Source organism: Bacteroides sp. OM08-11 (assembly GCF_003438665.1).
GTDB lineage: Bacteria > Bacteroidota > Bacteroidia > Bacteroidales > Bacteroidaceae > Bacteroides > Bacteroides cutis.
In genome coordinates this window covers 577,145-634,815 of record NZ_QSTJ01000001.1, presented here as the reverse complement: position 1 = coordinate 634,815, position 57,671 = coordinate 577,145, and the positions used below count along the sequence as shown (strand labels likewise).

Here is a 57,671-nt window from a genome sequence, read left to right as displayed (position 1 = left end):
TGGCAGGTAGTAATGCCACGCAGACCATCTCGGATATCGAGGCTCTACTGGACGACTATTCCAGTAAACTGCCGGCCGGCCTGAAAATCAACATTGCCCAAAGTGCCAATGACTTCTTGTTCGCCTCCATACACGAGGTTGTCAAGACACTGATTGAGGCGTTTATTCTGGTGTTCATCGTGGTATATATCTTCTTGCAAGACATGCGCTCCACGTTGATTCCCGCCATTGCCATTCCTGTGGCATTGATTGCCACCTTCTTCGTATTGAAACTGATTGGCTTCAGTATCAACTTGCTGACACTTTCGGCGATGGTGCTTGCCATTGCGATTGTGGTCGATGATGCCATCGTCGTCGTCGAGGGCGTCCATGCCAAGCTGGACCAGGGCTACAAGTCTGCCCGTACAGCTTCCATCGATGCCATGAGTGAGCTGGGTGGTGCCATCATCTCCATTACGCTGGTCATGATGTCCGTATTCATCCCCGTGAGTTTCATGGGCGGTACGGCAGGTACTTTCTACCGCCAGTTCGGTTTAACCATGGCGATTGCCATTGGTTTCTCGGCTTTGAACGCCTTGACCTTAAGTCCTGCACTGTGTGCTATCTTCTTGAAACCCCATAATGGCGAACACGAAAACTTGAAAGAACGCGTAGGCGTTGCCACCAAGGAGGCACGCAAGATTATGTTTGCCCGATATGCCAATTCTTTAGGCAGGCTAATGCGCCCCGGCATCACATTACTCTTTGTGACAGTAGCAATTCTGGGTATGATTTTCGGTCTATTCAGCTTCAGTGAACATCCTATCTTGTGCTGCGTAATGATTGTCATCAGTGTGTTGGCATTGACGGGTATGACTACCGACAAGTTCAAACAGTCCTTTAACGACTCCTATAACGGTATCCTGGGTAAATATAAAAAACAAGTACTGTTCTTTATTCAAAAACGCTGGATATCGGCAGGATTGGTCATCGGCTCCATCGTGTTACTGGGTGTATTCATGCAAATCACCCCGACCGGTATGGTGCCCAACGAAGATACCGGTACCATCATGGGTGCCGTGACACTACCTCCCGGTACTTCACAAGAACGTGCACAAGAAATTCTGAACCGTGTGGACAGCCTTGTCGCCGCCGACCCCGCTGTGGAATCACGTACAGTCATCTCAGGCTATAGTTTCCTTGGTGGACAGGGACCTTCATATGGTTCACTCATCATCAAACTGAAAAACTGGGAAGAACGTTCTACCATGCAAAACTCCACGATTGTGTATGCCACTTTATATATGCGTGCACAAAAGGTCATCAAAGAAGCGCAGGTATTGTTCTTTGCTCCGCCTATGATTCCGGGTTACTCGGCTTCAAGCGACATTGAGTTGAACATGCAGGACAAGACAGGTGGTGATTTGGATCACTTCTTCAACGTAGTGAACAATTATAGCGCTGCTTTGGAAGCACGTCCGGAAATCAATTCTGCCAAGACCTCTTTCAACCCCCACTTCCCGCAGTACCAGCTAGACATCGATGCCGCTGCTTGTAAAAAGGCGGGTATCAGCCCCAACGACATCCTGACTACCTTGCAGGGATACTATGGTGGTTTGTATGCTTCCAACTTCAACAGCTTCGGTAAGATGTACCGCGTAATGGTACAAGCCGAGCCCGATGCCACCAAAAACATGGAAACCCTGCAAAGTATCAAAGTGCGTAACGGCAACGAAATGGCACCTATCACGCAGTTCATCTCCATCAAGAAAGTATATGGTCCTGATGTCATCAGTCGTTTCAACCTCTACACTTCCATGAAAGTGATGGTAGCTCCCGCATCGGGTTACACTTCCGGCCAGGCCCTGCAAGCTATTGCCGAAGTAGCACAGGAAAACTTGCCTGCCGGTTTCGGTTACGAGTTGGGAGGTATGGCGCGTGAGGAAGCTGAAACAAGCGGTAGCACTACGGGACTTATCTTCATTTTGTGTTTCGTATTTGTTTTCTTGCTCCTGAGTGCCCAATACGAAAGTTATATCCTGCCACTCTCCGTATTACTGTCGGTACCGTTCGGGTTGCTGGGCAGCTTCCTCTTTGTGGGCGGTATAGGAGCATTGGGTAGCATTCCGGCATTGAAGATGGTTCTGGGTACAATGTCCAATGACATCTATATGCAGATTGCCCTCATCATGCTAATGGGATTGTTGGCAAAAAATGCCATTTTGATTGTAGAGTTTGCCCTTGAACGCCGTAGAATGGGCATGAGCATCACCTGGGCAGCCGTATTGGGTGCTGCAGCTCGTCTGCGCCCTATCTTGATGACGTCATTAGCCATGATTGTCGGCCTGCTTCCGCTGATGTTTGCTTCTGGTGCAGGTGCCAACGGTAACCGTACGCTGGGTACTTCTGCTATTGGTGGTATGTTAATCGGTATGATTCTGCAAATTTTCATCGTACCTGCCCTGTTCGTGGCATTCCAGTACTTACAAGAGAAATTTAAGCCGATGGAATGGGAAGATGTCGATAATTCAGATGCTGAACCTGAGATTGAGCAATATACTAAATAAGAAGAAATTTCAATCGTAAATCGATAAATCGTAAAGAAAATGATGAAGAAATTAATGATCCTGATGTGTGCAACCGCTCTATTGAGCAGTTGCCACATCTACAAATCATACGACAGACCCGATGACATCACTGCTGAAGGCTTGTATCGTGATACCACTTTGACAAACGATACACTCGCTTCAGATACTGCCAACTTCGGAAATCTGCCTTGGCGGGAAGTATTTACAGACCCGCAGTTACAGACGCTCATCGAACAAGCGCTGACTAATAATGCTGACCTTCGTAGTGCGGCCCTGAACGTGAAGCAAGCACAAGCAGCACTGATGTCTGCACGTCTGGCATATGCTCCTATGTTGGGACTTTCTCCACAGGGAACTGTCAGTAGTTGGGATAAAGGTAAAGCTACACAAACTTATTCATTGCCCGTGACAGCAAGTTGGCAAATTGATCTCTTCGGTCAGTTGCTAAACCCCAAACGTAACGCACAGGTTTCTCTGAAACAAACCCAATTCTATGAACAAGCTGTGCAGACCCAAGTCATCGCCAATGTAGCTAATATGTATTACACACTGTTGATGCTCGACCGTCAACTACAAATAACAGAGGGTACTGTGGACATTCTGAAGAGAAATATGGAAACAGTAGAAGCGATGAAAGATGCAGGTATCTATGGTACCACCTCGGCTGCCGTAGAACAAAGCCGTACTGCATACGCACAAGTCAAGGCATCTCTACCCGACATACACCAAAGTATTCGTGAAACGGAGAATGCATTGTGCTTGATGCTGAATCAGCCGGCACAAAGTATCTCACGCAGTACGCTGGAAGCACAGCAACTTCCATCAGAGTTCTCCGTCGGTATCCCCTTACAGTTGTTATCCAATCGTCCGGATGTAAAAGCCGCTGAAATGTCATTAGCATCGAAATACTACAACACCAACAGTGCACGCGCCGCCTTCTACCCACAAATCACTCTGAGTGGTTCTGCCGGTTGGACTAACAGTGCCGGTTCTGCAATCGTAAATCCGGGTAAGTTATTGGCTTCCGCTATCGGTTCTCTAACACAGCCCTTGTTTTATCGCGGTACTAATATTGCTCGCTTAAAACAAGCAAAAGCACAGGAAGAACAAGCCAAAATTCAGTTCCAGACTTCCCTACTGAATGCAGGAAATGAAGTAAGTAATGCTTTGTACCAATATCAGATGACATCGGAAAAAGCTATTTCTCGCGATATTCAAGTAAATTCTGCTCGTAAAGCAGCCGAAGATACAAAAGAATTGTTTAAATTAGGCACGTCAACCTATCTGGAAGTATTGTCTGCCGAGCAATCCTATCTCAGCGCACAACTTTCGGAGATATCTGACACCTTTGCTAGCATGCAGGCTGTAGTCAGTTTGTATCAAGCACTTGGAGGAGGAAGAGAAAATTAATCATTAAACATTGAAAAACATGATTAGTCCATTAGCTTTTGTAGATTCTGCCGCAAAAATCGGTCAGAATGTAACCATCCAGCCCTTTGCATATATAGAAGGCGATGTGGAAATTGGTGACAACAGTGTCATTATGTCCGGTGCAAAAATCTTAAATGGGACTTGTCTGGGAAAAGGGAACAAAATACACCACAATGCCATTTTGGGAACTACTCCACAAGATTTCCATTATACAGGAGAAGACAGCCGGTTAATTATTGGTGATAATAACGACATCCGTGAAAACGTAGTCATCAGCCGTGCCACTCATGCAGACGGTGCTAGTCGTATTGGTAATGAAAATTATCTAATGGATGGTGTACACCTTTGTCATGACGTACATATTGGCAATCACTGTGTATTAGGTATTAAGACTACCGTAGCCGGAGAATGCCAGATAGACGATTATACTATTTTAAGTAGTAACGTCATTCTGCACCAGTACTGTCATATTGGAAGTTGGGTATTGATCCAGGCAGGTTGTCGTATTTCAAAAGATGTTCCGCCATACGTGATTATGAATGGTAACCCGGCAGAATACCACGGTATCAATGCTGCCGTGTTACAACATAAACATCAAGTCACTGAACGCATATTGAGACATATTGTAAATGCCTATCGTTTGGTTTATCAAGGGAACTTCAGTATACAAGATGCTCTGCAGAAGATTGAAGACCAGGTGCCCATGAGTGATGAGATACATAATATAATCAACTTTATCAAGGGATCCAAAGAGATTGTAAAGTAAACTCACAAACTTCATGTACCTGTATATTCAGGATTAAGAAGTTTATCTTTTTTAGGCACGGATTATACGAATTTTGCGGATTGATTTCTTTTCCGCTCAATTCGTGTAATCCGTGTCTACTTATTTTATATAAGTAGACACCAACTTTTTACATTCATATAGAAGGAGAATATTCCACTACTATCCGCAGTGAAAGTACTCATGTACCAATTTTAGCATAGCTTCCGGTTTTCCTTCTAGATCGGCACGCAAAGTACGGTCATTGTAACTACGAAGTTTACGGAGAATTCCGTCGATCATTGCCGGGCTGAATACATTGTATTGTTCAAAGACAGTGCGTTGTCTCTGTAAACAATCGGCAGAAGCTCCACAACTATCCGGCAATTGTGCCAACAACTTCAACTTATCTTCATTTTCTTTCTGATGGATATTCACATTGACATAAGTCTTCTCCGCAATTTCCAACGCATTTTCCAGCTCAAAGCCATAACGACAAGCCACAGTGAGCCCTGCAAGCAATTGATATAAATCGGCCGATCCATCCGGAGAGCGCATTTCTACAGTCTGCTTTATGCTGGTATCAAAATGACTTTCGGCTTCCAATGGATTTGCAAGTACGCACATATCTGTTTTAGCAGACCAGCCGAGAGGCACACGTACCAATACAGAACGATTACGGTCACCCCAACAAACGTTGGTAGGTGCCTCTTGATGAGGGACAAGACGGAAGTAAGAAGTAGGATTTGTATTACCGAAAGCGGTGATAGAAGGAGCCAGCTCCATCATCCCTGCAATAGCCTTACGAGCAGTCTCGGACAAGATACCGTCTTCCAACATCAGGTTCTTTCCATCTTTCATGATACGCATGTGAATGTGAAGCCCAGATCCAGCTTTTCCGGCTGTGATTTTAGGAGCGAACGTCACATTATATCCATGCTTATACCCCAGATTACGGATCACCCATTTAGCAAGCATCAACTGGTCGGCAGCCTGCTCTACAGGAACGGGTAGAAACTCAATCTCGTTCTGTTCATAAATGTATCCGTCCAAAGTAAAATTACCCACTTCGGAATGCCCATACTTAATTTGTCCGCCTGCTTGTGCAATGTAAGACATACACTGTGTACGGAATTCGTTGAACTTGGCATAAGGGCCAGATTCATGATAACCACGCTGATCGGTTGCTTCAAACATACCTGCATCGGGAGCTATTACATAATATTCCAGTTCGCCCATAGCCTGAAACTCCATTCCAGTGACTTCAGTAAAAGCTCTGCTTGCCTTGTGAAGTGTATGCTCGGGAGCACTCTCCAACGGTTCTCCGTCTTTATTAAAAAAAGAGCAAAGCATGGATAAAGTGGGAATTTCAGCAAATGGATCCACAAAAGCGGTACGAAAACGCGGTATCACATAAAGATCACTGCTGCCTGCTTCAATGAAAGAGAAGAGACTGGAGCCGTCTACTCGTTCGCCACATGTGAGGATAGCATTCAGGTAAGCCTCATCGGTAATAACAAAATTCAGAGTTTTCAAACGTCCATCGCCCGCAGGATACATAAAATTAATCATACGGATACCATTCTGTCGGATAAAAGAGATAATATCCGCTTTTGTAAACTCGGAAGCCGGTTTCTGGAGAAATGCCACTAATTGGTTGGCATTCATTGACAATTCTTGATTCATAATTGGTTGTTTTTCATTTTAGTAAGGTCGAAGTTCAATATAGTAAAATACTACTCTATCTTATTCCATATTCAGCATACCGAAGAACTCCGGGCAATGGAAGTTCGGAGCAGGCAATTCAATGGGATTCCATGAAAGGAAGTGAGGTGTCTGCAACTTATCACCGCATTTATAGAAATTGGCACGGATGGACTTACCATCCAACGATGTAATATTATGCAAGAAGAAGACGGAGAAAGGAATGATCAGAGCTACTTCCCAACCACACTCTCCTATTCTTTCAGGGAAAGCTTCACGACCTAGAGAAGACCAGCGTTGCACTTTATCGAGTACTTCCTGCGAAGCATGTTGGCGATTGTTACGTTCTGTACCCGCACCGATGAGTAACGTACCAGAACAATTACATTCCACATTATAATATATACCGTCTCCGGCTGGGATAGAAAAGAATTCTACACAAGCATCTTCCCATACCGAACCGTTATCCCGTCCCGCTACAGCACGCACACTCGCTTCTTTCACTTTATAATGAAGCAGAATGGCATCTTCCGTATGAGCAATACGAAACTCTACAACCGGATTATAAGGGAAATCTTCCCAATTTACGGTATTAATCGGCTGAAAAGCCACTTTTTCTTCATCTAGAAGAGCAGGCACCGATTCCACCGGTACACTCGCCATGCTCACCTTCTTGACATTCAATTCTTTCATTATATATCTATAGTTTTAAATACACGAAGCTATGAATTTCTGCATTTCAGGCGTATGTTCTTCTACACTTTGCAGCAACTTGAATTGTGCCTTCGTACGCACCAGGTTATGTTCCGGGTACTGAATTTTGTAATACGTATCACCGTTGATGTAATCAGCAAGAAAACGTACACATTGCATATAGGGGAACAAAGCGGCAGCATATGGCAAGTTTTCAATCTCTATCGGCAAAAGGAAAGACTTGGCAGACTCAAGATAACCTTTTGCAAAGGCCTTGAATATCTCCATATTGAAATTCACATTATTCAGGTCTTTGTCGTCTTCGAGACCAGTATTGGCACCTGAACGCAAGAAGTCACCGAAATCAGAGAAAATATAACTGGGCATCACTGTATCGAGGTCGATTACACAAAGTACATTTCCTTTTTCATCGAACATCATATTATTTACTTTTGTATCACAGTGGCAAACACGCTTAGGAAGTTTACCTTCACGGTGTAAACGTTCCGCCTTACACATTTCATCGGCACGGCGTTCTATCTCGTCGAGGAAATATTGCACTTCCTTTACACGCCCAACAGCATCGGCAGCTACCGCATCGCGAAGTTGTTTTAAACGGAACTCCATATTATGGAAATCCGGAATAGTTTCACCTAACGCATCGGGAATATCGGCAAGCATAGCCTGAAATTTGCCGAAAGCTACACCGGCATAATAAGAATACTCGGGATTAACCGTTTCGTAAGTCTTCGCATTAGGGATGAATACCATAACACGCCAGTAGTTTTCACCATCGTACCAGAAGGTTCTCCCATTGTCGGCAGTCAGGAAATGGAGCACTTTACGATCTATATCCTGTTCACCTCCCTGTTCCAATTTTTTACGTATATGCCGTGTTACAGCATCAATATTAGACTGTAACATCTCCACATTCTGGAAAATGGCATGGTTGATACGTTGTAACACATAGTCGGGGACATCCGCTTCAATAGTAGTTACTTTATACGTATCGTTAATTAGTCCCGCGCCTAAAGGCTTAATTTCCTGAACTGTACCCTCCAGTTGAAAATGAGATACAATAGATAAAAGGTCTTTCATGATAACTAATAGATTAAATTATTGTACAAATATACACTCTTTATCCTACTTTGCACAAAATATTTCTATATTTGTGTTTGGAACCTTAAAAAACGATGTAACAGTGCAAAAGCTTATTATTTACCTATTCCTTATCTTAATAAATGTAGTTGCCGCTACAGTACAAGGTCAGAACATAACTTTCAATCATTTGACCACTGATGACGGTTTATCCCAATTTTCGGTGAATAGCCTCTATATCGATGAAAACGGCATCCTGTGGATTGGTACACGCGAAGGATTAAATCGCTACAACGGAGAAAGCATAAAGACATATAAACTAAGAAAGAATGACCCGAACAGTCTATTCTGTAATACTGTGTTACGTATTGTAGGTAACCACAACGGGAAAATCTACCTACTTTGTACCGAAGGAGTTGCCGAATTTGATCTTACCACTCAAAAATTCAGGACTTTGATACAGGGACAAATCAATAGCATTTATTATAATAATGACCTTTTCATCGGACAAAAGAATGAAATATACCGTTATAACGAGAAGACGGGTAATTTTGACTTATACTACCAATTAGCAGCAGGAAACTTAGACATATTCTGTATGCATATCGACAAAGGAACCTTCTGGATGGGAACTACCGCAAAAGGAGTTTATTGCCTGAACATTGCCAGCAGAGAATTAACACACCCTATTCGAGAAGGAAACATCACCAGCATCTATCAGGACAGTGAAAGCGAATTGTGGATTGGAAGTTGGGAAGAGGGTTTGTATCACGTGAAAAAAGACGGGCAAATAGAAAATTTCAGATATGATATAAAAAATCCCCACAGTCTCTCTTCCAACTTCGTGAGAGCCTGTTGCGAAGATAATCTTGGAAATATATGGATAGGTACTTTCAATGGTCTGAACCGCTTCAACAAGAGTACAAAATTATTTCAAAACCATACAACAAATGATGTAAATAGTGATGGTTTGACACACTCTTCCATCTGGTGTATTGTAAAGGATAATCAGGGTACGTTGTGGCTGGGTACCTACTTTGGTGGCGTTAACTATTTTAATCCGGAATATGAGATATACACCCGTTATACTTACTCCACGGTCGAAAAGAATGGTCTGAGTTATCCGGTGGTGGGACGCACCGTCGAGGACAAGGACGGTAATTTATGGATAGGTACCGAAGGAGGTGGATTAAACTACTACAACCGGCGTACACATGAATTCAAATGGTATCGTCCGCAAGAAGGACGCAACAGTATTTCGCACAATAACGTGAAAGCACTCTATTATGATACAACTAAAGAAATTATATGGATTGGTACCCATTTGGGCGGATTAAACAAACTGGACATACGCTCCGGACAGTTTACCCATTACCGCATGGAAACGGATAACCCAGAAACACTCCCCTCGGATATCATCAGGGATATTGTTCCCTATCAAGACCTGTTAATCATAGCGACACAGAATGGAGTATGTCTTTTCAATCCTGCTAACGGAAAATGCCAACAGTTATTCAAGGACAGTAAAGAGGGCAGATCCATCAAAATGGTAGCAGATGTTGAATTTGACAAAGATGGGACTTTATGGATTGCGGCTACTGGAGAAGGTGTATTCAGTTATCGCTTTGACACACATAAGCTGAATAATTATCATTACGACCCTACGTTTCCGAATAGTCTCAGCAACAACAATATAAATAATATCATGCAGGATAGTAAAGGAAACCTGTGGTTTTCTACTTCGGGCAGTGGACTCGATCTCTATCGTCCAGCAAGCAATGATTTCGAGAACTTCGACAAAACGAAAAATGGTCTCATCAGCGATTGTATTTACGAAATACAGGAGTCTCCCACCACAGGCAAGATGTTACTCATCACTAATGAAGGTTTCTCTATCTTTGACTATCAGACTAAAAAATTCCGAAATTACAGTGCAGAAAACGGTTTTCCTTTTACGGCAGTCAATGAAAATGCCCTTTGCGTGACCCGTGACGGCGAAATATTCCTGGGAGGAATTCAAGGAATGATTTCTTTTCATGAAATGGAACTGAATTTTACCCCGAAACCTTACAAAATCATTCTTTCACGTCTTATCGTAAACGGTGAAGAAATCCTGGTGGGAGACGAATCGGGTATCCTCAAACAATCCTTATGCCATACAAATGAAATTACTCTGAACGCCAATCAAACCATGTTCAGTGTAGAATTTGCCACATCAAATTATGTAGCAGCCAATAAGGATGATATTGTCTATAAATTACAAGGTTTCTCCGATGACTGGACAAATACCCGTGGTCTACACAACATTACATATACAAACCTCAATGCAGGTACTTATAACCTCATCATCAAACCGGAAGGGAAAGACGAAAATCTGTGTCCGCAAGTACACCTTACTATCCATGTATTGCCACCTTACTATAAAACGCCACTTGCCTACTTCATTTATCTGGTAATAACGACAGCTTTACTGTGGTACTTGATACGTACCTACAAATCAAGAATAAAATTGCGCGAATCTCTAAAATATGAACAGAAACATATACAAGATGTAGAAGCGCTGAACCAATCCAAACTACACTTCTTCACTAATATATCACATGAATTCCGTACTCCACTGACTTTGATCGTGGCACAAGTGGAAACGTTGTTACAATTGCAGAACTTCACACCTGCCATCTATAACAAAATATTGAGCATTTACAAAAATAGTATACAATTACGCGAATTGATAACCGAGCTACTAGACTTTCGTAAACAAGAGCAAGGACACATGAAGATTAAAGTAAGTCCACATAATATTGTGAATTTCCTATATGAAAACTATCTGTTATTTCTGGAATATGCCAGTACCAAACAAATCAACTTCAAATTTGAGAAAAAAACTGATAATCTTGAAGTATGGTACGACCAGAAGCAGATGCAGAAAGTAATTAACAATCTCTTGTCCAATGCTATCAAGCACACGAAAGCAGAAGATACCATTACGCTTAGTATCACGACGGAAGACAACAAGGCCGTTATCCTGATTACGGATACAGGTAGCGGCATTGATGTCAAAGAGATAGACAAAATTTTCGACCGTTTTTACCAAATAGAACCGATGGGTACCGTCAGTGCAGACAAGACCGGTACAGGTATCGGATTAGCTTTAACCAAAGGTATTGTCGAGTTACATCACGGTAGTATTCGAGTGGAAAGCGAACTCGGTAAAGGAACGAGTTTCATCGTTACCTTAAAGTTGGGTAATGCACAGTTCTCGGAAGAACAAATCAACAAAAACGCCGATTTCATCGAACAAGTCGATATTTCTAAGCTGGAAACTGATACACTACTGATCGCAGAAGCGGAAGATAATACCCCCATCAAACGCATACCCAATGCTAAAATGCTGATTGTGGAAGATAATGCTCCTATTCGCGAAATGTTAGCAAATATCTTCAAACCATTCTATCAGGTAATTACAGCAGCCAATGGAGAAGAAGGACTTAATCTGGTACATAGTGAGATGCCTACCATTGTAGTGAGCGATGTGGTGATGCCTAAAATATCAGGTACCGAATTATGTAAACAAATAAAAACAGATTTCAATACGTGTCACATCCCCGTAGTGTTGTTGACAGCACGTACCGCCATTGAGCAGAACATAGAAGGTTTCCGTATTGGTGCAGACGATTATATCACCAAACCTTTTAATACTAATTTATTGATATCCCGCTGTAACAATCTGGTAAACTCCCGTATTCTATTGCAAGAAAAGTTCAGCAAACAACCACAAACTGCCGCACAGATGCTCGCAACCAATCCTATTGACAAGGATATTCTGGATCGTGCTATGGCCATCATTGAAGAACATATAGACGATACGGAATTCAATGTCAATGTCTTTGCCAGGGAAATGGCAATGGCACGTACAAATTTATTCGCTAAATTGAAAGCAATCACCGGACAGACCCCTAACGACTTTATCTTGACAATACGATTGAAAAAAGGAGCGCTAATGTTACGTAACAATCCTGAACTGAACATTACAGAGATATCGGACAAGATAGGATTTAGTTCTTCACGATATTTCAGTAAATGTTTCAAAGACATTTATCATGTAAGCCCGTTAGCCTATAGGAAGGGAAAAGATTCGGATAGTGAGGAAGAAGTATAAGAAAAATGTATTATTGTACATTTTTACCCATCCTTCGGACTCTCCGACACATCACTTTAAGGAAAATCTATTACTTTTGGCATTACAAATTAAACTTTAAAATCCAAAAGTCTATGAAAGATTTCTCCTCATTCTTACCGCTTCTGCCAAGTATAGCTCTCCTGACCGGATGTAGTAATGCCTCCAAACAAGAAGCTAAACATAATCAGGTACAAAAGCCAAATGTGATTTACTTGATTGCAGATGATTTAGGTATCGGAGACCTAAGTTGTTACGGTGCCACAAAAGTTAGCACTCCGAATATTGACCGCCTTGCCGGCCAAGGTATACAGTTCACCAACGCATACGCCACTTCTTCTACGAGCACTCCTTCCCGTTTCGGTATACTCACGGGTATGTATCCATGGAGACAAAAAAATACAGGTATTGCTCCGGGAAATTCAGAACTTATTATCGACACAGCCTGCGTGACTATGGCAGACATGTTCAGAGAAGAAGGTTATACCACGGCAGCTATCGGTAAGTGGCATCTAGGACTGGGTCCCAAAGGTGGAACGGATTTCAACCATGAAATTAGACCGAATACCCAAGATATCGGTTTCGATTATGAATTCATCATTCCTGCCACTGTAGATCGCGTACCTTGTGTATTCGTGGAAAACGCACATGTGGTAGGACTTGATCCGGACGATCCGATTACCGTAAACTATAACCACAAAGTAGGCAACTGGCCTACAGGGCTTGAAAATCCTGAATTGGTAAAACTAAAACCTAGCCAGGGACACAACAATACTATTATCAATGGCATTCCGCGCATTGGCTGGATGACCGGTGGTAAATCCGCCTTATGGGTGGACGAAGATATTGCCGACGTTATCACCGATAAAGCAAAAAGCTTTATCACCTCACATAAAGATGAACCTTTCTTCTTATATATGGGTACACAGGACGTTCACGTCCCTCGTGTTCCCCATCCCCGTTTTGCCGGAAAGAGTGGTTTAGGCACACGCGGTGACGTCATTCTGCAACTGGATTGGACTGTTGGTGAAATTATGCGTACACTAGATAGCTTAAACATAGCCAACAATACCATCTTCGTATTCTGTAGTGATAATGGCCCTGTCATCGACGATGGTTATCAAGACCAAGCTCGTGAACTATTGAATGGTCATACTCCAATGAAACATTATCGTGGAGGCAAATATAGTGCATTCGAAGCCGGTACACGTATTCCGTTCATTGTACGTTGGCCCAATGGTATCAAACCGGGTAAACAACAAGCATTATTCTCCATGATTGACATATATGCTTCTTTGGCAACTTTGTTAAATCATCCTATCCAACCGGGGGTTGCTCCCGATAGTCGTGACCAGTTAGGTAACTTTTTAGGTACAGATACTTCCGGATGCAACTACGTTATACAGCAAAACCTGAACAATACCTTGTCTATCATTCAAGGTGAATGGAAATATATCGAACCGAGTGATAAACCGGCGCTGGAATATTGGACGAAAATAGAAATGGGTAACAACCCCCAACCACAACTTTACCACCTCTCTACGGATCCTTCCGAAGAAAAAAATGTAGCTGAAACTCATCCCGATAAGGTAAAATTCCTCTCTGACTTATTGAAAAATGTAAAAACAGCTGGAAATCAATAAAATATAGATTTTATAAAAGTTAGATTGTTCGCAAATAATGTACGAATTCGTACCATTTGCGAACAATTAATCTATATTTGTGCTACACCAAACCTATATATTTGCGGCGTTATTTAATTGTTTTGGGTATGAAACAACCTTTATTAATAACCCGTTAAATTAATATTTATGAAACAAAAAACAATCCTAATGTTTCTGGCAATATTCCTGAGTTGTACACTTAACGTACAGGCACAAACAGGCGGTCAGATTACAGGTAAAGTTATCGACGCCATGGGAGAAATCCCCGGAGTAAGCGTTGTAGTAAAAGGAACCACCAATGGAACTACCACTGATTTGGATGGTAAGTTTACGTTGGGCAATGTAAAGCCAACTGACATACTTCAGTTTTCTTTCATTGGATACAAAACGCAAGAGATTAAAGTAGGTAACCAAAAAACGTTCAACATTACCTTAGTAGAAGACGCACAAGCCTTGGAGGAAGTCGTAGTAGTAGGTTACCAAGAAGTTCGTAAGAAAGACCTGACCGGTTCTGTATCAAAGGTTAATATGAGTGACCTGTTAAAAACGCCTGCATCTTCTTTCGATCAAACTCTGGGAGGACGTATCGCCGGTGTAAACGTAAGTTCCGGTGAAGGTGCGCCGGGTAGCACCATGAACATCGTAATTCGTGGTAACAACTCTTTGACACAAGACAACTCTCCACTGTACATCATCGATGGTTTCCCTGTGGAAGATCCTGCCGTAGCAAGTTCCATAAATCCTAACGACATTGAGTCTACCGACATCTTGAAAGATGCTTCGGCAACTGCAATCTACGGTGCCCGTGGTGCAAACGGGGTTGTCATCATCACTACCAAACAAGGTAAGGTAGGTAAACCTCAAATCAGTTATGACGGTAGTTTCGGCGTGTCGACCGTAAGCAAGAAACTCGACATGATGAATGCTTACGAATTTGTAAAATTACAAAACGAAATCGACCCGACTAAAACTGCCGAAAACTACTTCAAGCTTTACAATGGACATCAATGGACATTGGATGACTATCGTAACATCGCGCAAAACAACTATCAGGACGAGATCTTCCGTGCTGCATGGCAGCAAAGCCATAACGTACGTTTGGCAGGTGGCTCGGAAGGGGTACGCTACAATGCTTCTCTTTCCTACTACGATCAGGATGGTATTTTATTAGAATCCAACTACAAACGTATGCAGGCACGTATGAACACAATGGTTAAACGCGGTAAACTGACTATGAACCTGAATACCAACTATTCCCGTTCCATCAAGACCGGTAGCTCTCCCTCTGAAAGTTCATATTCCGGCATGAACAATCTTTTCTATAGTGTATGGGGTTACCGTCCGGTCAATTATCCCGACCGTTCGTTAGATGATCTTCTCAACAACGTGATGGATGATGATTTGGATGCAACGAACGACTATCGTTTCAATCCTATTCTGGACCTAAAAAATGCTTATCGTAAGTACTACACCAATAATCTGCAAATCAACGGATATGTGGAATACGAATTTATCAAAGGGTTGAAACTGAAAGTATCCGGCGGCTATACATACGACAACCGTCAGAGCGATACCTTCAATGGTTCCAAAACACGATACGGTGGTCCTACATCAACCGACAAGGTAAATGCCGAAATCATGCGCCAGCAACGTCTGACTTGGTTAAATGAAAACATCCTGACTTATCAGACCAATTTTAACAACAAGCACTTCCTCAATACCATGTTGGGTGTGACTCTACAAAATTCTGATTATGAATACTATTCATTCCGTACGAAACAAATACCAAACGAATCATTGGGAATGGCAGGCATGAGCCAGGGCACTTTCGACAAGAGTACTTCTTTAAAATCATCTTGGTCCATGCTCTCTTATCTAGCACGTATCAACTATAATTATAAATCCAAATATTATGCCACTGCATCGTTCCGCGCCGATGGTTCTTCCAAGTTCAGCAAACAGAATCGTTATGGCTACTTCCCTTCAGGTTCACTGGCATGGAGTTTTTCAGAAGAAGAATTCATGGAACAATATAAGAAATGGTTCTCAAGCGGTAAGTTGCGTCTAAGTTGGGGATTGACCGGTAACAACCGTATCGGTGAATATGACCGTTATGCATTATTGGATATGTTGAAATCTCATGTCACTACTTCCAGTATCCCTAATACAGTATATCCGTTCGACAATAATAACGGTAATGTCGGTGTAGCTCCCATCTCACTGCCTAACGAAGACTTGAAATGGGAAACCACCGAGCAATGGAACTTAGGTCTTGACTTAGGTTTCTTTGACGAACGTATCGGTTTCACAGTAGACCTCTACCGTAAAACGACCCGCGATCTCTTACTGGATGCCCAGCTTCCATATTCATCCGGATACGCCAGTGCAATGAAGAATGTCGGTAAAGTACGTAATGACGGTATCGAATTAACTTTGAATACGGTCAATATCCAAAACAAAAACTTTAAGTGGACTACTAACTTCAACATCTCCTTCAATAAGAACAAGGTTTTGGAGCTTGCCGAAAACCAAATTCGTATTTTAAGTACAGCCAAGTTTGACCAGAATTTCAATAGCCAACCGAATTATATTGCTAAAATAGGTTATCCTATGGGTATGATTTATGGTTATGTATACGAAGGAACATATAAATATGAGGATTTTGACAAATCAGGAAGCACCTACACATTAAAAGGGAATATACCTCACTATACAAGTGAGTCAAATACCCAGCCAGGTATGCCCAAATACGCCGACCTGAACGGTGACGGCATCATCGATACGAAAGACCGTACCATGATCGGCCGTGGACTTCCTATTCACACAGGTGGTTTCACCAACAATTTCGAATACAAAGGATTTGATCTGAGTGTTTTCTTCCAATGGTCGTATGGTAACGATATTTTAAATGCCAACCGCCTGTTCTTCGACAGCGGCTTTCAAAAAAAGAAAGATTTGAACCAGTATGCCAGCTATGCCAACCGTTGGACAGCGGAAAATCCGACCAGCGACATTCCGGCGGCAACCAACTCCAGCTCCAATCTCGTGATTTCTTCACGTGTGGTAGAAGACGGGTCGTTCCTGCGTTTAAAAACAGTAACACTGGGATATACCATTCCGAAGAACTTCCTGAACAAATATAAGATAGACAATGCACGTGTCTACCTGGCTGCACAAAACCTGTGGACTCTCACAAACTACTCCGGTTATGACCCCGAAGTATCTATTCGTGAGGGAGCTTTGACTCCGGGTCTTGATTTCTCAGCTTACCCGAGAGCATTCTCTATCAGTTTCGGTATCAATTTAGGTTTCTAATCTCATAAAAACACTGAATATATGAAAACTTTAAAAACAATAATATTATTCTTCTGTGTCGGGCTGACAGTGGTATCCTGCGACTTTCTGGATAAGGAGCCTACCAAACTGACCCCCGAAGTTTACTTCAATAACGCATCGGAAGCAGCCTCTTTCCTTACTTCCGTATATGCACCTCTGGCTGCACAAAGCTTCTATGGAAACGATTACATGAAATTGGTAGCCGGTGACGACCTGTCTCACTATGGTGGCGGTCGTAATCCCGACACATCCGGTGCAATAGCATGTAATAATGCCAACTCCAGTTCTCCTTATTTCAGTAATCTTTGGATCAATCTTTATTCAGGTATCGACCGCGCCAACACATTTCTGGAAAACATAGACAAGACTCCGGAAATAAGCGATAAAATACGTGAACAATACAAATCGGAAGCACGCTTCCTGCGCGCATTCTATTACTTCACACTGGTACAAGGTTGGGGAGATGTTCCATTCAAGACCACTTCCACCAACAGTGTAACCGGCCTGGATATTCCCCGTACCGACAAGCAGGTAATCTATGATTTCATCGTCAAAGAAATGGATGAATGTTCAGATAATCTGGCATCAGCAGCAGATCTGGGCTACAAACCCGGACGCATTTCCAAATCTGCCGCATGGGGTATCCTTGCTCGTGTTTACTTGTTCAGAGCAGGCGAACACTTCCGTGACAAAACAAACGGTGACGCCACTGCCATCAAAGAATACTTCAGCCAAGCCAGTACCTTTGCACAAAAAGTCATGACTCAAGGACACGACCTGACAGACAATTATTGGGACTTCTTTATCGACATTTGTTCAGACCAATACAACTCTACCGGTAAGAACGAAAGTATCTGGGAAATTGAATTTGCCGGAACATATACCGATGAAGTAAGAGCAGAAGGACGTATAGGAAATATTATCGGCATTAAATGTCCGGATTTCTCTAACGACGCATCATTGATCGGTGCGCAAGACCCGGGATATGGATATGCCTACTACTGGTCTACTCCGAAACTTTTTGAACTGTACGAAAAGAACCATGATATAGACCGCATGAACTGGAGTATCGCGCCATTCACTTATATTGCCGCCGGAAAAACAGGAGTAACTGCACGTGAATTTGAAATCGGCAAGTTGGAAGAAGTAAAGAAACAATACTGGAATAAGTCATATAGCTACGGTAAAGGTGATCCTAAGGCCAAGACCGGAGACTATGAGAAGACAAATGCTGACTCCAAGAATAACTACTCACGTGCTTGTGGTAAGTATCGTAGAGAGTATGAATCCCAGGATAAGAAGAAAAATAAAAACTATACTTCCTTGAACTTCCCCGTATTACGTTATGCTGATGTATTACTGATGATTGCCGAAGCTGAAAACGAAGTGAACAACGGACCTACACCACTGGCTTACAAGTGTATCCAAGCTGTACGTAACCGTGCACACATTGACCCGTTGCCGGAAACACTGGACGTAGACGAGTTCCGCCAAGCTGTCAAAGACGAGCGTGCTATGGAACTTTGCTTTGAATATACCCGCCGTTTCGATTTAATTCGTTGGGGAGAATATGTAAAGAACATGAACGAACTGGCTCCACGCGCTCAACGGGCAGAAAACTGGACAGGAGGGGATAAATATAGCGTTTATACTTACTTCCAGATAACCGATGCATATAATTATTTCCCGATACCTGATAGTGAAATGGCTGTAAACAAAGCTATCACTAAGAACAATCCGGGTTGGTAAACCTATGTCTAAATTATAAAAAACAGAAAATATGAAACTAAATAAATTATTAATAGCAGTTGGCGTTGTAAGTCTTGCTTTAGCTTCTTGTGAGAACGAACTCACTAAAGATGCCAAACTCAACGTAAACGTTGCGACTAATGAAGGTGTCAGTTTTGACGGCCAGACCATTACTGTAAAGAAAGGAACCCCTGTAGAGTTCCATTTCAACGGTGATCCCGATTATCTTACTTTTTTCAGTGGTGAAGCCGGAAAGAAATACCAATACAGAGATCGTACTACTGTAGATGAGAACGACATAGAAAGTTCTACGCTAAAGCTTGATTTACAAGCTCAGTACGGAAGTCTGGCTGCGGTAAATTTCCATCTGTATATTTCCGATAATGATTTTCCCGGATTATATAAAAACAAATTTGAGGAAGACTCTGTATTGGTAGAGAAACACGAAGGTTGGACGGATCTTATACCGGCCGATAAACTTCCTGTTCCGACTTCTACCAAGAGTTTTGAAATCGACATGAAACCTTACCTGGGCAGAAGAATTGTCATTGCCGCCATGTATAAGGGAGTAGACAACTCACTGACACAACCTAAATTCTATTTCAAGAATATGCAGATCGTCAATAAGATGACAGATGGTTCAGAAACCTCCTTGAGTGCAGGTTCATTTGGTTTCACAGCCTTGAATATGCTGTACAAACATAATCTAAGTGACCAGAAAGCCCTGTCCACCACAGCGAAAGTTACAAATCTAGCTTACGGAACGACAAACAAATCAGCCCCCAACATCTCCGGTATATGGAACTTAGAGGATATGACCAATTTCTGGATTCACAGTTCAAATGCAAAAACAGCCTTGAAATACAGCTGGTTGGTATCCAATCTGCTCATTGTCAATGCTTGTACCCCCGATTCCGGAACAGGTCTGAAAGATATCACTGAGAACCTCGAGAGTTATAGCTATACTTACGATGAACCAGGCACATATACTGCCACTTTCATAGCTACTAATGGTAACTACAAGCAGCAGAAGACGATAGTACACGAGTATAAAGTAGTTGTAACGGAATGATAATAACACAAGACTTCTAACCTTGATAACTTATATATCAGATAATTGAATAGACCTTAATTAATTTGAATTGTGTAGAGGAGAGTAATCGTGAGATTCCTCTCCTCATTTTTTCTCCGTACTCTCAAAATGGCGTTGCTGCTGTTCCACTTGCTTCATTTCATTGATACGTTTCTGTTCCTCTTCAGCAAACCGCTTCATCTCATTAAGATCAATCTCTCCTATCTTCGAATTTCCCGAATATTCAGTTCTTTTAAGAGGCGAGATATCTTTATAGAGAGACATGCGTTCGGAGGGTTGAGTCTTAATTTCAATCATTGCTTCCGGATGGATTTGAATACCCGGATGTAAGAGCCGAGCCTTCACCTTGATAGTCCCTGCTTTCATACTGGTACGAACCAGCGCCGGCGCAGTTCCCCAACGACTCACACGAGGATTGGCCTCTATATCTCTACCACCGACAAGTTCTCCTTCTCCTTCCACCTCAAAAACTATAGTTTCTTGCGAAAGACGTTTCACATAACCATCTTTATCGGCAATGGAAGCAATCACCGTAATTATATCTGAACCATTAGCCTGTGGAGGAAGTCCGGAGTCAACAGTCAAAATGATCTGTTCATTACGCTTGGAGGGCATATTCTTAGTACGGACAACTATCTTACCATCCAAAAAGCCTTCAGCTACGATGCTGCATTGTTCCGGTTTACCCGCCCGGTGAAGTGCCCGAACATCCACAAAACTATAAGCATTTTTAAATATCACCGGAGGATGGCGAATACCCTTTTCTTCCAGTACCGGTGCCTGTACAAGAGTTTTATTTTCATTGATAATAATACGTACACTGTCACAATTAGTATAAATCACAATATCTTCCGACGAGAAGGGAGTCATCGCATTTGCAATGTACACCATAGGACCGCTATCGGCCTGTTTCAAATCCAGATGCGGATCACGTTGGCTCATCATCATATAATAAGAATACTTCGGTTGGCGGAACATATCCATCAATCCGCCCCAAAAAGGATCGGGATGATAACCACGCTGATGATCGAACGAATGCCACAAAGCGCCACCGATATGTCCCTTGGGAGATTTATAGAACTGATCCACAGTGAGTGAACCGCCATACTCTTTACGGGCATAGTGCTGGGCTTGACGTATCTGCGGTTCTTCTCCCCACTCACGTGCCACCCGACTGTAAGAGTTATGAGAATTCCAGTCATCCACACAGTCACCATATTCACGGGTAAAGCAAGACTTCCCTAATTCCTGATAATAGGTCTCATTCTTGGGAGCCGTATAAAGGACATCGTATCCCAATGCTCCTTTACTCAGATCATCAATAGCAGCATAACAGCCGGGAGCCGGGTATTCCTCGTGAGTAGCCCGGTATGCATTTTGCGCGAATGATTCCGGAAAAGCAGTTTCGTTGAGTATCGGTTCCCACAGAAGTACGGAAGGATGATTACGGTCACGGCGAACCATATTACGAATATCCGAAAGAATTCGTTTCTCAAACATCGGATCCGAATTCCAATATTGCCAGCCGGGAGTAGCCACAATGATAAACATACCCAGTTCATCGCATGCATCCATAAAAGCGGGATCCTGCGGATAGTGCGCCGAACGGATAACACGGAAACCGGCATCGCGCATCTTCTTTACGTCCAGCCAATGCAAATTATTTGGTACGGCATTGCCAATATAAGCATAGTCCTGATGACGGTTCACCCCCATCAGTTTGTCTTCAAACGACTTTCCATTAATATAAAGCCCTTCCGAACCACGAAACTCAATACTACGGATACCAATACGTGAAATAACCGCATCACACAATTCACCATTCCGGTAAACCGATGTCTTAAGTTTATACAAATTGGGAGTATCGGGATGCCATAATAACGGATTCTTGACGGAAATTTGCTGTGTAACGTGTCCGGCACTTCCGGCAGACAGTTGCAGATTTTTACGTGTACTCCCCACAGGCTTACCACTATTATCAAGAAGAGTCGACTCCACCAGTACCTTACAACTTGTTTTTCCATCATTGGCAATATGGGTCTTGACATTTACCTGCGCTTTCTGTTCCGACACATCTTCATAACTGACAAATACGCCACCACCGGCAATCTGGGACACTTCGTTGGCATCACTCACATGTACATCATTTGTACTGACAAAATAACAATCACGATAGATTCCCCCGAATACGCAAAAATCCATTGTATATTGTGTCCGTCCCGGCGGATAAGAACTGTCATCACTGTTATCAGCACATACGGCAACAGTTACATCATCACCCGGATATACTCCGGCAGCTGTCAAATCTATACTTATCGGAAGAAAACCTCCAAAATGTTCTTTCACTTTGTTTCCATTTACATAAAAAGAGCTCTTGCCCATGACAGCTTCAAAATAGAGTGACAGGCGTTTTCCCTGATATTTAGGATCAACAGTGAAATGCTTGGAATACCAAGCAGGTCCCTGATAATTTCGCGAACCACTCGCCTCAGAAGGAACTAACTCTACAGTATGCGGTAAATTCACCACTTCCCACTTACTGTCATCCAATTGTAAAGGAGAACTTTTAGAGGAAATATTTCCCCGATGGAAACGCCACCCCGGATTGAAATCCAACACTTCGCGCCCGGAGTTGGCTACCGAATAAAACCCGGTTGCAGAAAAATGTTCTTGTGCTTGTAGCAGTCCGATACAAACCCATGAAAAGACTAACAAAATAATGTTTTTCATATTATATGAAGTTTCAAGACTATTCTTTATACTTATCAACTCATAAATTATCGGTTTAAGAATTGTTTCTACAAAAATAAGTAAATAATTAAAAAGGGAACCCGATATTCATACAAGAGAAGTATACTTTTATTCAAAAACACGCATTACTGTCATAGATGAATAATTTAACCACTTGTTTTGTACAATCCACATACATATTCATCGTAATATCCCGTAATTTTGTGACACACTAATTAATCACCTCAATTACCCCGATGGTTATGACACAAAAGAATTATCTGTTATTATTCATCTTTTTTTATCTGAACTTACCTGTTTTTGCGCAATTTACGGACTTTGAAGAAGAAGTTCCCCTAAACTTCAAGAGCTCCAGTAAACAAGAATTGTCCTTATCGTCATTATATTATAAAGAAGGTAACAAGAGCCTGGAGTGGAAGTTCTCTCCAAACAGTGTTTTGGATATCCCATCCGAATCGGCTTTCATCCTGAATGATGACAATGGAATTACCCTGTGGATTTACAATGAACAACCTCGGCAAGATTCTCTGCGTTTTGAGTTCTATTCTCCCAACGGACATGTTTCCCATCACTTCGGCTTCCGCCTGTATGCCGCCGGATGGCGTGCTTGCTGGATTAGCTTCAAACACATGCAGGGAGATAAGCAGGAAAAAGAAATCGCCGGTTATCGCATCGTCGCTCCTAACCGTACAGGGCGTGTCTTCATAGACCGCCTGACCTTCCCCGTAAAGAAAATCAATGACCGTACCACTCCCGACCTGCAGATGCCGACCAACAACTCACTCACTTATCGCGACCTGTGGCATTGGTGTCGTGTCTGGCAATGGGAACAATATCAATACGACCTGCCCCTCAGCCAATCATTGACCGTGACCGAGAAGCAAGAACTGGCTACCGTAGAAGCACGGCTGACAACAGCACTCAACATCCGGAAAGCCCCGAAAAACAGTATATCAAAAGCCTACAGTACCTTCAAAGCAGCCAATATCCGTCCTTCCGGCAACGGTTTTACGGGTGCTCCCATTGTAGCTCCCGATGAACTGGATCGTCAAAAAGGCGAACTGTCCTGGAATGATTTGGAAGATATGCTCTCGGGCTTTGCCTACGATGCCTACTGCAACCATTCCGCCCAATCGGAAAAGAATTATTTTCTCGTCTGGGATTACGCCATCAATCAAGGTTTCGCTTTTGGTAGCGGCATGGGTACTAACCATCATTATGGTTATCAGGTACGAAAAATATATACCACGGCATGGTTGATGCGCGATGCGATCTGGAGAGTTCCCAACAGAAACAATATTCTTTCAACACTTATCTTCTGGTCGGCATTGCAAGAAACAAGGATACCTTTCCAATATGGACGAGATGAATTACTGGACAGTTGGCATACCCTGCTGATGGCGAAAACCGTATCTGCACTTTTATTTGTAGACGAAAGAGAAAGGGCACGTGCCCTGACCGGACTGTCCAGATGGCTGAGTGGTTCTTTACAATACAGTCCGGGTACTATTGGCGGAATCAAAGTAGACGGAACTACCTTCCACCACGGAGGATTTTATCCAGCTTATACCACGGGGGTACTCGCCATGGCAGGACAATTTACCGCACTCACTGCTCACACTCGATACGTCCCTACCATAGAAGCACGCCAAATACTGAAGTCCGCATTCATCTCCATGCGTAATTATTGTAATCGCTACGAATGGGGCATCGGAATTAGTGGAAGGCATCCTTTCGGCTTCTCCATGAAAGAGGATGATGTAGCGGCCTTCGCCCATCTTGCCCTTGCCGGAGATTTGTCAGGAGAAGGTAATCCCTTCGACCACCACTTAGCAGCAGATTATCTACGGCTTTGTGATGAGAACACCCCGGAAGCAACCTATTTCAAGAAAGAAGGCATTACTCCTGCAAAAGCGCCACAAGGTTTCTTTGTATACAACTATGGTTCAGCCGGTATCTTCCGCCGCAACAACTGGATGGTGACTTTGAAAGGTTATACTACCGATGTATGGGGAGCTGAGATTTATAAGAAAGATAACCGTTACGGGCGTTATCAAAGTTACGGTTCCGTCCAAATCATGGGTTATCCATCGCGTAAAGCCAGTGGTTTCGACGAAAACGGATGGGACTGGAACCGCCTACCGGGAACTACCACGATACATTTGCCTTTTGATTTGCTGGACAGCCCCCTACCAGGAACCACCATGGCTCATTCCAAAGAGAACTTCTCCGGCAGCAGTTCACTGGAAGGGAAGAACGGTATGTTTGCCATGAAGTTGATGGAACGTAACCTGAAAAACTTCACTCCCGATTTCGTAGCCCGTAAGTCGGTATTCTGTTTCGATAACCGTATGATATGCCTGGGTACAGGCATCAGTAACAGCAACGCTTCTTACCCTACCGAGACAACCCTTTTTCAGAGTACTTTCCAACAAGGAAAGAGTGATATCTATATAGATGGCAAACTGAGAAACAAACCTTTCCATCAGGAATTGAACGATGGAAAACGCCATTGTGTTCAAGATGGATATCACAATTACTATCTGTTGGATGGCAACAACGTACAGATACAAATTGCCCGGCAAGACTCTCGTCATGAAAAGACCCGTACCGAAACGCAAGGAACTTTCGCGTCTGCCTACATCAATCATGGGGCATCACCGCAAAATGCCCAGTACGAATACATGGTACTGATACAGCCCACCCCGGAAGAAGTGAATGCCGCCTGCCGGGAAATCCCTTACCGGATACTCCACAAAGACAGTATCGCCCATGTAGTTGCCGACAGACAGACGGGTATCACCGCATACGCAGCTTTTGAGACTTACCTCCCCTCAAAAGATAAAATATTCCTCTCCATCCCTGCCGAAACAATGGTAATGCAGAAACAATCCGGTCATAATCTCTTGCTCAGTGTATGCGATCCCAACCTGAACATCTCCGAGAAGGCTTATACCACCAAAGAGCCAAGCCGTCCCATTGAAAAGAGACTGATCCTAAAAGGGAAGTGGAAAAGCGCAATGCCCCATAAGAAAGTAACCGTACATTCCAATCAGGTAGAAACGACTATCATTGTAATTTGCCAACACGGGCAACCGGTGGAATTTACGTTATCACAGGAACAATAACCCTTAAACGAGAAATCAAAGGTTAAAGTGAATAAAATTTCATCTTTTGTGTATAAATTTATTATGCTAGTCTGCCTCAACAACACTAACTTTGCTGCATCTTAATTTTATGTACATGAAGACAAAAATTATACTATTCATTTCCCTCTATCTTTTTCCGGCCATTATTACAGCAAGTAATGATTTAGCCAATACTCAACAAAAAGTATACAAACTATGGTATGATATGCCCGCCCCGAACAATGGGGCGGTTTTTCGTCCTAATGAAAGCGACCGGCCTATCGACTTGGATTGGGAAAACAGTTCCCTGCCGATAGGGAATGGATACATGGGAGCCTCTATATTCGGACGTACCGATACGGAGAGGATACAGATAACCGACAAGACACTTCACATCAAAGGTTTGTGGGGAGTAGAGACACAAACAGCTTTTGCAGATTTGTACCTTGACTTCCATCATACTACCCGTGGTCATTATGAACGTAGCCTGACACTTAACGATGGCATTTGCAGAGTAAGTTACGAGCACAACGGCGTAAACTACAACCGTGAATATTTTGCCAGCTATCCGGACAATGTAATGGTTATCAAACTGACAGCCGACAAGCCCGGGCAACTAACCTTTACCACTCGTGCTCAAATACCCTATTTAGTTCCTTTCGGGCCGCTGCAACGTCCTGATTCTATCACTACAGGATACTTAAGCGGCCAAACACAGACACGTTACAGTTACAACGGACGTACCGGACACGTTTCTGCGGACAAAGATATATTGACTTTGCGAGGTACCACGGAGTATCTGCACATGATTTACGAAGGCCAACTGAAAGTAATACCCTATGGCGGCCGGCTAACCTCACATAATGACAGTAACAATGATAACGGAACAATTCAGGTGGAACAAGCAGATTCCGCTCTGATACTATTCTCTTTAGGAACCAACTATCAGCTAAGCAGCGAACTCTTTCTCCGTTCTACTGCGGAAAAACTGAAAGACTGCCCCGACCCCCATCGGCAGATTACCGGGACAATCAAAGAAGCTGCCGATAAAGGATACAAAAAGCTGCTTGCCACTCATCAGGCAGACTACAAAAATTTATTCGACCGTGTACAGATTGATTTGGGAGAGGTGCTCCCCCGTATACCCACCGACCGTCTTCTGGCAGAGTACAAAAAAGGAAAACAAAGCAATTATCTCGAAGAACTACTGTTCCAATACGGACGATATCTGCTTATCAGCACTTCCCGTAAAGGAACACTCCCCCCCACACTGCAAGGAGTATGGAACCAGTACGAACTGGCTCCCTGGAACGGTAACTACACACACAATATCAACATACAAATGAACTACTGGCCGGCATTCAGCACCAATCTCGCCGAACTGTTTGAAAGTTATGTCGATTATTACAAAGCCTATCGCAAAGCGGCAGAGGAGATAGCGTCCGGTTATATCAAGAAATACCATCCCTCCATGTATTCTCCGCAAGCCGGAGAAAACGGATGGATTATAGGTGCGGCCGGAGGAGCGTTCCGTATAGGAGCCCCGGGAGGCCACTCCGGCCCCGGTACCGGCGGACTTACTTCCAAACTTTTCTGGGACTATTACGAGTTTACTTCGGATACGGATATACTCAAAGAAGTAACCTATCCCGCCCTGTCCGGATTGGCACGGTTCTTCAGCAAGACAGTGCGCGATACATTGGGCTATGTACTGGCCTACCCCTCCTCTTCTCCCGAACAGTTCAGTAAAATCACAGGTAAGCCCTATCCTACATTAGGCTGCGCTTTCGACCAGCAAATGATTTATGAAACCTATCGGGATGCTTTGGCATCCTCCCGGTTATCAGGAAAGAAAGAACCGTTCCTCAAACTGCTGAGAAAACAAATCAACTTACTGGATCCTGTACAAGTCGGAAACTCCGGCCAAATAAAAGAGTACAGAGAAGAAGTCAATTATGATGATATTGTATTGGAGAAAAACCACCGCCACATATCCAACTTGGTCGGACTCTATCCGGGTACCCTCATCAACAGCAATACCCCCCAATGGCTCGAGGCAGCTAAAGTAACGCTAAACTTGCGTGGCGACAAATCGACCGGTTGGTCTATGGCACATAAAATAAATTTATGGGCACGTACCAAAGACGGAAACCGGGCACATCAAGTATTACAGACATTAATGAAGACCGCCGTTCTGGACAATCTATGGACAAACTGCATTGCGGTTCTACGCTCACCTTACCAGATAGAGGCCAACTTCGGCACTACTGCCGGCATCGCCGAAATGTTGTTGCAAAGCCATGAAGGGTACATAGCCCCTCTTCCTGCTCTGCCCCAAACATGGCGCAACGGCCGTTACAACGGTCTGGTGGCACGAGGAAACTTTGAGTTATCCGTATCCTGGCAAGCCGGTCACTTGATATTGCTGAATGTTCTCTCCAGAAAAGGAAACACTTGCACTCTGTATTATCCGGGAATTGATAAAGCGACAATCACCGACTCAAAAGGGAAGAATATAAAATATCAGGTAGAGGCAACCTCCAAAATCCGTTTTAAGACTAAGGAAGGAGAGTCATACACCATTCAATTATAATCAGGAATTACTTACTTAATTTTATACGTATGAAAATAAAAAGTCTCTTCATCTTTCTTATCGGGACATGTTTCCTCAACTTATTCTCCATTCATGCAACCAACCATCCATTCCATGGTTTACGTTTCGAGAAACTTCCTACCGTATGGGACGAAGGCATCCCTTTGGGAAACGGTATCATGGGCAGTCTTATCTGGGAAAAAGACGGCAAACTGAGACTGGCACTGGACCGTGCCGATCTTTGGGATTTACGCCCCGTCAAAGAGTTTGAATCTCCTTCATATTCCTACCGGTTCATTTGTGACGAGGTACGACGGGGAGATCTTTCCAATGTATATGCACTCATCGATGACCGTACCCGCAAAGACTGTGCCCCAACTAAAATACCGGTCGGTGCCATCGAAATTCCGGTCTCACAACTTGGAGAGGTAGAAAGTGTGGAACTGGATGTACACACCGCCGTTTGTACCATTATATGGAAATGCGGGGCAGTCGGCAAATTCTTCACAAGTGCAACAGACAAGGTCGGTCATTTCCGCTTGGAGAACCTACCGGAAATTCCTTCCGTCAAGTTACAGGCACCCCGATTTGAAGAAGATGGAACAGATACGGAGAATACGGCCGCACCCGGAACAAATTCCCTTACCCGGCTGGGATACAAAAACGGAAAAATTACCTGCCGCGACAATCGTATTGTCTACCGGCAAAAGGCACACGGAAAGGTAGCTTATGAAGTATCGGTACAATGGGACACTCCCGCCTCAGGTACTCTGGAAGGTTGTTATTACATTACCACACAAGGTACTTGGTACAGCGATCCCGTACAAGCTTCCGATTTCATGAAAAGCTATACCAAAGACTTCAACACTTCATTGGCCGAACATACGGAATGGTGGAAAATGTATTGGGAAAAGAGCAAACTCCACCTCCCCGACTATACCTTGGAAAACCAATGGTATCTGGAAATGTACAAATTCGGAGCCGCTTCACGCAAAGACGCCCCTCCCATCTGCCTGCAAGCCGTATGGACCGCCGATAATGGACAGACACCACCTTGGCGGGGTGATTTTCACAACGACCTGAATACACAGCTCAGTTATTGGCCGGGCTACAGTTCCAACCATCTGGAAGAATCAAGCGTATTTACCGACTGGCTATGGAAAATAAAGGATAACGGAGAGAAGTTTACCCGACAATTCTTCGGAGTAGAAGGTCTCAACATCCCCTGTATAGCCACCTTGGAAGGTAAGGCCATCGGTGGATGGAACCAATATTCGCATCAACCCACTACTAACGGATGGCTTGTACACCACTTCTACCTGCAATGGAAATACAGTGCGGACAAACACTTCCTCAAAGAGCAGGCATATCCCTGGGTGAAAGAAGCAGCACGATATATGGACAACATATCGGTAAAAGACGCCAAAGGCGTACGTAATCTCCCCCTTTCCAGTTCACCGGAAATAAACGACAACAGACTGAATGCCTGGTTCGAACGGACCACCAACTACGACCTCGCCAACATACGGCTTACGTATATGGCAGCCACAGAAATGGCAGATTCTTTAGGACTGAAAGAGGATGCCGCCCATTGGCGCCGGCAACTTGAAGAATGGCCCGACTTTGCCAAAGACAGTACCGGATTGACCATTGCCCCCGATTACCCGTTGACCGTTTCGCACCGCCACCTCTCGCACATGTTGGCTTTTCATCCTTTCGGCCTGTTGGATGTATCACAAGGAAAAGAAACCGAACGCCTCATCAAACGTTCCATTCATCACATGGAAGAACTTGGAAGCGCGCATTGGTGCGGATACACCTACTCCTGGCTCGCCAATATGCAAGCGCGCGTCTTCGACGGTGATGCCGCCGCACGCAGTCTCCATATCTTCATCAAAGCTTTCTGTTCTCCCAACAGTTTTCACCTTAACGGCGACCAGTTGAAGAAAGGATACTCCTCCCTCACCTATCGCCCCTTTACTTTGGAAGGAAACTTCGCTTGCGCTTCTGCCATACAAGAAATGCTATTGCAAAGCCATACCGGCACCATACGTGTTTTCCCGGCAATTCCCGAAAGCTGGAACGAAGCTTCATTCCAAGACCTGCGGGCCATGGGGGCTTTCCTTGTCAGTGCAGATTATAAAAACGGGAAAATCCACAAGGTGACCGTCCGTTCCGAACGAGGCGGTAAACTGAAAATACAGAACCCGTTCACCAACAAGATAGAAGAAAGAAATACCATGGCCGGAGAAATCATTGAATGGGATAGCAAATAACCACCCCGTAGCTTTGTCTGTTCAAACCTTGAGGTTTATTATGTTAAAGCCCTATGTTTATTACCGGTTCACAGTAGTGGACAGATCAATTCACTACTGTGAAGAGATATGTCCACTGCAGTGAACACATCTATCCACTACTGTGAACCGACAATGAATATAGAAGCTGAGCAGAAGAAAGATGAGGGTTGAACAAAAGCAACATAAAGAACAAACAGGAATAACCAGAGGGACATACAGAAGCAACATAAAAGAGATGAAGTAAATACTGTTTTACTCTAAAAACTCGTATCTTTGTCCGCATGAACAAAAATCTATTACCCATCCACTTCGCCCCGCTCCAAGGCTACACAGATGCAGTCTACCGCCAGGCACATGCCCGTATTTTCGGAGGTATCGAAACTTATTACTCTCCGTTCGCACGTGTAGAGCATGGAGAAATCCGTCGCAAGGACACACGCGATATCCATCCTGACAACAACCGGGGATTGCATCTGATTCCTCAACTGATAGCTCCACAACCGGAAAAGCTTGAACAGGTAATGAGCCTTTTCATCGGAAACGGCTATCGGGAAGTGGATATAAACCTGGGATGCCCATTCCCAATGTTGGCCAAACGGCACAATGGTTCCGGCATGTTGCCCTACCCCGAAGAAGTAGCGACATTACTGAACACGGCTATAGAGGGACATCCGGACATTCGTTTCTCCGTCAAACTGCGGTTGGGCTGGGATAATGCACAGGAGTGTGTCGCCCTCCTTCCGCTTCTGAACGGATTACCGCTTTCACATATTATTCTACATCCACGTTTAGGCAAGCAACAATACAAGGGAGAAGTCGACCTTGATGGGTTTGAAGCCTTCTACAACAGTTGCAACAAGCCTTTGTTCTATAACGGAGATATACATACGGTAGAAGATATAGAAACCGTCACTGCCCGTTTTCCCAAGCTGGCAGGTATCGTGATTGGTCGCGGTTTACTCGCCAACCCCGCTTTGGCAGAGGAATATAGGCAGGGGTATTCCCTCTCTGCCGATGAAAGGGCAAAAAAGATAAAGCAACTGCATGCAGAAGTGTTCGGCACCTATCAAGAACAGTTGCAAGGCGGAGACCTGCAACTGTTGATGAAAATGAAAAGCTTTTGGGAATATCTGCTGCCGGAAGGAGACCGGAAAGCGAAAAAAGCCATTCATAAAGCGACAAAATTGAGTAACTACGAGGTTGCGGTAAATAGCTTGTTCGGTAACTTATAATGCGTGACAGATGAATTTCACCGGAAATAATCTGAAAAGTTCTGCTTTTATCTTCTTAAGTTATTTGCAGATTACATTAAACTTATAAATAGAGGGTGGAGCAGTTGTTGTCAGTACACCAGTAAAAAAGTTCTTCCAGCTCATCTAAGTCGCGGACCGGTGTCATAGGATCTTTTTGAAACCAGTTCCATGCTTTGCTCAGGCAGAGCGTATGTTCAAAAGGCATATAATAAGACTTGCCTTGATGCAAATACTGCTTCTTGTCAGCTTTATGGGCTATTTAGAAATGTATAAACATTCCGTATCCACGTTTCAGCATGGCCTTTTGGGTCTCGTTCGGAGTATCCGAAGGAGTGATTTCCTGAGCAAACATATATACTGTCATAGGCAACAGTACAAAAAACAAGATTAATTTATGTATGTATTCCCACATAAATATTACTACTTTACTTTATTATACATCTTTCAATCAAACATCAGGAGTATCACTTACCGCAAACCACCACAGAGGGCTTCCCCCCTAATTCGCCCTGTGGCATGGGCACATTGATTACCCGTCCATTAAACCGTACTGTCACAGCTTTCAATGATGTGTCCATACAAGCATCAGTCACAGTAACAAGGTAACTGTCCTCTTCTTCTTTTATCAGTACGGCACAAGGGGCGGAAACCTCCAAGGAAACATCCTCTTCCTTCAACCCTTTACTGCCAGGATAGAAGACACCTTCCAGAATTCTGCCGTCTGCAGAACGCACGGCTTGCACCAGCGTATCGTTGCGTAATACTTGAAATGGCAGGCTATCTGCCGGTTGCCCTTTGCCGCTGTATACCACGTAACCGTACGTGTCGTTTACCGGTGCACGACCATGATCGGCCCATATACGCAGAATATCTATCTGCTTAGGAAGTTTCTTGTTTTTCTCATTGTTATTATTCATCTTAGCCCATACGGCTTGTTTGCTTTCGCACACGGCAAAAGCATTCTGTGTGAATTCCGGTAGTATACGATAGGCAAACTGTCCTTCCTGTACCACCCAGGTATCGCCATTCAGAGTCACCAACTCTTTTTCCAACTTTTTCTTTACGCCTTTTTCCAATGTATAAACTTCCGCAAGGTGATTTGTCTGGTCGATGGTGGTACGTATATTCCCTTCCAATTCCGTTTTTTTGTTCGTCACACCCGCTCCCAACGCTATGAAATAGTCACCCAACATGAAATATCCCTTATAAGCTTTGAAGTCATACAATATGTCATTCTTCGCATTTCTGTTTCCACGGTCATTCACATTACCTTTGTCCGATGCATTCATTTTTTCAAAAATATATCCACCCACTGCCGACTCTCCTCCGTCAGTAGCACCGACAGCATAGTTGTGTTTACTGCAATAACCGACCCAATTTTCAGCAGGAGTCAGTTTCTCCATTCCTTCGCGCGCTGTCACTCCGGGGTAAGCCGTAACATCCCAACCACCCATGATACTGAAATATTCATTACCCGAACGTTGGAACAACGTCAAACCGTCCGTCGTATAGAAGTTATAACCATCGGCAAAGGCCGGAGCGCTCTCCAATCCGTCGCAACGAACGGAAGCCATGTTTACCGTGATATGATAATCGGACGTTTTCTTAATCAGGTCATCATTGTTGAAAAACCATCTTGTACCTTGATACATGCCGGAACAATAATTATCCATCCGTATATCATTCTTTGCCACTTCCTGCTGCAACTGTAACAGTTCCTTTTGTTCCTCCGGAGTAAATGAATCCTTCCAGTTAGCAATGACATTGTTCAGCAAACCAGAATAAGGAATGTTCACCTTGTCCGGATTATAGACGGCTGAATAGCGGTCCAGGCAAGGTAAACGATACCCTTTATAATAATACCAATTTCCTCCTCGGAAGAAATTCATAAGTGCAGCAACATTTCCTGATCCCAGTTTTTTCTCCCATGGAGTACCTTTCAATGTATTCAGGATACCCAATGCGCTAGATGTTCCGTGGATAGGATATCCCCAGATGAGACATTGCAGTCCATGCCCCCATCCGGCTCCATCGGCAGTAAATCCTTCTCTCCAAAAAGCGGTGTGATACGTGTTTTGCGAAGTGTAGCTGATACAGCGCAAACAGATTTCAGACAGGACATCAAGCATCGGGATAGAACGATACATGGCTGCTACCGGTAGTAGGGCACGATAACCCAGCCCGTTACCACCTACCCACCAAACATGGTTCTGGAAACGTTCCACCGAAACAACATTCTTGTCCGTATCATCGTTTCTATAAGGTTGCGTCCAGGCTTGTAGGCCTACAACTTTCAGCATTGTGCAAGCTTCAGTCAGTAATTGGCCGGCTTCGCCCCTCTCAGCCTTTTCCATTTCTTCAAGATAGCTGAAATAAATATTAACTGCATTGGTAGGTGCACCGAAGCAAGAATCCAGAAAACGTGTCACCTCATTGGGACGCCCCGCTTCCAAACTTGTATAATGGATGATCGACTTCCATACTTTGTCCGCAGTTGCTTTTTCTGTAGGTAGTTTTCCTGTGCGATAAGCGTCACCTATAATCCAAAGGCGCGACAAGGCCGTACCTACTATACCTGCTGCAATATCCTGAGTTTTCCTCAAGTATCTTTGTGTCTTGCTTTTATTCCAATATTCTTGTTCCTTTTTTTTCAGATCTGCAAACATTCCCTCAACATCAATCATATCCAAGCATTGTTCCGCCGTAATAAGCTTCCCTATCTGATAATAACGATAAGGATGAGTAGCAAAATCTGTACGTAGTTTCTTTATAGCTTCTCGTTTGGAGTTGTCTTTCACCGCCAATCCTTCATTGTAATAACGGTGATAACTGTCAATAGCAATTTGTTTCTCAGCTGTTTGTCCATACATCACAGAATAAAACGCTAGAAATAATAAAATCAATAAATCTTTTCTTTTCATAATACCAGATATCATTATTATTTATCGTGTTCTTTGGAATTCCAGATAGAGCGGCAATCCCTCTTTCAATTCTAAAACAACCTTAGTACATGTACCTTCATATGAGCAAGACAAAACACCTTTTGTTCCACTATCAGCCAACTGCCAGTTTCCGTCAAGTATCAGGGTAGATATAGTAGGAGTGGAAATCCAATCTTTTGCATCTTTGATTGATTTCGGACGCAGATCGGGACTGCAAACAGCAAGTTTCAATATACCGTCTTTCCCGTAAAAACGTTCCATCAACAACAATGGCGTATCAGAAGACTGCAAAATACCTTCCTGAAGGAAGGTTGCCGGTGCAAACAAGGCATAAGCTAAAGTAGCGGAAGGAACATGCCTCAATATATGTAACGAATCCTGATGCTGCTTTATTTCAAAAAGCCCACTTTTATGGAAAAGACGCCCAGCTAAAACCGACATCGCTTTGGGAGTAGTATTTGGAACTACCGCAAAACAATATTTCTTTTTCGCAGGCTTTATACCATGATTGATATAAGCTTTCGACGCACAACGTGTTCCAAATGATTCTGGAGTAGCACCTTCCGGTCCCGGAGTAGTCTGATTGCCATAAGAGACAATAAGAGGATCGTTTCCGGCAGGAAGCAAATAACCGGTAGCACAAGGGGTGACCAGCCAATTGTCTTTGTCTTGCTCTGGCAACAGCACATCTCCCTTCTTCAATTTCTTCCCATTAAACACAGGAGCTTCCTTGCCCTTATACTCCAGTGCCTGAAACAGATTGGTAGCTGTAATGCGGTCGTCGGCATAGTCACCTCGTGACCCGATGCCACTTCCCAGGCTAACCAATATACCGTCAAAGGCAAAAACAGACTTACAGAAAGTGAGATTAGTCGGTACAAAACGTCGGCTTCCCCAATGGTCTCCCTGATCAAAAGCACAGGCAAACATGCCACAATTTCCCCAAGAAAGAGCACCTGAAAAATTTGTAGTGGCAGACCATTGGTCAAAACGATCCGCATCATTCCCGTTGGGCATCATTTCTTTCCAATCGATATAATGTACGGTTGTGGAACCCGGTACTACATTCCAGTCCCATCCCCCACGTTTCCCGCTAAAACGTTCCCACGCAGAAGGATATCCCGATTGCTCCAAAGAGCCATTGTAAAGTATTTCCAATGTTCCATGACTCTGATACCGACCGAAACGGTTTGTCTTATTATAAATCTCTCCTCCCCAGAAACGAGTAGTAGGGCAACGCATGGTTGCTACCCAATTTCCTTGACGATAGACTCCGGCAGGACTGTAGTTAAACTGATAAAAGCCATCCAATTCTTTAGGTTTGATTTGTTTATAATAATCAGTTTGAAAGAAAGCATTATAATAACCAGCCAACTCTTCGTCTATCTCTTTTCCTTCTATATCTCCCCCTACTTCTACTAGTTCTCTAAACAATTCCCGTGAAAAATCTATTATCAATCCCGCAAAAGGATGGCGCCCTGCCAGACTGTTCGCAAAAAAATGCTCTTCTCCCGAAACAGGAAGTGTAGCCATTAAATATTCGCTGACTATTGCTTTCTTCATTCTCTGATATGCATCCATATCCACACGGAACACGGTTCCTTTCAAGTATGCCATATATTGCACCCATGTTTTGTAGGCATACATATAGCCATTATAATGTGTCCAATGGTGGAAACCTGTCCCATCCACCTTCAGCCCGTCTTTAGAGCCGGGCGAATACTGTGTACAGGCCGATAGATAATGCGAAAAAGCGAACATATCCTTCACTGCTTGTTTCTCATCGGGCTGATGTAGGGCACAAATAAACAGATGGGGCAATACATTATACATATAATCAGTATTCACATTTACTTTTACTGTAGCAGCATCCTGATATAGTTTATCAAACTCCACAAGATGCTTCACTGCTGCGATAAGTTTTCCCTGCTGTTTCGTATTACATGCAGGCAAAGCAGATAAAAAATTAGCAGGGATTTTCCGTACATCATCATAACGGCTATAAATAAGACCTGGTATCTGTTCTATCACTCTATCCGCCAAAAGAGTTTCCATAAAACCATTGAAGTTTTTCCCCTCCGGTAGTCCTTCAGAAGCAGCATAAGCCAGACTGCGTACTGTCTCGGAAAGCCGATGGATATATTCCCAACTTTCATTTCCAATTTCCAACGATTTATAGTTTTCGGCAAAATCCACCGCATCACTTATTTCCTTGTCATTCGCTTTCATACATTGCCAAGGATAGACTTTACGAAGTTTATGCAGATCTTCGTAATAAGTTTTGTCTTCATTTTTTAATAAAAACTCATCAACAGATGTTTCATCTGCCAAAGCCAACATAAAAGTTTGCATCCAACAGATACAAAGTAAACAAATACAATTCTTCATGATATATAAAATAAGTTATTCATAACAGATTATCTACCGAGCTTCAAATCAAGAACTCCCCCTTTAGCAAAATCGGCATGTCGTAAGATACACTTATCTAAAGGTTTCCCATTTAATAAACAATCTTGTATCTTGTAATTCCCGGCGGAATTATTTTCTGTACGGATAATGAACTCCTTTCCTTCATAATACTTATCAGACAACTTGATGACTACTTCATCAAAGACCGGTGAGGTTATATCGTAGACAGGATCTATGGAACAAGTTCCAGTTACACTGAAAAGTCCGATAGACATCAAAGCACTGACACCTCCCATTTGTCCCTGATCTTCATCATGTCCTCCATATCCTCGATCGGGTGTAGTCCCCCCGTAGGCTTGTTCGTTTACACGACGTACCCAATATTGGGTCAAATCACTCCTACCTATCCGATTAAAAACATGCGCATTAGAACATCCCGGCTGATTAGCATAGCTTATATACCCTTCGGTATATCCATGTACAAAATCATCTTTTGCCGATTGTTCAAAAGCGTAATTCAAATGTTCAGCCATCACATCCTCACCTCCCATCAATTCGGCCAATCTATTCAATCCGTGCGAAACAGACCATGTCCCTTGCCATGCATTAGCTTCAATCCACCCAGCTCCACTTAAAGGGTTCTCATGCATCCATTCTCCATTCTCTTTCTTAGGTAGGAGTAATTTCAACCGGGGATGATATAATTGCTCCCATCCTGATGCCCGTTTCAAATAATAGGCCGCATCTTTCTTCTTTCCCATCTTCTCTGCCATCTGCGACAACGTCCAATCTTGGAAAGCCACCTCAACTGTCCAACCGGCATTGTTCGGAACATATCCATATTTCTCATAACCATCAATCATTTCTTTTGTACCTATCATTCCACCACCACGATGGTTTTCAACCATTTTCCGATAGGCCAATACCGGACTGACCTTTGTCAACATTCCTTTCTGATAAGCCGATGTTATAAGGTTAGTAGCAGGACAAGAACTCATAATAAATGAGTATCCTCCCAAATTGGGTCCTCGTGGCAATAGCCCTCCATTTTCGGCATATTGTACCAAACAGGCAGCAAAATCATCCAAAACTTCCGGCCAAGCCAATCCCCAAAGGATGTTCAAATTCCATTGACTGAGCCAAAAAGCATCGGAATTATACATGTGAAACTTTATGTTCCCTTCTTTATCCCTTGGCAGAACACGTTTCTTAAATACTGGGGTCAAAGTAACTTTTCCGTCAAGTTTTCCTTCGGTATAGTCGGGATATTCTCCATTTATATCATCAATCTTATGCCTGCCTAACAAAACATGCCACAAATCAGTATAAAACTTCTCCTGTTGAGCCGGTGTACCCCCTTTTACCTGAATACGGCCTAACCATTCATTCCATATAGAATGTGAATTCTGATGAACTTTATCAAAATCCCAATGATCACATTCCGACTTCAAATTCTGCCGGGCATTCTCAAGACTCACATAAGACACGGCAATCTTAATTTTCAATGAATCTCCCCGATTTGCCTTGAAACGGGCACGAACTCCGGAGCTAGCGATATCAAGATAAGAACGCCTACCTTTATCACGAGGTATTGCCGCCCGATCTCGGGAAGTAAATTGTAGTACATCTTTCATTGTAAGCTGATCATCCCAAGCATCCATCGCCAACATTGGTCTATCAAACTGTGCTACAAAGTATATCTTTACACTATCGGGACCTCCCCATAAACGTCCGATAGTATAAAAAGAGCCACCTATTTCCGTATCATCATATTTTCGAACCTCAGACTTTACCATAGTAACCGTACTAAGATATCCTCCAAGGTTAAACAGTACATCAGCCTGTTCCGCACTATCAGTGTAAGTACATCTATAAAAACTCACTCTATCTGTAGCTGTCTGCTCCACCCACATTTTATAATCCTCAAGATACAATTTGTGGTAACCGGGTCGGACAATCTCTCCATCATGTGAAAAGGCCGACTTCCATCCCGTTTCTCCTTTTTCCGTAGAAACCGTTCCGGTAGTAGGCATCATCTCAATGCCACCATTCATCCAATCGTGTAATTGCGGAAAGCCCAAAACTTCCAAAGAATTATAATTGTATCCTCCCCCAAACTGGTTCTTATTCCGGGTCATAGGGGCAGAACTTATCATACCGAAAGGTAATGAACCGGTCACAAAAAAGAAATAACGCCCTAAAGCAGTCTCAATATAAGGATTCACCTTTCCTACAAAATCATCCACTTCTTCAATAGCACTATAAACCTCAACCTCTGAAAATCCTACATGTATTCCATCAGCATCTGTTACTTCTATTTTTATCCATTCAATCTGTTTCGTATCAAAGTCCACAACTTTTGGCCTTCCGCTATTGTCGATGGAATGGACAAAAATTCTGGTAGAATCACTAAAATGAAGTGTCACCCCTGCTATATGAATTTCAAGGGAGGGACGGTCATAAAGTATCACTTTGTTTACCAAATGAGGCATATCCCACTTCAATTCTACTGAAGGATAATCTATTTGCCCCCAAAATGTCTGGGTGGAAGCAGATCTCCACTCTTTTGTATCAACAATACGAGAGAAACCATCTACTATCCCTGTAACAGGAAATCCATCCAATGAGGAAGAAGCACTCAAATATGCTTTTGGAGCTATATTATAGGTTGTTGCTCCTGACCTATAAAACGAAAAAATAAATAAGATAAAGAATATTATTCTACCCGCAATTCTTCCATTAAATCCTATCCGTTTCATACCATAGAACTTTTTAATAAATTATATTGTGCAAAAAACGACAAATCTCCTTTTACAAACATGTCTCAAAATACGATTTATATGAATATTCGTTCAAAAGACAAGATATTTAGTATCTTTGCACTAACAAAACCTTCAACCTGATGAAAACAAAAAACATTATTCTCTTTTTCTGTCTATTGCTTTCAATACAAATACAAGCTGCACATTTCAGGAAATTAGGTCCCAAAGACGGTTTAGCACATCCGGCCGTATTCGCTATTTCACAAGATTCTATCGGCAGAATTTGGTTCGGTACAGCAGAGGGTATCAGTATATATGACGGTAAAAGGGTTATATCCCATAGACCCAATCCAAATGTATCTACTTCATTCAAAGGGAATTCAGTTTCAAAAATCGTCAGCAACTCCAAAGGAGATATATTCCTCAAGATAGATGATACTTTTGTGAAATATGATATCCGTAAAGAAACATTTCAAACAATCCTGGATAAAGGTGTCCTTGTTGTTTACAGTCACCAAGATACTATTTGGGTTATCACTGCCTATACATTGAATCGCTGGGATGAGAAAGAAGGGAAATTGATAAAATCCTGTAAGCTTTCCGCCGGAACCATTTACGATTTCCTTATTGACGACAAAGGACATAAATGGTTTACATATTCTAACGGACTTGTTTACAGCGATGACGACATACATTTTAAGAGTATTATCGAATGTAAAGATATGCGAACTATCTTCCAAGCTAATTCAGGAGACATCTGGATAGGTAGTATAAATGACGGATTATTCCGCATACATCCTGACGGAACTCTATCGACCTATAATACGAGTAATGCTTTCTCCAAAGGATTTTACAATAATTTTATCCGTAGCATAACAGAAGATAAAGAAGGAAACATATGGTTTGGAACTTTCAACGGACTTTATAAATACGATCTACAAAAGGATCTATTTATTTCTCATAAACGGGATGGCAAAGCGGGAAGCCTCTCCCATTCGTCAGTCCATTCGGTTTTTATTGACAAAAAAGGAATTTTATGGGCAGGTACTTATTTCGGTGGAGTCAATTATGTTCCTGTCCATGAAGACACGTTTACTTATTATGATGCTTCTGCTTGTACCAACAGCCTTTCAAATCCGGTTGTGGGTGATATGACAGAAGATACCCATGGTAATATATGGATATGTACGGAAGGTGGAGGACTCAATATGCTTAATCCGCAACGGGAAGAAATAAAACACTTTGAAACCACTATTCCTCCTACTTATTTACCACATATCAATTTAAAATCTATATTGTATGATTCTGAAACAGAGAAATTATTTATAGGTACCAATGGTAAAGGGTTATATACCTATAATATCAAACAAAATATATTCCAACAGGAGATTAATCAGAAAGATGCTCCTCATTTACGAAGCATTAATGCCATGGAACGGGATGGAGAACGACTCTTTTTATCCACCAATAAAAACATTTATATCTATTCTTTAAAAAGCCGAAAGGATACATTAATTTACCGAACTAACATGTATGCTCATATCAGCCTGGATACAAATAAAAATCTTTGGATTGTTGAAGGTAAACAGGTTCATAAATTCGATACTCAAACCCTAAAAGAATTACATACGTATGATTTAGAGAAACAAGGAATATATGGTTCGGTAGTACGTTCTTTTCACTCCTCCGAAAAAGATATCTATATCACGACATTGGGAAATGGAGTTTTGAAACTAAATCAACAAAATAATCAATTTGAACCGTTTCCGGTAGCCAGTTCTCCCTTACTGAGCCAGTATTGTTATCAAATCAAGGAAACAAATGCTCACAACTTAGTTATTACCGGAGATAAAGGAATTATCTTTCTCAATAAAAAAGGAGATATTCTACAATCTTTCTCTGTTGGAAAATATCTCCCTTTGGATGCTTTTGCCAAAGATTGTGGTCTATTGATTAGTAAAAATGGTACAATTTACGTTGGAGGTACCAATGGACTGATTGCCGCAACGGAAAAGAATGAAAATGTTCATCCTACTAATAACCGAATATACTTTACTGAACTATACGTTCATAACAATCTTATCCACCCCAACGACCAGTCAGGCATCTTATCGGTCGGTTTGCCATTTACCAAAGAAATCAGATTACCTCATAATCAGAATAGGATTGAGATACTGTTTTCCTCACAAATTCCACTCGAAAACAACCAACGTATCTATGAATACAGATTAAAAGGCATTGATAAGATATGGTATCAAACGGCTCTTAAATCAGTTTCGTACACTAATCTGCCTACCGGCAATTATATTCTTGAAATACGTGAAAAAAATAATTCAACACAATCGGCAAAAGAAACGACACAGTTGAAAATAACTATACTTCCCCCTTGGTATGCAACGTGGTGGGCATGGTTGATATGGATTACCTTGTTTCTACTGATCACAGGATTTATCATCAACATTTTATATGCACGTAAAAAAATGAGAGATGCCATCCGGAAAGAACAGATGGAAAAACAGCAGATGAAAGAAATCAATGAAGCTAAATTCAAATTCTTTACAAGCGTCAGTCATGAGTTCAGAACTCCATTGGCACTGATTATCGGACAATTGGAAGTACTGTTGCTAGGTAACAATCTTGCCCCGTTCATTTATGGAAAGCTTCTGAAAGTGATACACCAATGCCAACAACTAAATAATCTGGTGACGGAACTGATAGAATTCAGGAAATACGAACAAGGCAGGAACATTCTGTACGTATCGGCATATCCTATCAACCAATATATTGGTGACATTTGTGACGGATTTAAAGAACTGGCATTGCAACAGAATATAGACTTTAAGTTGGAACCTTGTGAAACAGAAACAGAAGTGTGGTTTGACGGGAAACAGATGATAAAGGTAATTTATAATTTATTGTCGAATGCCTTTAAATATACTCCTAAGGGTGGGACAATCAAAATCGGACTATCTGTCAATGAACCGGAAAATAGATTGTATATCCGTATTACGGACAGTGGGGTGGGAATAGATGCCAAAGATATCCCATACATCTTTGAACGTTTCTATCAGGCAAACAACAAAATGCCGGAACAAAAACAGCTGTTTAGGGCAGGTATAGGACTGGCCCTGGTAAAAAGTATTGTAGAGGAGCATTTAGGAACTATCAATGTACAGAGCCGTATCGGAGAAGGTTCCATATTCACCATCAGCCTGCAATTGGGGAAAGAGCATCTGCTCAATAACCAGCATATTATCTTCAAAAATGAAGAAAAAGATATCAATACCCCGCTTCCAATATTGACTGACAATATCCTGGCTCCTGAAAAAACAGAGGTAGAAGAAAGCAGCAACCCAATCGATGGGGAGAAACCTACTATTGTATTAATAGAGGACAACAAGGAACTGCTGGATATATTAGTAACCATATTCTCTCCTCTCTACATCACCAAAACTGCCACAAACGGACAAGAAGGATTAGAAATTATCCGGAAAATAAATCCAGATTTGATAGTGAGTGATGTAATGATGCCCATCATGAGCGGTACGGAATTATGTATCAAAATCAAAAATAATATCGAACTTTGTCATATTCCTATCATTTTGTTAACAGCATTGAATATGCCCGAGCAACATCTTGAAGGATTAGTACGCGGAGCAGATGACTATATTTATAAACCTTTCAGCCCACAAATATTATTAGCCAGATGTAACAACATCATACGCTCACGGAGAATGTTGTATAAACAATTCTCCCAAAAAGCGGAAGCTGATATTTCTCTATTAGCAACAAACAATCTAGATAAAGAGTTTTTGGACAAAATAACGTTTCTTATTGATGAAAATATATCGGATCAGGAATTCAGTATCGATAAATTAGCCAGTGAAATGTATATGGGACGTACTACATTCTATAATAAATTTAAATCATTGACGGGTATGTCACCTAACGATTTCATCAATTCTCATAAATTGAAACGAGCTGCGGTACTACTTCGTCAAGACAACTCAATGTCTATATCAGAGATTGCAGATAACCTAGGATTTAATTCTCCTAATTATTTTTGCCGTAAGTTCAAAGAACAGTTCAATGTAGCTCCCAGCCAGTACAAGCAAAAATATCAAGAGGAAAGAAAGGAAAAGTAAAAGAAAGAATTATTTCTCTATAAATATAATTCAGACACGAATTACACGGATGTCACAGATCAATTCTGTCTTTCCGTGTTCTTCCGTGTAATTTATGTCTTTTAATAGAAATTCTTGGAATTATTTATTGATATGTTTGATTGTCGGTTTACCACAAAACATATCCTGTGACATTGGTACTTGAATTGTTTTTCCGTTGAATACTAGTTCTATTTCTTTTAAAGAAGAATTCATACAGGCATCTGTTACAGAGAACACGTATGAATTTGTTTCTTCTTTTACCAAAACTGTACAGGGAGAAGAAACTGATAAAGATAATCCATTGGCTTTCAACTCTTCGCCCTCTGTATAAAACACGGCTTCCAGCACCTTCTTATCAGAAGAACGTACGGCCTGAACCAAAGTATCATTCCTCAACACCTCAAATGGATATTTCCGGGCAGGTAAACCCTCGCCCGCATATACCACATATCCATAAGTATCATTTACCGGTGCCTTCCCATGATCTATCCACATACAGAAAATATCTACTTCAACAGGTAGATTTCTCTTGTTTTTGTTATCCAAGTTCATCTTCAACCAATCTGTTTTCTTCTTTTCACACACCGAATGTACCCTTTCTCTATATTCAGGGAAAGCAGAATAAGCGAACTTACCCTGTTGTACTGTCCACTCAATACCGTCACCTTCATAAATATACACTTTCCCAAATCTCTCCGTTTGGTCAATAGTGGTACGAATATTTCCCTCTTGATTTGGCTGTTTGTTAGTTATTCCTGCACCTAATGCTACCATGTAGTCTCCCAACATAAAATAGGACTTATAAGCTTTTACACCATAAAGTATAGGATTTTTCATAGCGTTATCACCACGGTCGTTTACTCCATCTTTATCTGAACCATTCATTTTTTCAAAGATAAATCCGGCAACGGCATTTTCATCTCCTAAAGTAGCGGCTGCAGCAAAGTTATGTTTACTACAATACCCCCGCCAGTTTGTTACGGGAGTCAGTTTGTCCATACCTTCGCGTGCTGTTACACCGGGAAAGGCCGTCACATCATAAGCGCCAAAAGCTTTACGGTATTCGTTTCCGCTTTTCTGAAAGAAAGTAGCTCCGTCAGCCGTATAAAAATTATAGTTATCGGCAAATCCCGTTGCGCTTTCAAGACCATCGCATCGTACTGAAGCCATATTAACCATAATATGGTAACGGTCGTTCTTCTTAATCAAATCATCATTATTAAAAAACCAACGAGTTCCGTTATAACTGCTTTCATACTTCTTCATACGAATAGATTTTTCCCGGCTTTCTGCATACAATTGTTTAATTTCCTGCAGTTCTTCCGCTGTAAAATACTCTTTCCAATCATTTTGTAATTGATTCAGCATTCCGGTATAACGAATATCAGAAGCCTCTGGTTTATAACTCATGGAATAACGATCCAAGCAAGGCAGATTGTAACCCTTGTAATAGTAGTAATTCCCCCCACGAAAATAATTCATCAATGCATTTATATTCTCTCGCGTCAGTTTCTGCTCCCATGGAGAGCCCTTAAGCATACTCATCATATTCAAGGCATTCAATGTCCCATCAATCGGATATCCCCAAATAAGACACTGTTTTCCATGTCCCCAACCAGCACCGTCAGCTGTGAAACCTTCGTTCCAGAACGACTCGCTATAAGTATTTTGTGAAGTTGCACTAATGGCTCTTTGGCAAACTTCCGCCAATAAATCTACCATGGGAACAGAACGAAACATGAAAGCTACCGGAAGTAATGATCGATATCCCAACGCATTTCCACCGACCCACCATACATGGTTTCGAAAACGTTCTATCTGAACCACATTCTTATCTGTTTCGTCATTACGATAAGGTTGAGTCCACGCCTGTAGACCAAGCATTTTCAACATATCACACACCGCAGACAATTGTTTATCTTTATTCCTTCCCTGTTCAATATCATCCATCAGTTGCAAATGACAGAAGTAAATATTTACCGCTGCTGTGGGAACAGCAAAACAGGAGGAATGAAAACGTCTTGAATTGTTGGGGCGACCTATCTCAATATTACCATAGTGCAAAATAGATTTCTGCCATTTATCCCAAAGTATCGCATCACGTTTTATGTCTAGAAGTCCACTCTTAAAAGCTTCCGAAATAGTCCACAAACGGTTCAATGCTTCTACGATCACCGCACCGGAATTTGCCTCATTACCATCAATAGTCTTTCCTACACTGTTATCATCCAAATCAGAAAAGGTACCATCAGCTTTCAAAAGGGCTACATTCTTTTCCCATTCCTTGGAACCTGTTTTAAATTTTCTATAACCATTTTTCGAGAAGTAATCCCGATAAGAAAGAATAGCCTGTTCTTTAGCCTTGTCTGTTGGTTTCGAGGCTTCCAATGCATATTGGCAATAATTATCGAAAGCTGCCTTTCGCTCGGTTTCCTGTGCCATAGCTGTCTGAAAAACGACAGTGATACCCATGCACAACCCCCATCTGATTAAATTCTGTTTCATCTTAGTTCTGTTTAAATTTCATTTTTTATCACAATCAAATAGCTATTTGATACCTATTAAAAGAAGCTACAAATTTACAAAAAGGGAAGAATCTCCCGACTCCTCCCTTTGCATTTCATCACCAATTCTTTAAGATTAGAAGTCTTGTAGATGAATTTACCATCCCGGATTTTGTGTTAAGTTATCATTCACATAAACCTCATTTTGGGGGATAGGATAAAGATACATTTTGTCATCCCAAACACGATCTTGTACCTTTTCTTTCTTATATGAGAGAATGCCATTATTATTCTGTATCTTCACACCATAGATTTCCTTTACGAGTTTACCCTCTTTCCAACGACGGATATCCCAAAAACGATGGTCTTCAAACGCCAATTCTATGCGACGTTCCTTATGTACTTTTTCACGGAACTCTGTTTGATTGGTAGCAACCACCCCTTTCATATTCGCAGCAGCACGAACTTGATTTAAAGCATCACGGGCAGAAAGTGGATGTGTAGCATCCGTATAATCCGGTCCTTGCCACTCATTCATAGCCTCAGCATAATTCAACAAAACTTCAGCATAACGATAACCAGGGAAATGGTGAGGTTTAGAAACCGGTTTTATCGGATCCAAAGATACTGTTTCATCCACCAGTTTCTTTAAATAATAGCCTGTAGTAGTAGCACCTTCCAATGGAGCACCATTCTTACCACCTTCGTAGGTTTCCAATTTAATTTTCATAAATGTCCGACCATTACAAAGTACATTCTGATAAAGACGGGGGTCACGGGTCGGTTTTCCTTTTGCGTCATAATACATATTAGCAACATGATCCGGATTGTTCCAATCGAACGGAGTACCATCCGCCATCTCATATTCATCTACCAGATTTTGTGTCGGCACATTTCTGCCAAGTGACACTTCTCCAAAACCACCAACAGGTAAATTTCCCTGTTCAAAAGAATTACTTGAACCGCCGCGAACCTCAAAAATCAATTGTTTGGATGGTAACACATCATTACCACTCTTATTCCACAATGGATCCTTGTCTATCTTTTCCAGTTGGTAAGCATTCAATTTAATTACCTCATATGCAGCATCAGCAGCTTTTTTCCAAAGAGTCACATCATTATTCTTATTAAACAACGGACTGGCTGCATAGAGCAATGCACGAGCACGAATAGCATAAGCAGCACCACGATTTACTCGACCGGTTTCTTGACCAATAAAATCATTGAAAGATACCGGAAGTTCGGGAGCCAGCGTAGCACACTCCTTATCAATATAGTCGATTATCTCTTGAAAAGATGATTTCTCCACATGATTGATTTCATCCATTGTATAAGTCTTCAATATCAAAGGGATATCTCCATAACGCTTGGCTAGTTCAAAATGATAAAGTGCACGCAGTACTTTTATCTCTCTCATCGACATATGCACCTTGTCCATATTATCTTTAAAATTCTTATCCCACTTATAAATCTCGAGCGCTTCCTCTGAATAATTTTCAAAGAAAATATTCACATCATGAATTAAATCATAATATTCTCCCCACTGAGCATCAATCGTATTAATCGGACTCCATTTGTTCGTATACATATCATAGATGGCATTACTATTCTGTGTATACATAGAATTGTCTGTAGCCGACTCGCGTAATGCTCCACCAATGGCACCGTAATCAGAAGGTAATTTACGATAAATAGCTGTAGTCTGCATCAGAATATTTTCAAAAGTCTCATAAGCCTGGTATTGTTCACGTCCTTGTGACTCGTCAAACTCCAGAAAATCACAACCACCCAATACAGTTGCAGCAGCCAAAAAGACTATGTATTTCTTTAGTTTCATATTGTTCTGTTATTTTTTAGAAGTTAATGTTTAAGCCTACATATACGGACATCAAATCCGGATAGTTGACAGAAAGATCTTCACAATTAGAATAATCTATATGATCCAGTGAGAACAGGTTGTTACCTCTTACATACACTTGACACTTTTCCATTCTCATGGATTTCACCCATTTCTGAGGCAGGTTATAATAAATATTCAGATTACGTAACTTGAAATAAGAACCGTTTGCTAACCACTGGGTACTACTACGGAAATTATTTGCATTATTAAGCGTAGTCAAACGAGGTAACGTAGCTGTATTTTTGGTTTCTTCCGTCCAACGTACATTATCTTCAATATACCACTTGGACAAATTGCTCTTACCGTCGCGCAATGGCCAATACACACTTGCCGTATTCAACATGCGGCTTACCTGTCCTGCACCTTGGAACAACATATCCACACCAAAACCTTTATACTCGAAACCAACATTAATGCCATAGAATAATCCTGGAGTAGTAGAATGACCGATAGCTACTACATCATGTTCGTCAATCTGCTTATCACCATTCTGATCTTTATACTTGATATCACCCGGACGTACCTCAGAGAACATCTGTTTAGGACTGTTTTCAATATCATCCCAGTCATTGAAATAACCGATAGCTTCCAAACCATAATTCTGTCCTAACCGATCACCTTTCTTATATAGATAACTATAAGGTTGGTATCCTTCACCATTTTCTATAATTTCAGTTTTCATGGACGAGAAATTTCCACCTACATAATAGTTAAAAGCCTCACCTACTTTATCTCGCCAAGTCAATGACACTTCAAGACCTTTTGTGTCGACTGCACCGATACACTGTTTAGGAACACCTGTACCTATTACTTCGGAGAATAAAGAACCGGCACTTACCAACATATTTCTTCGTTGATCCATATAGAAATCGGCACCCATAGACAAACGTTTATCCAACATCTGCAAATCCAAGCCGATATCATATTTGTCTGCCCTCTCAATATCTACATGATCCATAGCCAGTGGACCGGCAATTATACCACTACTACCTTGAGGCGTGTCACCAAACTGATATCCACCGGAATTGTTCCAGTAGCGTCTATCCAATTCATAATCAATATTATCATTACCCGATCTTCCCCAAGAAGCGCGGAATTTCAAGTAATCTATAATATTCTGATTTTTCATAAATGCTTCGTTCGACAATATCCAAGCTGCCGATATAGCCGGATAAGTACGATATTTATCATTTTTGCTCAGTACGCTTGTACCCATATGATTCACCACCATGTTCACTGCATACCGGTTATCATAGTTATAACCTCCGGCAAACATATACGATTGACGATACATAGATTTATTCCTTCCCTTCGGAACGTATGACTGTTGCCAATATTGCAACAGTCCATTCACTGCATGACGACCAAAAGCACGGTCATAACCAATCTTACCTTCAAATACCGTACGCATATATTGGGCATAAACACCGCTATTGTCAATAGACAAAGCCTTGTCTTCACCCTTTATTTCGGTAACTACTTCATATTCTCCGTTATCAGGATTAAGTATCAGATTATTTTGCTCATAAGCATATTCTTGCGTACCGGTCTCTTTAAATACGGCATCATTATCATAAGCAACGGACAATTCTGCACTTAAACCTTGCGTTATCATAGACAAATCCTGATGAATTCGTAAATTAGACTGCAGTAAACGACGATCCGTCCTGAAGTATCCTATATCAGCAATTTCTGCAATCGGGTTGTGTGGGAAAAGTAAACTCCCCCCCCATTGTCCGGAAGAAGTACGTACCGGAAACACTGCCGAAGGAGTGTTATACAAATAAGAGAAAATATTACCTTCACTTGTTCTAGGACGATTCTCTTCACGTAACATACCAAACATAGACAACGTAGCTGTAGTAGTACTGGTAAGGTCTATATCCAGATTAATGCGAGCATTCAAGTCGTACTTCTTCATCTGCGCGTCATAACGATCGGAAAGTTGAGTAAGATTCTCGTTCAATATACCTTGATCATTTTTGTAATTAATCAACGCATAGTATCGTAACGACTTACCCCCTCCACGGAAAGAAAGATTCAGCTGATGATTTGTTGTATGATTACGTAACGCCTCGCCCATCCAGTCTGTATTAGCATACAAATCCGGGCGTGAACCGTCACGAAAAGCATCTAAAGCCTCTTGGTTGTATTGTGGTTCCAAACCATCATAACGTAACGCTTCATTCTTCATTTGGGCATACGTATATCCGTCTACAAATTCCGGTTGGTTGACTGGTATTCCTACTCCAAAGGTATAATTCACGTTCATTTTCTTTGTGTTATACTGACCGCGTTTAGTCTTCACTACAATTACACCATTAGAGCCACGCAATCCCCATAAAGCAGTTGCAGTACCATCTTTAAGTACAGAGACACTTTCCACTTCGTCCATATTGACATATTCCAAAGGACGAGGTATTCCATCTACAATCACTAGTGGTTCGGAACCATTTAAAGAACCTCCTCCGCGAACTGTGAGACTGGCATTATCCGTCCAACCGGTATTCTGTTTTACCATCAATCCCGGGAATAGACCATTCAATGCATTAGTAAAGTTAGGAGAAGAATTTTTTCTCAGTATTTCACCTGAAATAGTCGTAACAGCTTGAGTCTGTTCACGCTCAGTAGACTCTGTCCCCTTGTTTTCTACCAAGAAATCCATATCGGTTAAACGGATTTCCACCGAATTACCAGATACCCATACACGTCTTGCCTTACCATCTGCATATCTCACTTCGATATAGTCACCTTCATCCGCTTTAATAGCAAATGTTCCGTTTTCATCGGTAATCACCTTGTTTCCTGGTGTACCTACAGTGGATACCGACACTCCCTTCATGGGAATACCATAACGGTCTTGCACTATACCTGTAACTGTCTGTTGGGCCATAGTTGAGAGCGAAAACAACCCGGCAAGCCCAAGCATCAATATATTTCTTTTTTTCATATCGCTTTTGTGCTAATAATTAGAATTTAGATTATTCCCAACCGGGATTTTGAACTAGACCATACTTTTTATTGATTTCTGCCAACGGCAACGGGGTCAAATAGTAACGATCATCCCAAAGTTCCACCCATTGACGTTTGTTGGGGAAGAATTGTGTCAGTTCATGACGATAAGAACCATCCGATTCTTTCCATGTATCCAGCGTATAGCGAGTGATGTCCAAATAATCTTTATGTTTCCAACGGTTGATATCAAAATAGCGTACTTCTTCAAAACCGAATTCCAATGCTCTCTCGCGTAAGATGGTTTCACGTAAATCCTTACCCGGAGCAACCATTTCCTTGGTATAGCCCCACATATCTACACGACTACGAACCAAGTTAATATAATCGTAAGCATCACGGCCAAATTCATCTTTTTCCGTAGCCTTACCCAATTCGTTCATTGCTTCAGCAATGCTCAAATAAATTTCGGGTAAGCGTAACAGGGGACATTCATAGAATTTATTCTGTACATCTTTTCTCAAATCCTGTGTATGTTTACGGACAGCTATTCCACAAATGGCATAATTATTCCAAATCCAGTCACCATTACCTTTACCTCCCATACGGTTAGGCGCATCACGCCCTCCCCAATAGATTTCTGCCTTACGACCCAGTATTTTATCCTGATTTACAATAACCGTCTCGTACAAACGAGGATCACGAACCATATTACCATCTGCATCGAAGAAAGGATATTTTGCATGTACCGGATTATTCCAGTCAAACTCAGAACCATCTTTCATTTGGAACATATTCACATAGTTCATCGTTGGTTGTCCTGCCCCATATCTAATCTGCGAAACAGACTTACTATTTACATTCCATTTGGTATAACGGTGGCTACATATCAAAATTTCCTGATTGTAACGGGTAAAATATCCATCCCAGAAATCCTTACGAGGATTTCCTGTATCCACTAATTTATAGAAATTACCATTCTTCTGATTCTCGCGTAAGAATGCCAAACCTGCATCCAAAGCCTTTTGCCAACGGCTCTTGTCATAATTTCCCCACCAGGTATAATGAAGATTCGAAGCCTCACCATCTTTAAAAGGTTGGTCACTGTTAAATAAAGGACTAGCGGCAAACAACAAGAAGCGTACCTTCAATGCCATCATTCCGGCTTTTGTCATTCGTCCATCATCAATAGCTTCTACCTTCCAAGGTAACATCTCGGCAGCCTCGTCTATCAGTCCACAAACTTTATCCACCATCTCTTCTACTGTCATGCGGGTAAACTTCATTTCATCTTCAGGGCTATAGGCACGATCAATCCATGGCATTCCTCCCAAATAACGGAACATTTGTACATAATGGAAAGCCATAATAGCCTTAGCCTCTCCTTTGCGGATATATTTTTCTTCGGGTGTCATATCAGGCACACGATCCACATTGTCTAAAAAGAGATGAGCCTTACGGATACCCCAGGTAGCAGAAAAAGCTCCATCGTCTTCATCATAAAGTATCTGATAAGGGCCACCACCCGGATCGGCTGCAGATATGGTTCCTTTGTGATAACCATTACCACCACCTTTAGTCATATCGGCCAAATCGGTCAAGGATTCCAATATACCCCATGATAATCGATTTTGATGTGGCATAAAATCAGGAAGCGTATGATAAACCTGCGCCAATGCCTGTTCGGCATATATCTTATGCGCATACACACTGTCTATATTCATCTCGTCACTCAACGGCTTCTCAAGAAAGGCATTGCCAAACTTGAAATCGTCGCATCCTACAAACAGCAACGAAGAAGCCACCAACAAACTACTGATATATTTATTCATAGTCATATCTTTTTTAGAAAGTAATATTCACACCCAAATTATAAATCTTTACTACAGGATAACTGGCATTGTACCAATCCGTAATGGATTCCGGATCCATAATATCAAGTTTATCGAAAGTCAACAAATTATAACCTGTCAATTTAATACCTAACTGACTAATGCCAAGCTTCTTCAAAGTAGAATTGTTTGTGAAGTTATATCCCAGAGTCAAGTTCTTCAGCCTCAAATATGAACCGTCTCTGACCCAAAGGTCTGATTGTCTATGATTATAATCAGAATGATCCTTAGACAGACGAGGAGCAGTAGCAGTTCCAGCTGTTTCGGGACGCCAGATACCTTCTGTCTGATAATCCAGCAAGCCACTGTTCAATGGAGTACTAAAGTAACTACTTAATACTTGTGAACGCTCGGCTGCTCCAGTCCAGTTCATGGAAAAGAAGAAACCCTTGTAATCGAAACCATAATTCAAGCCGAATGTATAATTAGGACGTTGAGTAAAACCAATCTGGCATTGGTCGTCCTCATCGATAAATTTATCTCCATTCAGATCCTTATACTTCACATCACCCGGCAACACGGCAACCTGTGTACCCGGAACGCCTTCTTTCAATGTATATTTTTTATTACCTTTATCATCGGTAGTGATATCGAAATCACTATCATTATAAAAACCTTCAGTTACATAGCCAAACACAGCACCTACCTGTTTACCTGTACGCCACAAATAAGGTTCATTAGGTTCTACCTCATCTTGGAAAATAATCTTATTCTTGGCATATGACATATTAGCATTAATGTAATAACCAAAATTATCACCGATACGGTCATTCCAGCTCAATTCAATTTCATATCCTTTATTCTCCACTTTACCCATATTCACCACCGGAAGCAAGGCCTTAGTAAAAGCCGTGATACCCGGAAGGGTTCCGCGCGCAATCAAGATATCTTCACGTTTTTCTTTAAAGAAATCAAATTTAGCTTTCAAACGATTCTTCAAGAAATTCATATCAATACCATAATTCTGCTTTAAGGAAGTTTCCCAAGTCACATTACGATTACCTAAACGATTCTCTAACGTACCTTTCATGACAGTTGTATTGTCATAACCAAAGTTATATCCCCACTGATTATTTCCCCAATCTTTATCAGTACCGCTTTTATCCACATTATAACTGTCCGGCAAATAAAGGAAACGATTATTACTCATATTATCATTACCTACCAAACCGACAGTAGCTCTGAATTTCAAGAAATCAAGGAACTTGATGTTCTTCATAAATTTCTCTTCAGAAAGGATATATCCCAAAGAAAAAGCGGGAAAAGTTCCGAAACGTTTGTCCGGAGCAAAATTTTCAGAACCATTATAACCAATGTTAAACTCAGCCAAATAACGAGACTTGTAATCATAAGTAGCTCTACCTACCAAACCTACATAAGCTGTAGGAATAAAGCCGAATTGCTTGGGATAATATTTTTTATTTTGATTGTATAATAACAAACCGCTTACATTATGATCTCCAAATTTACGGTTATATCGGATACTAGCCTCAAAATACCAATCGCGCCCACGTCCATCTTTTTCTTCATAAACCGGCTTTTCATCATTTCCTTCAACCAAATAAACAATCTCTTTGTTGAAATTTGGGTCTGTAAAATCCATTTCCGGATTTTCCAGTTCTGATCGATAATAAGCTGTATATGATCTGTATCTGGCAGCCCGCTTTATCATACGTTTCTCAAAACTATAGGTTGTATTATAAGCCCCTTTCACTTCAACAGAAAGCCCCTTAGTCAAGAAATCTAACTTTTGCGTCAAAAGCAAATCCATATTTAACGTATTGGACATGTGTTTAACCGAGCCACGATTATAGACAGCTGCGACAGGATTACCATTTATTATATCACCGAATTTATTAGGAATAGTAATCGGTTTTCCATCAACAATACCCGGGCTTCCAAAAGGTAAACCACCATTGATAGTTCTCCATAAATCTCCTTCAGCCACAGCTCCTGACTTTCTATTACCAACTATACCACCTATACCCAACTTCAAGGTAGTAGATTTACTAATATCCATATCTAAGTTGGTACGATAATTATAACGATTATAGCTATATCCTTCCGATGAATTACCAAAATCTTTGAAAAGTCCATCTTGGAAGAGATAACCAACAGAAATAAAATAACGTACCTGATCAGTACCACCTGATATATTAAGATTGTGTTGTGTTTGTACGGCTCCCTTCTTCATCATATAATCACGCCAATCTACATTGGGATACATTATAGGTTCATCACCTAAACGGAAACGTTCCAAATCATAGTCCGTAAAATATCTGTCCGGATCACGACCATCATTTATTTCACGTTCTCTAAACAGTGTAGCATACGTATAGCTATCCGCATTATGTAATATATAGGTCGGTGTTTGTACCCCCACTGATGAACTAAGTGCTATCTTTGCTTTACCTTTTTCACCACGACGAGTAGTTACAAGTATCACACCATTAGCACCACGTACACCGAATACAGCTGTGGCAGAAGCATCCTTCAACACAGTAACATCTTCTATTTCATTGGGATCCATCTGAAAGAAACTACGTTCTACACCATCTACCAAAATTAATGGAGCAGAAAGATCTTCAGTCAACGCACCGGCACCACGAATAAAAATCTTAGGATCTTCAGCACCGGGTTGTCCACTTGTTTGAACCGATGAAAGTCCCGGTATCTTACCTGCCAAAGAGTTAGCTACACTGGCATTAGGTGATGCCAATAAAGCCTCTGTTTTTACAGAAGAAATAGCACCCGTCAACGTCTCTTTCTTTTGTACACCGTATGCCACTACTGTAACTTCTTCCAGCATTTCAGAGTCCTCTTTCAAAACTACCTTAACGTGGTTTTTGCCATTTAGAGGTATTTCTACCTCTTGATAACCGATAAAACTCACTTTCAGAATAGTATTTTTTAAACTTGGTACCTGTATTTTAAAATTACCGTCTACGTCGCTGATTACACCGGTAGTACCACCTTTAACAATAATATTGGCACCAATAATAGGTCCCATATCATCAGAGACATTACCTGTAACCGTGACTTGCGCTAAAGCCATAGTAGGCACAAAAAACATCATAAGTGATAGCCAAAGAGCTATCTTAAATCTGATTTTTCTTTTCATAAATACTAAATTTAAATTATTACATTTCACACACTTTTTTATTAGAAATCCATAGAAGAGAGGTAGAAGAAAGAAAAGTCAACATCTGATACTGTTGTACAATACAAATTTTCGTGCCATAATTATTAGATTTAAAAAGATTAATTAAACAGGTTTAATTAGTTATTATTAAAATACTCATAGTTTACGGCAACAAAAGTAGAAGTATGGACATTGGAAACCCTTATATATAGTTCACAAAAGCTGTAATTTTATTCAAAAGAGAATGTATAAGCCTCTCCCTACGTATACAGAGTCTGGAATAAGAGGGAAAACAGAAAAGTTACAAATATAAAAAAGAAGCTCCCGATGAAACTTTTTATTTCTCATCAGGAGCCAAATATATTATAATAAATTAAGGATGTAACCTATAATAAAGGTAAAAGATTACATTTTACGCAGTTCCACATCGAAACTGGCTGCATCCCTGCACGTAAATCGCAGTACTGTCTGTTTCTTATCGGTAAAAACGAGTTTACAATAAGAAGTTTCAGCTACTTGCCACTGCCCTTTCAAAGTAACGGTTACGGGTATCTCACCACTGTCATTACTTATCCACGGGCGAGAATAGATACTACGTTCAATACGTTTACCATCTTTATCAAACGCCTCATCGCTTAAACCACGATATAGTGCAAGATCCGGTTGCGAAACGGTCAGTAAAAGTTTGTCTTTGTTCTCACGTAT

26 protein-coding genes (2 of these 26 running past the window's edge) are annotated in these 57,671 nt (G+C 41.7%); 13 read left to right on the top strand and 13 right to left on the bottom strand.

Going from position 1 to position 57,671, the window contains the following annotated elements; translation table 11 throughout:
• The 3 genes in view from DXC10_RS02350 to lpxA are tightly spaced (at most 42 nt apart) and all read left to right on the top strand, a layout consistent with a single transcriptional unit that may run on beyond the window.
• Positions 1-2,546, top strand: the 3' portion of a protein-coding gene (locus tag DXC10_RS02350) for an efflux RND transporter permease subunit (RefSeq protein WP_101542135.1). 874 nt of this gene lie to the left of the window's left edge; the window shows 2,546 of its 3,420 coding nt (coding positions 875-3,420); its start codon lies off the left edge, out of view; the stop codon is at positions 2,544-2,546.
• 42 nt (positions 2,547-2,588) lie between these two features.
• Positions 2,589-3,977: a TolC family protein gene (locus DXC10_RS02345; protein WP_180949174.1), complete on the top strand. Its 1,389-nt coding sequence runs from the start codon at positions 2,589-2,591 to the stop codon at positions 3,975-3,977.
• Positions 3,978-3,996: 19 nt separating this feature from the next.
• Positions 3,997-4,764 (top strand): acyl-ACP--UDP-N-acetylglucosamine O-acyltransferase, encoded by a 768-nt coding sequence (gene lpxA / locus DXC10_RS02340; RefSeq protein ID WP_101542133.1) that lies wholly within the window; start codon positions 3,997-3,999, stop codon positions 4,762-4,764.
• 180 nt (positions 4,765-4,944) lie between these two features.
• Here lpxA and DXC10_RS02335 read toward each other — a convergent pair whose 3' ends face one another.
• The 3 genes from DXC10_RS02335 to DXC10_RS02325 are packed head-to-tail and all read right to left on the bottom strand — an operon-like array spanning position 4,945 to position 8,256.
• Positions 4,945-6,447, bottom strand: coding sequence for a glutamine synthetase family protein (locus DXC10_RS02335; RefSeq protein ID WP_101542132.1), 1,503 nt, complete (start codon positions 6,445-6,447; stop codon positions 4,945-4,947).
• Between the two features lie 60 nt (positions 6,448-6,507).
• On the bottom strand, positions 6,508-7,158 hold the full coding sequence (locus DXC10_RS02330) for a carbohydrate-binding family 9-like protein (RefSeq protein ID WP_101542131.1): 651 nt from the start codon (positions 7,156-7,158) through the stop codon (positions 6,508-6,510).
• Positions 7,159-7,173: 15 nt separating this feature from the next.
• Positions 7,174-8,256: a phosphotransferase enzyme family protein gene (locus tag DXC10_RS02325; RefSeq protein WP_101542130.1), complete on the bottom strand. Its 1,083-nt coding sequence runs from the start codon at positions 8,254-8,256 to the stop codon at positions 7,174-7,176.
• 103 nt (positions 8,257-8,359) lie between these two features.
• Here DXC10_RS02325 and DXC10_RS02320 point away from each other — a divergent pair, with 103 nt between their 5' ends.
• From DXC10_RS02320 to DXC10_RS02300, 5 genes are all read left to right on the top strand, one after another.
• Complete coding sequence (locus DXC10_RS02320) at positions 8,360-12,415, top strand: hybrid sensor histidine kinase/response regulator transcription factor (RefSeq protein WP_117737360.1); 4,056 nt, start codon at positions 8,360-8,362, stop codon at positions 12,413-12,415.
• Between the two features lie 113 nt (positions 12,416-12,528).
• The gene (locus tag DXC10_RS02315; protein WP_117737275.1) at positions 12,529-14,076 is read left to right on the top strand and encodes an arylsulfatase; all 1,548 of its coding nucleotides are present in this window, start codon (positions 12,529-12,531) and stop codon (positions 14,074-14,076) included.
• Positions 14,077-14,259: 183 nt separating this feature from the next.
• Positions 14,260-17,412, top strand: coding sequence for a SusC/RagA family TonB-linked outer membrane protein (locus DXC10_RS02310; RefSeq protein WP_370448198.1), 3,153 nt, complete (start codon positions 14,260-14,262; stop codon positions 17,410-17,412).
• A 21-nt stretch (positions 17,413-17,433) separates the two neighbouring features.
• Positions 17,434-19,182 carry a RagB/SusD family nutrient uptake outer membrane protein gene (locus DXC10_RS02305; protein WP_117737274.1) on the top strand — a complete coding sequence of 583 codons (1,749 nt, stop codon included), beginning with the start codon at positions 17,434-17,436 and terminating at the stop codon, positions 19,180-19,182.
• A gap of 31 nt (positions 19,183-19,213) precedes the next feature.
• Positions 19,214-20,254 (top strand): DUF5017 domain-containing protein, encoded by a 1,041-nt coding sequence (locus DXC10_RS02300; RefSeq protein ID WP_101542126.1) that lies wholly within the window; start codon positions 19,214-19,216, stop codon positions 20,252-20,254.
• Positions 20,255-20,359: 105 nt separating this feature from the next.
• On the opposite strand, the gene DXC10_RS02295 is transcribed toward DXC10_RS02300, so the two are convergent.
• On the bottom strand, positions 20,360-23,005 hold the full coding sequence (locus tag DXC10_RS02295) for a glycoside hydrolase family 2 TIM barrel-domain containing protein (protein ID WP_117737359.1): 2,646 nt from the start codon (positions 23,003-23,005) through the stop codon (positions 20,360-20,362).
• A 263-nt stretch (positions 23,006-23,268) separates the two neighbouring features.
• Between DXC10_RS02295 and DXC10_RS02290 the strand changes: the two genes are divergently transcribed.
• The 4 genes from DXC10_RS02290 (at position 23,269) to DXC10_RS02275 (ending at position 32,276) form a co-directional block, all read left to right on the top strand.
• Positions 23,269-26,154 carry a chondroitinase family polysaccharide lyase gene (locus DXC10_RS02290; RefSeq protein ID WP_117737358.1) on the top strand — a complete coding sequence of 962 codons (2,886 nt, stop codon included), beginning with the start codon at positions 23,269-23,271 and terminating at the stop codon, positions 26,152-26,154.
• Positions 26,155-26,269: 115 nt separating this feature from the next.
• Positions 26,270-28,747, top strand: a complete 2,478-nt coding sequence (locus DXC10_RS02285) for a glycoside hydrolase N-terminal domain-containing protein (RefSeq protein ID WP_117737273.1) — start codon at positions 26,270-26,272, stop codon at positions 28,745-28,747.
• 29 nt (positions 28,748-28,776) lie between these two features.
• Complete coding sequence (locus DXC10_RS02280; protein ID WP_117737272.1) at positions 28,777-31,023, top strand: glycoside hydrolase family 95-like protein; 2,247 nt, start codon at positions 28,777-28,779, stop codon at positions 31,021-31,023.
• 302 nt (positions 31,024-31,325) lie between these two features.
• Positions 31,326-32,276, top strand: coding sequence for a tRNA-dihydrouridine synthase family protein (locus DXC10_RS02275; protein WP_101542123.1), 951 nt, complete (start codon positions 31,326-31,328; stop codon positions 32,274-32,276).
• A 485-nt stretch (positions 32,277-32,761) separates the two neighbouring features.
• On the opposite strand, the gene DXC10_RS02265 is transcribed toward DXC10_RS02275, so the two are convergent.
• The 3 genes from DXC10_RS02265 to DXC10_RS02255 are packed head-to-tail and all read right to left on the bottom strand — an operon-like array spanning position 32,762 to position 40,407.
• Positions 32,762-35,218 carry a polysaccharide lyase family 8 super-sandwich domain-containing protein gene (locus DXC10_RS02265; protein ID WP_117737357.1) on the bottom strand — a complete coding sequence of 819 codons (2,457 nt, stop codon included), beginning with the start codon at positions 35,216-35,218 and terminating at the stop codon, positions 32,762-32,764.
• A gap of 21 nt (positions 35,219-35,239) precedes the next feature.
• Positions 35,240-37,627 carry a chondroitinase family polysaccharide lyase gene (locus DXC10_RS02260; RefSeq protein WP_117737271.1) on the bottom strand — a complete coding sequence of 796 codons (2,388 nt, stop codon included), beginning with the start codon at positions 37,625-37,627 and terminating at the stop codon, positions 35,240-35,242.
• Between the two features lie 29 nt (positions 37,628-37,656).
• Positions 37,657-40,407: a GH92 family glycosyl hydrolase gene (locus DXC10_RS02255; protein WP_117737270.1), complete on the bottom strand. Its 2,751-nt coding sequence runs from the start codon at positions 40,405-40,407 to the stop codon at positions 37,657-37,659.
• A 143-nt stretch (positions 40,408-40,550) separates the two neighbouring features.
• Between DXC10_RS02255 and DXC10_RS02250 the strand changes: the two genes are divergently transcribed.
• Positions 40,551-44,555, top strand: coding sequence for an ATP-binding protein (locus DXC10_RS02250; RefSeq protein ID WP_117737269.1), 4,005 nt, complete (start codon positions 40,551-40,553; stop codon positions 44,553-44,555).
• Positions 44,556-44,675: 120 nt separating this feature from the next.
• Here DXC10_RS02250 and DXC10_RS02245 read toward each other — a convergent pair whose 3' ends face one another.
• The 6 genes from DXC10_RS02245 to DXC10_RS02220 form a co-directional block, all read right to left on the bottom strand.
• Entirely contained in the window at positions 44,676-47,081 is a 2,406-nt protein-coding gene (locus DXC10_RS02245; protein ID WP_117737268.1) for a polysaccharide lyase family 8 super-sandwich domain-containing protein, read from the bottom strand.
• A gap of 156 nt (positions 47,082-47,237) precedes the next feature.
• Positions 47,238-48,917, bottom strand: a complete 1,680-nt coding sequence (locus DXC10_RS02240) for a RagB/SusD family nutrient uptake outer membrane protein (protein WP_117737267.1) — start codon at positions 48,915-48,917, stop codon at positions 47,238-47,240.
• Positions 48,918-48,933: 16 nt separating this feature from the next.
• Positions 48,934-51,930 carry a SusC/RagA family TonB-linked outer membrane protein gene (locus tag DXC10_RS02235; protein ID WP_233519849.1) on the bottom strand — a complete coding sequence of 999 codons (2,997 nt, stop codon included), beginning with the start codon at positions 51,928-51,930 and terminating at the stop codon, positions 48,934-48,936.
• A gap of 31 nt (positions 51,931-51,961) precedes the next feature.
• Positions 51,962-53,770, bottom strand: coding sequence for a RagB/SusD family nutrient uptake outer membrane protein (locus tag DXC10_RS02230; RefSeq protein ID WP_117737266.1), 1,809 nt, complete (start codon positions 53,768-53,770; stop codon positions 51,962-51,964).
• Between the two features lie 7 nt (positions 53,771-53,777).
• On the bottom strand, positions 53,778-56,900 hold the full coding sequence (locus DXC10_RS02225; RefSeq protein WP_101542114.1) for a TonB-dependent receptor: 3,123 nt from the start codon (positions 56,898-56,900) through the stop codon (positions 53,778-53,780).
• A gap of 471 nt (positions 56,901-57,371) precedes the next feature.
• On the bottom strand, positions 57,372-57,671 hold the 3' portion of the coding sequence (locus DXC10_RS02220; protein ID WP_370448197.1) for a chondroitinase family polysaccharide lyase. It continues 2,751 nt past the right edge of the window; 300 of the gene's 3,051 nt are visible here — the last part of the coding sequence; the start codon falls outside the window, past its right edge — the gene reads right to left on this strand; its stop codon occupies positions 57,372-57,374.

Excerpts from the sequence above, each read along its gene's own strand:
- DXC10_RS02245 (WP_117737268.1), bottom strand. The coding sequence starts at position 47,081 with ATGAAACAGAATTTAATCAGATGGGGGTTGTGCATGGGTATCACTGTC.
- DXC10_RS02230 (WP_117737266.1), bottom strand. The coding sequence starts at position 53,770 with ATGACTATGAATAAATATATCAGTAGTTTGTTGGTGGCTTCTTCGTTG.
- DXC10_RS02225 (WP_101542114.1), bottom strand. The coding sequence starts at position 56,900 with ATGATGTTTTTTGTGCCTACTATGGCTTTAGCGCAAGTCACGGTTACA.
- DXC10_RS02255 (WP_117737270.1), bottom strand. The coding sequence starts at position 40,407 with ATGAAACGGATAGGATTTAATGGAAGAATTGCGGGTAGAATAATATTC.
- DXC10_RS02290 (WP_117737358.1), top strand. The coding sequence starts at position 23,269 with ATGACACAAAAGAATTATCTGTTATTATTCATCTTTTTTTATCTGAAC.
- DXC10_RS02315 (WP_117737275.1), top strand. The coding sequence starts at position 12,529 with ATGAAAGATTTCTCCTCATTCTTACCGCTTCTGCCAAGTATAGCTCTC.
- lpxA (WP_101542133.1), top strand. The coding sequence starts at position 3,997 with ATGATTAGTCCATTAGCTTTTGTAGATTCTGCCGCAAAAATCGGTCAG.
- DXC10_RS02330 (WP_101542131.1), bottom strand. The coding sequence starts at position 7,158 with ATGAAAGAATTGAATGTCAAGAAGGTGAGCATGGCGAGTGTACCGGTG.
- DXC10_RS02240 (WP_117737267.1), bottom strand. The coding sequence starts at position 48,917 with ATGAAACTAAAGAAATACATAGTCTTTTTGGCTGCTGCAACTGTATTG.
- DXC10_RS02305 (WP_117737274.1), top strand. The coding sequence starts at position 17,434 with ATGAAAACTTTAAAAACAATAATATTATTCTTCTGTGTCGGGCTGACA.
- DXC10_RS02325 (WP_101542130.1), bottom strand. The coding sequence starts at position 8,256 with ATGAAAGACCTTTTATCTATTGTATCTCATTTTCAACTGGAGGGTACA.
- DXC10_RS02280 (WP_117737272.1), top strand. The coding sequence starts at position 28,777 with ATGAAAATAAAAAGTCTCTTCATCTTTCTTATCGGGACATGTTTCCTC.
- DXC10_RS02345 (WP_180949174.1), top strand. The coding sequence starts at position 2,589 with ATGAAGAAATTAATGATCCTGATGTGTGCAACCGCTCTATTGAGCAGT.
- DXC10_RS02295 (WP_117737359.1), bottom strand. The coding sequence starts at position 23,005 with ATGAAAAACATTATTTTGTTAGTCTTTTCATGGGTTTGTATCGGACTG.
- DXC10_RS02300 (WP_101542126.1), top strand. The coding sequence starts at position 19,214 with ATGAAACTAAATAAATTATTAATAGCAGTTGGCGTTGTAAGTCTTGCT.
- DXC10_RS02285 (WP_117737273.1), top strand. The coding sequence starts at position 26,270 with ATGAAGACAAAAATTATACTATTCATTTCCCTCTATCTTTTTCCGGCC.
- DXC10_RS02275 (WP_101542123.1), top strand. The coding sequence starts at position 31,326 with ATGAACAAAAATCTATTACCCATCCACTTCGCCCCGCTCCAAGGCTAC.
- DXC10_RS02260 (WP_117737271.1), bottom strand. The coding sequence starts at position 37,627 with ATGAAGAATTGTATTTGTTTACTTTGTATCTGTTGGATGCAAACTTTT.
- DXC10_RS02250 (WP_117737269.1), top strand. The coding sequence starts at position 40,551 with ATGAAAACAAAAAACATTATTCTCTTTTTCTGTCTATTGCTTTCAATA.
- DXC10_RS02265 (WP_117737357.1), bottom strand. The coding sequence starts at position 35,218 with ATGAAAAGAAAAGATTTATTGATTTTATTATTTCTAGCGTTTTATTCT.
- DXC10_RS02335 (WP_101542132.1), bottom strand. The coding sequence starts at position 6,447 with ATGAATCAAGAATTGTCAATGAATGCCAACCAATTAGTGGCATTTCTC.
- DXC10_RS02235 (WP_233519849.1), bottom strand. The coding sequence starts at position 51,930 with ATGAAAAAAAGAAATATATTGATGCTTGGGCTTGCCGGGTTGTTTTCG.